Genomic DNA, 57,671 nt, shown 5'->3' with positions numbered 1-57,671 from the left:
AGTTCAGATTGAAGTCGCCGCCACCGGACTAAATTTCAAAGACGTTGCAATTGCGCTCGGATTGTTGCCGGAAGAGACATTCAACGAAGGTTATGTCGGTCAGCGACTCGGAATCGAATGTGCGGGTCATGTTGTTGCCGTTGGCGAAGGAGTCAATCAGTGGTCCGTCGGCGATCCTGTTATTACTTGTGCTCCCAACTGTTTTGCAACACACGTCACGACAAAGGCTGAGCTTCTAATTCGTAAACCGGATAATCTTTCTTTCGACGAGGCGGCCACAATCCCAGTCGCATTTGCTACTGCGCATTACGCATTGGTCACGATAGGACGATTAAAGAAAGGCGACCTTGTGCTTATTCATGCTGCCGCAGGAGGGGTTGGGCAGGCGGCCGTGCAAATTGCCAAAATGTTAGGGCTGCGTGTCTTCGCAACGGCGGGAAGTCAGGACAAACGTGACTTCCTTCTGTCACTTGGAGTAGAAATGGTCGGAGACTCACGCACTCTCGACTTTGGCGATGAGGTTATGAAATGGAGTGAAAATAACGGAGTGTCACTAGTATTGAACTCACTTGCTGGTTCGAGCCTTGCTGTTAGTTTGTCAGTTGTGTCGAGATACGGGCATTTTGTGGAAATCGGCAAGAACGATATTCATGCTGGCGCAAAGCTGTCGCTAACGCCGTTCCAAAGAAATCTGCATTTCTCTTCGGTAGATTTAGATCAAATGATGGCCGAACGCCCCGACATCATTGCAAGCGAACTTCGTATTGTGGTCGACTTGCTTTCGCAAAACGAGCTTCATCCACTCCCGCACCGCACATTTCCCATATCGCGTGTGCGAGAAGCGTTCGAGCATGTTGCTCGGGCACAGCATAAGGGTAAGGTTGTCGTCTCGATCGATCGGGGTGTGTTATTAGATGTGGAGTGCGAGCCAAAGGATCATGCGTCAAGAAACCAGATGTCGCGTTCCATTCAGTCCAATGCGACTTATCTCATCGTCGGTGGACTCGGTGGCTTTGGGTTTGAACTCGCCAAATGGCTGATTAGCCAGGGTGCACAGAATCTTATTCTCCTCAGCAAAAGTGGACAAGTCTCTTCGGAGATTAAAGACGAGATTGAACGACAACAGGTTGTAGGAAGACGCATTGTTACTGTTAAAGCGGACATTACCAACTTCGCTCAGCTAGACGAAGCCCTCGTAGTCCATGCTAAATCTCTACCACCCATTCGCGGCGTCTTTCACTCTGCAATGCGTGTGGACGACAAACCATTGACTGCAATGGATGGAGACACCCTAGACAAAGTGTTACAACCAAAAACAATTGGTGTTTGGAATCTACATCGCGCGACCGAACATTTGGATCTCGATCTTTTCGTGCTTTTTTCGTCCTTTACATCGCTTCTGGGTAGTCCAGCCCAGTCGAATTACGTTGCTGCCAATACATTCCTAGACTCGTTTGCAGTATGGCGACGGCTGCGCGGTCAGCCGGCACTATCCATCAACTGGGGTGTCGTTCAGGATGTTGGCTGGGTGGCACGTAATCCACAAGTGTTGGACTCACTAGCCGAGATCAACGGATTCGCCGCTGTCACATCAGAAGAATATTTGGCTGTGTTGAGAAAACTCATCGCAATTAATCCAGTCCAAATTGGCGTCGCCGACATTGATTGGAGTCGGGTACGCCAGAAACTGCCTGGAGTGACTAAGATTCGCCGTTTTGACGATGTAATGGAGTCCACTCAGCTTTCAGAATCCGAGCGCGATCAACATGAAATCCTAACTCTGGTCTCAAAAGCGGCACCGGACGAGTTGATGGATATACTTGTCGGCTTTATCGTCAGCGAAGTAGCCAGCGTCATGGGGATCTCGGCGGATCGGATTGACACGACGGCACCGCTTATTAACCAAGGCGTGGATTCTTTGATGGCGCTTGAACTTCAGCACCGATTAGAAACCGCAACTAAGGCAACGATTCCGCCAATGCTCTTCGTTGAAGGTGGAACTGTTCAATCGCTGGCGATAATGATCCGCGATAGTCTCGCGAGCGTCGTCAACGTAACTAGAAGCGGGACAAGCTGGGATTCGCTCGATTCGGAAGCAGCGTTACGAATGGCTCATGAAATCGACTCGATGAGTGACTCCGAGGTCGAACGACTACTCGCTGAAGCAGAGAATGCTGATAGGTGATTCTGTGTGGACGAACATACGTTTCAAGACTGTGAATCAGCAGTTTTTCAAAGTGACCTGAGATCGATATAAGCATGTCAACACCGTCGTCGAATCCTAAGTCGTCTGGGCCTGGCTCGACTCCCTGCGAAGCCGGTCAGTTGGAAAAGCGAAAACGAGATCGTTTGAGAGAGTTGTTACTTCAAAAGGTGGCCTCAAGCGAAAGTAATCAAAAATCAAATGTCGGCGTTTTGGCAAACAGTGACAGTTTCGAGCCATTTCCCCTGACCGAAACACAACAGGCCTATTGGATCGGACAGTCGATTCCGCAAGGTCTTGGTGGTGTCGCGACGCACGTTTATTGTGAAATGGACTGCCAAAGTTTAGACTTCGATCGACTTTCTGATGCGATGAAGAAGTTGCTCGAGCGACATGCGATGCTACGTGCCGACATCCTGCCAGACGGACGTCAGAGGATCCTCAACGAGTGCCCGATGTTTAGCATTCCGTTCGAAGATCTATCTGGCCAACCAGAAGAGTTGCGGTGCTCGCGGTTGGAGGAGATCCGATCACGCATGTCTCATCAAGTGCGTCATCACTGGCCGTTTTGCGAAGTAGTTGGGGTGCGAACGAGTGAACAGATTACACGTCTGTTTTTCAGTTTCAACCTGTTGGTCATCGACGCTTTCAGTGTAGGCCTATTGCTGGTTGAGTTGCAGCTTATATACAAGAATCCAGGCATTGTCCTACCTCCCATTACGGGCTCCTATCGCGATTTCGTCCTAGAGACTCAAGCAGCGAAAGCTACCGATTCTTATCGACGATCAATGGACTTTTGGCGGGAACAACTCGGCAAGATAGAACCCGCTCCCGAACTCCCGATGTTTCGCTCAACTCACGAGGTGACACCACCACGATTTCGACGCTTGGAAGAAACATTGAGTGCAGCAGAGTGGGCATCGTTCCGCTCCCGTTGTCAGGAATTAGGATTGACGCCGACGGCCGCCCTCCTTGCGGCATTTACGTCAGTGCTAACGCGATGGAGTCGTACTAATTCTTACAGCGTAATGACGACATTGTTTAATCGACAGTCACTGCAACCAGAACTCCAGCCTGTGCTTGGTGACTTCACTTCTCTAATGTTGCTCTCTGTCGAAGACGAGGAAATCAAGTCCGAAACATTTGCGACGAGGGCGTTGCGTTTACAGTCATCGTTTTGGGAGCGATTCGATCATAGCCGTGTCAACGGTGTCGATGTATTGCGAGAACTGAAACGGGAGCGTGGTATTGATCCGCTCAATGTCATTTCAGTCGTTTTCACAAGTATTCTTGGCGACATCCCGGCCCGTAAAGCAGAACCTCTCGGCAAGGTAGTTTATCGCTGTTCGCAGACTCCTAATATTTGGCTCGATCATCAAGTGTTTGAGGAACAAGACGCACTGACTTTAAGTTGGGACTATGTCGACCTTCTATTTCCCGATGGACTGATCGAAGACATGTTTGCCTGCTACTTTAAGCTTCTCAAGCGTCTAGCGTTCAACGAAGCCGCATGGAATGATCCAGCTTTGCTTCCGTTGCCGAGTGACCAAGTTGTTCGTCGCGCCATGATCAACCAAACTCGGGTGGAAATGACGGATACAGATCTACTTTCGCTATTCTTGTCGCAGGTTGAGACGCGACCGAATGAAGTGGCGGTCATTGCGGAGGACGGTTCTCTGACCTACGCTGAGTTGAATGAACGAGCAAAACAACTTGCGTCTCGGATTGCATTGACTCTTGGGGACAATAGAAAACCTATTGCTATCCTTCTACCGAAATCTCTGGACCAGATTGCCGCGGCGATTGCGGTGCTAAAAACGGGGGCTCCCTTTCTTCCGATCGATATATGTACGCCGCCGCAACGTTTGGCAATGATTCTGGAACAATCCGAGGTCGTGCTGCAAGTCGTCGATCCAACTAATAATCTATGCTGCATGAATGCCTTGGTGCCATCGCTATCGGTGATCGCACCGAGCGATGCCGAATCCCAAGCTGATGTTGTGCTTTCTCGCCCCACATCCGATGATCTCGCCTATATTATTTACACATCTGGATCGACCGGCAAACCGAAGGGGGTAGCCGTTACTCATCGAGCAGCATGCAATACCATTCTGGATATCAATCGACAGTTTGCGATGGGACCTTCCGATCGTGTATTCGCAATTTCATCGCTTGCGTTTGATCTATCCATTTTTGATATCTTCGGCACGTTCGCAGCAGGAGGTATAGCGGTATTGCCAGCAGAGGGTACCGATCGTGATCCCAAGCATTGGATCGAGTGTATCGTGAAACACCGCGTTACGGTCTGGAATTCCGTTCCGGCACTGGCGCAGATGCTTGTTGAGTATTTGGAAGGACCAAACGTGGTTCGTCTCATGTCGCTCCGCTTGATGCTGCTCAGCGGCGACTGGATTCATGTTTCACTCCCCGATCGAATCTGGTCAACTATTCCAAGTGTACGTCTGGTAAGTCTTGGTGGTGCGACGGAAGCTGGAATCTGGTCAATTGTTCATCCGGTCGATCGCCTTGCGCCCCATGCTAAGCGAATACCTTACGGACGTCCTCTAGCGAATCAACGTTGGTATGTCTTGGACGAAGAGTTTCATTCAATTCCAGATTGGGTCAACGGTAGCCTTTACATAAGCGGGGATAGCTTGGCGGTCGGGTATCACCGCAATCACGAGCAAACCGAACTGATGTTTGTGACGCATCCTGAGACCGGTGAGCGACTCTATCGCACTGGCGATGTCGGACGATATCTACCGAATGGAGAAATCGAGATTCTCGGCCGCGAAGATGCTCAGGTCAAGATTAATGGAGTGCGAATCGAACCGGGCGAGATCGAAGCAACACTCATAGCGACAGGAATGATCTCGGCTGTCGCAGTCGTTCCATTCGATGTACGAGACTCTACCCGCCTTGTCGCCTTTGTCGTGGCAATCGATGGTCAGACGTCTCAAGAGATCGAAGTAGCATTGTTGCAAGCTCAGCGAGACTGGCTTCCGGTCGCAATGCACGTTTCAAGAATTGTGTTTCTCAATTCTCTCCCTCTGAGTAGTAACGGCAAGATTGATCGCTCGGCCTTCGAGAATCCTCTTCCTACGTCCAATCCATCAGAGCTTTCCGGAGACAAGAACTCGTCTTCCGCCGAAGTTGACAAAGGGGCAGATTTGGCAGAAAAGATTGGTAGACTTATTGGAGAAACACTTGGCTTACCTGCTATCGGTCCCAATGATAATTTACTTGATTTGGGAGCAGATTCGATTGAGATTGTGCGCGTAGCGATGCGAATAGAGGAGGAGTGTGGTATTCGAGTGTCTTTCCCCGAACTGTTCCAATCCCCCACGATTTCATCGATAGTTGCGACCAGTTCTAATGGTTCATCGTCCGGTTCACGCGCCGCGAGAACTTTCTTCAATGACCGGGCTATTCTCGACCCAACAGAGCGTGACCAATTTAAAAAGGCACGGTACAATCTCCGAAACATTACAGGTAGAGATAACTGCTTAACATTGCCATCGTTCACCGACTTCGAAGATGCCAAAGATCTATTCGCCCGGCAGAGCAATCGCTTTTTCGATGAGGGTCCGCTCACTCTTGATCGAATGTCCGGAATTCTCCATGCGTTGAGTGAAACTACAAGAAACGGAATTCACAAAAGAGCGTATGCGTCAGCCGGAGGATTGTATCCGGTTCAGACCTATCTCTATGTCAAGCCAAACGCAATTGAGTCCCTCACGGACGGATGCTATTACTATGATCCCGTCTGTCATCGGTTAGTTGTCGAGAGGCTGGGCGAAGTGCTCGACGAGCAGTTCTTCGACTCTCAAGTGAATCGCCCTTTGTTCCGCCGGAGCCATTTCACTCTACTGTTCGTTTCTGACGACGCTGCAATCGAACCGATGTACGGCGATCTTTCCTCGAAATTTGTTGACATAGAAGTTGGTGCGATCTGTCAACTTCTGGAATCAACGGCTCCAAGGTTCGGAATTGGACTGTGTCAGATCGGGTGGTGGAATATTAAGTACGCGATCGAGACTCTAGGTTTGACTACCGAACGGCGACTCGTCCATGCGGCAGTTGGCGGTCCAATTACTGCAAGTCGGATCGATTGCGAGGGAACTGATATGCAATGGGAATCAGGGGTCATCGAATGACTCCACGTGAGCTCCTAGACCGGCTTGATGCTTGCGGCGTAAAACTGCGCGTGATTGGAACACGAATAGAGTTTAACGCTCCCAGTGGTGCGATTGACGCCTATTTGAAGCAGTTAATGACCGAGCATAAGCTCGAGCTAATGGAACTGATTCGCGAGCGATCTTTTGCAGTGGAGTCAGCACTTAACGCTCGCGATCAATCCCACGCGGGAGCATTAGCGCAGCACGTGCAGCCATTCTTCGATAGTATCGGGGGAGTGGTAAATGAAATGTTCGACTCCGCCTGCCTTGAGGGGGCGACTGCTGGCTACGTCCGTCACATCAATCCAACACTTGCTGGCCTGTTTCATCTGTTGGGACTCGATAAGACTTACGTTCGAGGCCAAGGCACCACACTTTTTGATTCTGAAGGACGTGATTATCTTGATGCAATCGCTCAATTTGGAGCACTTCCCTTTGGGCACAATCCGCAAGCGATTTGGGACGAAATTGCGCGATTTCGGGATAGACAAGAGCCTGCGTTCGTTTCTCAGGCGATTCCGGTTGCGGCAGCTGAACTGGCGGAGCAACTTGTTGAGATTACGCCTGTTGGACTGAATAATGTTGTCTTCACCAACAGTGGGGCCGAAGCGGTTGAAGTCGCCATCAAATTATGTCGTTACGCAACTGGACGCGTCGGCGTGCTATCTTGTCGTGGCGGATTTCACGGACTCACGATGGCTGCAATGTCCGCAACTGGAAGCAGCTATTATTGCGAAGGCTTCGGGCCGCGCATGGACAATTTTGATGTTATCCCCTTCGGAGAAATCGGAGCCCTCGCGGATCGACTGGAGTCCTATCCTAATCGCTATGCCGCGCTGCTTGTTGAACCAATACAAGGAGAAGGTGGTATCCATGTCGCTCCCGACGGGTATCTAAACACGGCACACAAATTGTGTAGCCAAGCCGGTGTTCAACTCATCGTCGATGAGATACAGACGGGGCTGGGAAGAACAGGGCACCTTTTCTACTCTCAATCGCTCGGTTTGAATCCGGACGTGCTTTTATGCGCTAAAGCACTTGGCGGCGGACTAGTACCCATCGGAGCGGTATTATATTCGGATGTTTTGCGGTCTCCTGGGTTTGATTTGCGACACTCATCGACCTTCGCTGGCAACGCCCTGTCCTGCCGCGTCGCTAGTGCCACGCTTGAGATACTGACTGACAGAGGACTGCGTCTCACCGATCAGGTCCAAATGAACGGCATCTATCTTGGTAATCGGCTTCGGGCGATGGCCGCGAAACACCACGAGTTTGTTAAGGAGATCAGAGGTTGTGGCTATATTTGGGGCGTAGAATTCGACTTCTCGCGTCTCACACATCGACCGGGGTTGATCGCACTTTTAGCTCAGCGAGGCTTGCTCACTGGATGTATTGTCAGCTTCGCGTTAGCCAATAGTCAAGTTCGGCTCAGTCCACCTTCGATAACACAAGTCATTCGTATAGAGCCACCACTCATCGCAACCAAGGGCGAATGCGACCGCATCGTTGAGTCGATCGAAGCAGCTTGTCAGACAATTAAGGCGAACGACGCGTCCGCGCTACTCCGACATTTGGCGACGGAGACTATGCCACTACGGACTAGAAGCCAAGACTTTCTAGGTAGAGATCAAACATTTAGGCAAATTACTGCCCAACTCGACTCCGAACCCTCGTTCGATACGATGCCTGGAGACCGATTTGCGTTCGTCGTGCACTTCTTGAAGATCACTGACTTTGCCTTGTTCGATCCGAGTTTGAGCGAACTGACGCCGAAGGAACTGAGATATCTGCGTGATCGACTCGTTGCCGCAAGTGGACCTATCCCAATTGGTGAGATTAGGGTCGAGTCGAAAACCGGTCAGGTTGCCTACGGAGAGATCATCGTAGTTCCATTCGACACGGAGGAGTTGCTTGCGATGCGGTCGAACGAAGCGATACGCTGGGTTGAATGGGCATTTGAGATCGGAAGCCACCGGGGAGCAAAGGTTGTCGGGCTGGGAGGGTTCACATCGATTGTCACCAATGGTGGGACAGCATTGCCAAAAAGCAGACGTACGATTTGTACTAGCGGGAACGCATTGACTGCTGCAATGGCGGTTGAAGCTGTAATCGATGCTGTAGAACGCAGCGGTCGAAAAATGTCCGATGTGACGATTGCGGTTGTCGGGGCGGCTGGTGTGATCGGGCGGGCCATGTCCCAAAAGCTTGCTCAACTCGTCGGAGCACTCTGTCTTGTTGGACGTGGCGGAGGTTCCGACCTAGCGCAGCATCGCCTTATTGATGTAGCGACAAGTTGTATTCAATCAGTCTGGACCATCGACGCCACAAATCGGACGCAGTCGTTGGGAACACTTGCCAAAGTTATTCAGCAGCAAGCAACGTGCATCGACGCAGTACAACTAGCAACCGCGTGGGCTCAATCGGACGGCCCAATTAGTGTGTCTTGGGATCCCAACGACGCAACACGTATGGCAGATGTAACGATCACCGCAACTAGCAGTCCTGAACCAATTATTGACATAGCAGCCCCGAAGCAGGGGGCGATTCTATGTGACGTGTCCCGGCCATATAACATCGCTGATGAAATAGTTAAAGTTCGTCCAGATATTCAGTTGGTCCGGGGTGGCCAAGTTGCGCTCCCGGGTAATCCGGAACTTGGGCCTCTAACACAGGATGTTCGCGGCGTATTAGTTGCGTGTGCATCAGAGACGATTTTGTTGGCATTGGAGTCTGCTAAAGATGATCTGGGGCATCGAGGCGATTGGTGCGGTCAACTGTCGCCATTTCAGCTTGAGGTTATTGAAAGATCTGCCATCAAGCATGGCTTTCGGCTCCATCATCCGAAAACTTAAGTAATGGCAAGAGTGTTCATCGAGATCAAGACGAAGGCCCGGGGGCAAGGAGATCGGTATCGCTGAGCAGGCACATTACCGTAGGCGAAATGGAGTACGGCCGATCAGGTCAAGCATTCCATAGATTTCAAGAATATGAGCACTCGGCATGGGCTGATGTTTGGCTTGACAAGGCGAACCTGACAGAAGCCGCTTCGGGACAATTCTGAATCTGGAAAAGCGACCGCTAGAGCAGTTCTATTTTAGCTCTAGAGCCATCTAGGCAAACCTGGAAGTACAGGTTCCATCGGCTCTGTAGAAAACACCATAAAAAGTGTAACCCGCAAGTGGAGTTTCTAACGTAGCAGCTCTTAATGAGCGTTACGAGTAAATCTCCGTTAGATGTTTTGGTCATGGCCTGGGCCGTTGCCAAGCGAGCGTTGCCAGCGTATCAACATGTAAATAGCCCGAAGAAGTTCACGCAGCATCAATTGTTTGCCCGCCTGGCGCTGAAGAATTATCAGCGGCTCGATTATCGTAGCATCGTCGAGCAGCTTCTCGACTGTCCGTCGCTGACCGAAGCCATCGAGCTAGACTATATCCCCATTACACGACGCTGCAGAAAGCGGCCCATCGATTGAGACTCCACCCCTTCGTCATATCTCACCCAACATCTTCATTGAGAGCCACTTGAGACTGCCTATTTCGGATTTTCTTCTCCAGTTCCCAAGAGCTGGAAATCCATGGATGAAAGTCGTAGATTAAAATGCTACCAATATGTCGGCTGGAAGCCGCCGCTTTTACAAATGAGATGAGATGGCAGCGATCGGCTGGATTGACTTTTCCTCAGAACATCGAGACAAGGTTCGCACGGTCATCGACCTACTCCGCAAGAAAGGGGTGATCGACGAACTTGGCATTGGGGTCATCCGTGACTCCTTAGCGGATCGAATGTTTCCCGGAATTTCGACGATCCAAACTCGTGCCAAGTACTTTACGCTCACGGCTCTCCTGATTCGAGAATACCTGGATTTGCCCCGGCGTGAGAAAGACAAGCTATCACTCGAGGCTCATTTTCGTGAGCGCGAGAAGGCCTGTCGTATCCAACTCGTTCAGCGATACGGCAGTTCTGCGGAAAGCTTAGGCATCTTCGGCGTCAGCTTTGGCGAAAGCACGGATCGCGACGTCCTCCGCCCGCCTTCCTCGGCCTATTGGAACGGCCTCCGTGTGTTTGGTTTCGTGCGTACTCGCCTCTCACTCCCTGAATTCAGTCGAAAGCTGAGCAAACCGCAATCGCTTCAAGACCTCCTCCAAGACACAAGTCACCTCAAAGGGGATGACGTGGATGCCGATCCCCAAACCTTACCTACGGTACGCGCCCCTCAGATCTCGGCCAACTATTGGGACGATCTGGCGATCACGCTAACCGCAACCGAAGCAGAATTCTTAAAGCAACAAATCACTTCTAACGTTCCGACCAGCTTTCTCGGTCAGATCTTGCTGGACGACGAGGCGACTGATCAAGTGGTCCAACTCGAGCCCAATGCCCGTTTTATGGACCTCGCCGAACTTCCCTTCGTCAAGGACCTTGGTTCGATTGACCTCAAAAGAACGATTTCCCATGCTCGGGACTTTTGGAAGATCCTCCGCGGAGCCCATATTCGTTATAACTGGCTGCTTCAAAAGCGATTTGGGCAACCAAGCTTGCTCGCGACACGCCAACAGGACTGGGAAGCCTGGGTCGATGAGATGCAGCAATTCGAATGGGCGCAGTGGAATACTGACTTTCTTTGGGAAGTGGTCGAGCAGCATGGTAGTAAACCCAAGGCTGACACTCGCAACTTCGTCAACGGTTGGATTCAACAGGCTCGATCCGCCATACCCAACACGGCGGCATGTGATGAGCTCGTAGGTTTTCAAGAACGAGCGATCAAGGGTCCCAGAGCTCGGCTTCGTCCTTACGCGAAGGATGTTGACATTGGTGAATGGGTCGGCCTGAAAGGGCTCGACTTTCGCTTTTCCCAAGTGAGAGACTTGGTCCGCGATATTCGACGGGGCGAATCGGGAGAGGCGGATCCAGATGCTGGACGTTAAGCAGAATCGGTTAGATTATGGCAGACTGCTCGTTCCCCCAGAGGGATTCCAGCTCTCGCAGGCAGTAGCAACGACCTACAGCGTTGACCTGGACACGCTGCTTTCTATTCCGGTTGCCCTCTATTACGCTCAAACCTTGGAAGGAGAGCTACTAGGCAAAGATGTCCAGATTATTCATGCGATTCACGAAACGGCGAAACGACTAAAGGTCTATCATCAGAAAGGGCAACTACACGTTCCTCAGGTCGCGAAGGATATCTACGCCTATCTCGAAAATTCGCTCATCCCTATTCTCCCCCAGAATGAGTTCACTTCCTTTCATCCCAAGACCTGGGTCTTGCGTTACCAACACACAGAAGACGTAAATCATATCGTTTTTCGACTCCTCGTTCTGAGCCGGAACCTCACGTTTGATCGGAGCTGGGACGTCGCCGCTTGTCTTGATGGGCCCCTCACGGACACAAGTCACGCCAATACGCAGCCGCTAGTTGACTTCCATCGCTGGCTCCATGGCGTTCATCCATTTCCCAACGGGGAATCCTTTCTGGCGGAACTACAGCGCGTCGCCTTCGAGCTCCCCGAAGGCTTTGACCAGTTCGCTTTACATCCCATTGGGATTCCCGGCTACACTGCCAATCCGGTGGCCCGCAAGCGTGCGACCGATCTACTCTGCTTGTCCCCCTTCTTACATCCCAAAGCCTTAGAGACAATCCGCCAGAACGTCACTTCCACTGCCGAACTATTGAGTCGACGAATTGAGCTAGAACGCCTACCGCCTAAGCTTCTCCAGCAGTTCTCGAGTTACTGGCTCACGGATATGGTGGTCGATGGGGAACGGCTCAACTCCTCGGAAGAAGGAGCGACCGAACCGGTAGAACAGAATCTCCACGCCAAAGTCTTTCTGTTCGATGAAGCGGATCATACGACTTGGTTTTTGGGATCGAGCAATGCGACCCAAGCCGCGTTCACGCGGAACACCGAGTTCCTGATCGAGCTGCTCGGCACTGCCCCTGCGACGCGAAGAGAACGGATACGCAAACAGCTTTTGGAGAATCCAGACATCGGCGAGTTATTTATTCCGTTTCAGCCAGAGCAGGGGGGACAGACCACCGAGGAAGATGAATCACAAAAGCAAGCGATTCGCACCCTAGAATTCAAACTGCTCGCTGCCGAGGCTGCCGCTCACGTTTCGTTGGCGGAGAATCAAACCAACTACGACTTACAGCTAAAGATTGACTTGCGAGAAATCCATGTCGATGAGGCGATGGGCGTATCGGTCCGACCATTTGTACGCGGACTTGCGGATCAGCCGCTGCAACTTGGCGAATTCAATACGCTGCTATTTCCGAATATTAGTGAAACGAGCCTGAGCCAATTCTTTCAATTCACCATCTCGGAAGGCGACTTGGTGCTTCGGGCCTTCCTCACGCGTATTAAGGTTGCCGGCCTACCAGATTCGAGACTTGATAACATTTTCAAGAGTATCATCAATAGCCGGGACAAGTTCTTCGCCTATCTAAGATTCTTGCTGGCGGACGATCTTTCCAAAGACGATCTTGAGCTGGATTTGGGCTCAGAAGGTAAGACGGATACCGGCAATGGAGGCGAATGGCAGTTTGACATGCCTATCTTTGAGCAGCTCCTGATCACTGCCTCCCGCAATCCCAAGCGACTCCTGGAAGTCGATCGCATTATTACCCGACTTTATGAGGAGAACGAAGACTGCGTGATTCCGGGTGATTTCCTGTCGATGTGGGAGGTGTTTAAGGCGGCTGTCCCCGCAGAGGAGGACGGCAATGACTAAGCGGCCACGGCTGGAACACTACGTCGACGAAGCACTTCTGGGTCTCAAAGATTTCCAGAAGGCAACGGTCGATACCGTCTATCAACAGATCTATGGCAATGGACAACGCTGCATGCTCGTAGCGGACGAAGTGGGGCTCGGAAAGACGATCGTCGCCAAAGGAATCGTTGCCCGCAGGATTCTTGATCGTCTCCAGCAGAAGAAACGATCGCCCCTACGCGTGACGTATATCTGCTCAAATCAGGTTATTGCCCGAGAGAACCTCCGTAAACTCAATCTCTTTCCATCCACCTTGGCGATGAAAAAGCCCGTATCCCGGCTCGCCTTCTTAGCGGAAGTGGAACCAGAGCCGGAAGGGGAAGGCGTCGTTCGCCAGCACTTGCTCGAGCTCAATTCCCTAACCCCCTCAACTTCCTTTGAAGTTCAGCGCTCCGCCGGCCTCAAGAAGGAACGGGCCATTATTTATGCGCTGCTCTGCCACGATCCCGACATGAACAAGCACCGACGGGGCCTGCAATGGCTCTTGCGGGGTAGCGTGGAGAAGATGCGCGACTACCAAAACTACCTGGAACGCAAACGAAAGGCCACGTACCGAGACGATCTCACCAACCGTTTCCTAAAAGTCATTAAGAAGGAGAAGATTCCCAAGTCGGAAACGATGATTTACTCGAAACTCGGCTCCAGTCGGGTCTGTTCGCTCCATCAAGCGGTCCTCGAATTCGCCAAGCAGCTCCATTCGCGCCGAGGATCACGACGGGAGAAGCAAATGCATCGCGGTTGCCTGAGACTCGTCCATCAACTGCGCAGGCTCTTGATTCACTGCTGCCTCCGCTACGTGAATGCCGACCTGTACATCTTGGATGAATTTCAGCGGTTTCGGAACATCGTTGATATCAACAACCAGGAAGAGGAGGCTACCATTGCTCGCGATGTCATGTTTGCTAAGCGTGATTCTCGCGTCCTGCTCCTTTCAGCAACTCCCTTTAAAGCTTTTACGAATCATGATGACCTCGATCGCGGTGAGGATCACTACCAAGACTTTCGTAAAGTCCTCGAGTTTCTCTTACGAGATCGATCGGATTGTCTCAATTCCTATGACCAACATCGCCAGGGGCTTTATAAGCAGCTCCTGACGCTACAAAAGGGAGAGATCGACCTAAACCCAGAGCACCGCAGTCGGGTTGAGGAGATCCTGCGTTCGGTGATGTGCCGGACGGAGAGAAACAGTGTCGCTGATGATCCAGCGGTGATGGTCGAAGATCAATGGAGAGATCCGGTCAAACTCAGCTTGGGGGACATCGAGAATTTTCGCCAGACCGACCAAATTGTGCAGAGCATGAACCGCCTGCAGCTAAATGCCGGCAAGCCCACGGAGTACTGTAAATCCGCACTCTATCCTTTCTCTTATTTGGATCGCTATAAGATCAAAGAGTCACTATCGCTGCACAAACACGATCCAGAGATCGCCTCTTGCCTTGAGGCGACCAGGGGAGCCTGGCTGAATCTCGAATCGGTAGACCGTTATTCCCTGAACCTCGAGAATGGCCAAGATAATGCGGGTCCCTCACATGCCCGCCTCCAGCTCCTGATCGAAAAGGCGATCGGTGAGCGCGGTGCAGAGCTTTTATGGGTATCGCCCAGTCTACCCTACTATCTCTTGGAAGGCTCTTTCCAAGGCATGGAGACCTTCTCGAAGACCCTGCTATTTTCGGCCTGGGTCATGGTTCCTCGCGTCATTAGTACGCTTCTCTCGTACGAAGTAGAACGGCGAACGGTGGGGAATGAAGCGACGCGAGAATCGATGGAGAAGCAGTCCCGAACGTATTTTCAGCAGCCACGACACCCCAGTCCTCAAATGCGTTTCGCCACGACGGGCAAGGGAGTGGACGCCCAGCAGCGGAACATGAGTAATTTCTGTCTCCTCTATCCCAGTCCCTTCTTGGCTCAGGTTGTCGATCCAGTTCAGAACGTTTCCGACGGTTTCACCCTGGCGGAACTCAAGAAGCGAACGACGGAACGCATTCGAGCTGCAATCGACCGAGCAGATCTCGATCAATACACGACCAAGGGAGGTGATGGAGAACGATGGTACTGGGCAGCTCCGCTTCTCCTGGATCGTCTGGAGATGGCGGTCGACGATCCGGTAGATACATGGTTTGAAAGTGAGTCTCCGAAGAAGTACCCCTGGGAGCGAAAGTCTTATTTCCAGGACGCCTCGGATGAGTCCCGTGGCAAAGAAAGTCATTTTGCCCATTTGCGTGACTGCTTCCACGATCCTGCTTCGGCCGGTCTGGGACGCCCACCTGCTGATTTAGCGGAAGTCTTGGCGGAATTGGCGCTCGGTTCGCCAGCGGTCTTGGCGCTTCGCAGTCTAGGCCGTCTCTTTCCCGATCAGAAAGGCGAACGTCTCATGGTCGGAGCGTTCGATGTCGCCGATCAGTTTGTCAATCTGTTCAATAAACCGGAATCGATTGCCGCTGTCAGGCTCCGAACGCTGCACGACAGCTATTGGAGAAAGGTAGCCAACTATTGCGCCAATGGCTGCCTGCAGGCGGTGTTGGACGAGTACTTTCACTTGCTTCGAGAGCAAAATATCGACTTTGACGAAGCCGTTTCGCGGCTGGCCAGTTCGGTCACCTTGAATACCGCTTCGATCAACGTCGACGATCTCGATTCCTTCTTGGCCGGAAAGCCGCGTCGCTTGCGTTGCCACTACGCCGTGGAATTTGGTAGCCAGCGGATCGAGACGGAGCAGGGGGGCCAACGTGCCACCGGTCTCCGAGAAGTCTTTAATTCTCCGTTTCGACCGTTCGTCCTCGCGACTACTTCGATCGGACAAGAGGGACTAGATTTTCACAGCTATTGTCGTCGCATCGTCCATTGGAACCTGCCTGGCAATCCGATTGACCTCGAACAGCGAGAAGGGCGAATCAATCGGTATAAGGGCCTCGTGATCCGTCAGTTCCTGGCTAAGAAGTATCGGCAGCGTTTAACAAAGCTGTCGGGAGATGTGTGGTCGCATCTGTTTGAACTCGCCAGCGAGCAGGAACGCCAGGCCCAAGGCAAGTGTGAGCTGGTCCCTTATTGGCATGTGGAAACGGATGACATCAAGATCGAACGCGTTATCCCGTTCTATCCCTACAGCAGTGACCAAGCCAAATTGCGCAAGATTTTGAAGACGCTTGCCATCTATCGCTTGGCCTTAGGACAGCCTCGCCAGGCAGAGCTGGTCGAACATCTTTTGGCTCGCGATTTTGAACCGGAAGAGATGAAGCAGATTATCAAGTCGCTAATGGTCGACTTGAGCCCGATCAATTACTCTGCGAACAGCTCCTCGTAGAAACCGAACCGTCTGCGATCGCTGGGCCTAAGGCGGGCCCTGGTGGAGGCGGGTTCCCATCCGGAGCTACTTCGGAGCTCCCTGGGCAGATCCAAGCATCATCACTCGCTTCCAGGCTCAGCAATCCTCCGAAAGTGCTAAAACTCTAACGGATGGTTATCTTCCTTACGCTTCAGGCGGCACCCTTTCATCAAACGACTTTTCGTTGTGGGGGCTCCCGTTGTGATCGATGCGAGTTGCTGAAACCGCGCATCATCGCATAGACCGCAGTCATCCCATCTTAACATGCAACCGCGAACCACACCCCTCTTCTGGGGAGACCTTTTCGGCGGGAGGGATGTGCGCTATTACCCGGAATCGCTGCCCCGCAATGAACCTATAGGGGAACGCACTGTGTGTTCATGCCTGCTGTTTTTCGTTGTTTCAGGGAGTCTTGCTCGCGTGTTTCGTGTGACAATCTACGCCATTAACTGTTTTGAACCATTGTCGCCTTCGCCCGTGCTGATGTCATGCCATTTGCATCAGCATACATGTGTTCTCGTACCCGCTGGGCATGGCTCCCAAGATCCTCTGAGGATCGCGGCGGAAGGGTGGGCCAAAGGAGTCGGGCTTGGCCGGGCCGAAGAGCTACGCGTCATGAACGCGCCGCGGGATGTCATTGCTGCGTGTACGAGCTTTGAAGGAATTCTCGCGCAAGAATGTCTCCGTCCGGCCCCCAGCTGCTGGACGTTTAATCCGGAAGCCACGTCATGGATCCTCGATAACGACGTCCAGTGCTGGCTTCTATCCGTGGAGTACCTTGATGCTCACCGCCATTCCTCTTAATTCCAGGAGAAACTATGTATCAATTCGAAGCCAAGATTCGACTCCAAGGCCGCGTAAGTTACGTGCGTGTCTCAGCACGAGATTCCGCCCACGCGCGAGCCTTGGTCCGCGCTCAATATGGATCTTCCGTGACGGTCCTGCAAACCAAACGGCTTCGCTGACGCTTCGATGGAAGTCTGCCATTCGATTCATATACCATCCCTACAGGAGGAAACACTCTATGGACGCTGCTCGCCAACAAGTTGCTGAATTTCATCGACAAATCGGTGCCTCCATCGCCCCTCAACCGCGGCTACTCCCTCATGACAAAAAGGACGCAGCGGATGCCCAAGCGAAAATGCGTGAACTTCTCCTCTACCTTCAGGAGCATCGCCAGGAAGGAGACGAACTTCAACTACGACTCTGTTTAGCCCTCGAAGAATTGACGGAATGGGTGGAAGCCCATGTGGCCGATGACCTGATCGCGGCAGCCGATGCCTGGGGAGATCGGGCTTACGTCCTCTTAGGGGACGCCGTTTCCGCTGACATGCCGGCGGAAGCTATCTTCCACGAGGTCCATCGCTCGAATTTGAGTAAACGCCAGGCAAACAGCAAGAACGGTAAGGGGGTGAAGGATGGACAGTTTCAACCGCCGGACCTGGGCTCAGTACTCCGCCAACACCGGCCCTTGGAATAAGACATTCTGCAGACGATCGCGATCAACATATCGCTGACGTAGCAAACCCATCCACTTACTTACTCATAGAAGAACCACCATGGGAACCTACCTTTCGAATTACTATCGTGACTGCCGCCTGGAAAAGCAGCTCTCCTATCAAAAGCTGGCACGACTTTGCGGTTATCAGAATCTCACCAAAGGGGCGCGACGGATTCAAGATTTTGAGCGGACCGGGCAGGTTCACGCCGAGCTTTTGAACTCCATGACCCGTGTCCTGCAAGTCGATCCGCATCAGGTCCAATCGCTCCGCGTGCAAGACGAGCAGGAGGCTCAGGCACAGCCGGACCGTCCCTTCGCGCCACGCGTGATCGTGCGTCTCATGCCGGCCGTCTACGTCCCTTGGAACATCGAAGAGCCGATCACCAGTCAGGTCGCGGCAGCGAGCTATTGTCGTGAATTGGCTCAAGCCATGCGGAAGCGAGTGGCTCTCCTTTGGTCGCATCAGACAACGATATTCTTCGACGAGAGGGGACGTGCTTTTTCGGTATCGCGCCAAGGTCACACCAGAAACCCCTTTCCTCGCCTAAGCGTTGGTGGGGACAAACTGCTAATTTAACCCCCGCTAGTCTGAAACTCGCGAGCCGGTTTGCAACTGCTCGACTCGAGGAGCGAAGACTCCGTAGAACAAGTTCAGCTTTTCGAGTAACCATTCGCAGTACTCAGGCCATCGCGACTCGTCCGCGAGACAGATTTCCCGATTCAAAATGATTTGCTTGCGATTATTTCCTTCCTTCGCACGCCATTGTGGCGACTCGCCTAACTCCTCCTCGATTTTTGAACGTTGGGTCAACAATTGTTGGTAGAAGACATCCGCGTTCTTTCCCGTCGTCCGAAATTCAACGCGAATGATGTTATCTTGCTGCAATACTTTAATGCAAAGCTGCGTCCCAGATTTTCCGAGGCGAAATTGCAGCTTCCGTTCCCGGTCCTGTCTACCGGGTTGAAATAAGCAGTCGTGGTTATCCATGTAGTCCTGAAAAGTCAACAGAAACCGGCTCTGTAATTCTCTGCCATTGCTAGGAGTACTTTCTTGGGTACGCTCCACTTCATGCGTCATCTTGGGTGCCCGGGGTTTGGTCCGGGTCAGGTTGTGGCTCGGAACATCACGATCCGAGTTGCTTACTGTATCCATTTGACCTCGCATTTCCATCCAATCATTAAGTACATTCTCAAAGCCTCGTCGATTCGCAATACCTAAGCCACCCGGGTGAGCTTGTTGAAATACCGTCACAGCTCCCAGTCTAAAGGGATTAGCACGTGCTTCCTCGGCGTTGGCTACGGCGCTCAAGCCACAGGCCGCTCGCATCGCCTGGAACACTGGCATTCCAAAACAGATCACGATTTGCGGAGCAACGATTTCGATCTGAGGAATCGCATATTCCTTGGCCGCCTGAACCAGGAGCACCATTGGAATCTTTTCCGAGATGCGACCTGGCTTGATAAAGGGAAATAGGTTGGTGGCGAAGGTGTCGGCCAGGGTAACGCCATAGACTTCCGATAATAACCGCGACAAATTCTTGTTCGTCGGGAGGCTTGGAGTTCTTCCCAGTCGAATTTGCTCTGGTTTCTCAGGACCTTTTAACTCTTCCTCAGAACTCCAATCTTGCAGAAGAAGAAAGAGCTTCGAGTTTACGTCACAAGCTCCCTTACTATAAGGCGAGACAAAATCGCAGTCATGCTTTCCATCATGGAACTCGCTGACGGAGAGATATCCCGGATAAGTTTGCTGGCGACGCTTTTCGGCAAGCTTCTTCAAGCGCAAGAGCTTCTCAGATGTCATTTCTACTCACCATAAACTAGACCGGAGTGACTGCGACGACTTCCTACTTTAAATGTAGCATTTTGGATTAGGCGTCTTGGCCAGGACGAGCGATCTCGGCACCTGTCCGAATCAAGGTTGAACCCCAACGCCGAACGCGGATTCACGTTGATTTCCGAAGCGCCATACTAAAACCCAATCGATGATATTATTGCAATCCAATTTGGCTACGTCGACCTTTTCACACAGTGACTACCAAACGGCATGCTAGACGTGCCATTTCAGGTGATAAGTAATTCAGGAACAAGTCAGCCTTACAGCAAGCTAAATGCGTCCTCCGTTTGCTCCCACATATGCGGTGAACTGGGGCTGGATCGTAGTCTTGCTCTAGATTCTCCAGCGAACTGCCGAACTAATTCAGAAACAACTTGGTTCGCCATTACCTTTGGCATATTGTAGAAATCAGGCCTGGCTTTCCTTTGCTGACCGCCACACCTTCGATACCAGGTATTATCTTGGTAGCAGTGAATGACGCCAAGGCTGAAACGAACTTCCCCCATCAATGCTTCATTAGGCCATCCTTCCTCTCGAAGCATCCATGAACGCTCGGCTTCTCTCCTTTCACCGCGACCAACGAAGTCGCTCTAAGCCATGTCCAAGAAACCAATAGCGACAGCCTCCCCAAGCACGCCATTTCGCATTAGCCCTTCAACGGTTGCTCGCTACTTCTTTCAAGATTGTGACCGATTTCTTCGCTTCTCTGCGGCGACTCCCGAACAGCGAACACGCGACAACTCACCCACAAAGCAGTTCGATCATAGTCCATTGATGAACGCAATTTTTGAGTCGGGCTATGAATGGGAAACGTATGTCCTCAAGAATTACCTCAAGAAGAAGGCGAAGATCGCTAAAGGGGAGGGGGAACTCCACAAGAGGCGTTTTTCAATGGCAGAGACGCACGATCTGCTCCGAGATGGGAAACCAGGAACTTACATCTATCAGCCAACGTTTCGCCCCCCGTCTTCCTTCTATGCGCGATTTCAGATTGACCCGTCACTGGTAACGTTAAGCGATAATCATCCAGACCTGATTTCCGTTGAAGTCAATGAACAAGGAAAACGCGTGTTTCGCGTGTTGGACGTCAAACGGGGTGAGACGCTTAAGCTCACCCATCGCGTTCAAGTCCTCCTCTATGCTTTGCAGCTTGATGAGATCATTCAGGATCAAGGAATCTCCGATGCGCAAGTTGATCTCTCGGAAGGAGCGGTTTGGCTGGGCCAAAAAGACTCTCCCAGCCTCTTTGATCTGGACGATTTTCGCCCGCATCTCGAGAATTTCCTCCGAGATGATTTGTCGAGGATTCTGCGTGAGCCGGCTAAAGATGTTCACTGGCATCTCTACTTCCGCTGTGAATGGTGTGAGTTCTTTTCGCATTGCCGCGATGAGATGACCCAAGAAGATAATATTTCTCGTGTTGCGAATCTGACGAGCTATGGAAAGCGACATTTGAAGACGGAGGCGAAAGTTGACACAATCCCCCAACTAGCCAGCTTTCTAAAACAGAAGGACACGGATGAAATTCTCAGTCGCTGCGCGTCCCTTACCGGACAACGCCCCCGGCTGCAAAAGCAGGTTGACGCTCTGCTCAGCAAGCGTCTTGAGCTCCAAGATGCCGCCGCCTTGGCGATTCCCAAAGGAGAGAATATCGCCCTCTTTTTAACCTTGCAGGAGGAACCCTTGGGAAAAACGGTCTATCTGGCCGGTCTGTTGCTCCAATGCAAACCCGAGGTGGGCGTTAAAGTCTTGAGCCAAGACATGCGGGCTAAGCTGGAAGACGAAAAGGGGCGTTCAAAGCCACTAACACTCTTGGCCTGTCAACCCGAGGAAGTTACGAAACTTCAATCCCAGTGGATTCACTTCCTCTTCAAGCTCCTGACGCAGATTGACGAGTTCAATCGAAGTATCTCGGAGTGGAAGGATCAAGTGAGCCTGCAGGCCTACATTCACAGTGAGCAGGAGAAATCACTATTGATCGGGTTACTGATCGATGCGTTGAAGAAGCCAAAGCTGGCCGAAAAGGCAATGACTTTGTTGTTTTACTTTCAAGCTCCGGAATTAATGATGGCAGATCGCCACCCAGATTCCGAGGTTCCTTATCCGGTCGTGGTTCTGGTAAACGCATTGGTCAAGATGTTTGCTTTGCCGGTGGACGTCCGCTACACACTCCCCGAGAGTCTGGCCGCCCTGGGAAGCTCTTTCAAATACTCTCGCAATGACTACTATCACTTTCCATTTGGTGACGGCATGCGTGCCGAAGCCATTCACAGCGTGTGGCGCCGAGGGAAACGTGAACTTAGTCCTGAAATACGTCAGCGAGCTAACCTCCAACTGTATGCGATATCCGCACTCCTGCGGAGCATGCGGCAACACGCGAGTCAGTCGCTGTTCACCTGGCCACCGAAATTCCGGCTTCCAGACACGGAGACGGTTTCCGACAAGATCTTATCACGCTTAATCTTTTTCACTCGATATGAAAGTCTTTTGCGCTGTTTGGAAGTCCGTGATGCTCGTTCCGAGTCGCGCGAAGCCCAAGCTTTTCTCGGACAGGTTTTGGAACTCCAAGCACGTGATGAGGTCCGGATGGCGATCGTCGGCGATAGCGCTATGGAGGTTGATGAAAGTGGCTTTCCTGGCTGGATGCTCGTGGATGACGATGAAGACGGCAGGCGCGCACAGCTTGAGTATCGGGACTACCTCTGGCGTAACAAGCATTGGGGTGGCAGCGGCCATCCCCATCGTGCCATTGTGGGAATAACCCAAGTCCGTACGAACCGACTGGGCTTGCCCAGCGAGATTACCGTTGACTACAAAAAGCCCTTTTCGGATGTCCAACCGGGCAGTGGCGATCGCCTCCTTCTTTATCCACGATTCACGGACTATACCACGGATCCCATTATTTCCTTCTTGCGCGAAAGTGTTCCGTCCCAGGGCCTCTTCCTCGACCTACTCAAGGCCCCCGAGGAGGTATCGGAAACGGCGATGTTCTCTAAGCCGATCGAGAACCGCCTCAAGCAGGGAGAAACACAACTGTCGTTGACGACGAGCCAGCTCGAGGCCTACAGGCGAATTCGCCACCGCAAGTTTGTTCCCGTGTGGGGTCCTCCTGGAACAGGCAAGACCCACTTTTTGGCATCGATCATCCTGGGCTTGATTTCCGCTCATGCTGATGAAGGCCGGCCTTTCCGGGTTCTCGTAACCGCCTTCACACATGCGGCGATTGAAAATGTCTTGCGAAAGCTCGCCGAGCTAAAACGCACTGGAAGCGGAGGAGGGCAGGCCGTCCTGGGCAAGGCTAAAAAGTGGCACAGTCCTCAGCTCGCCAACGCGATGATTGTGGAAGACAAGGGGATTCCATCTTGGCTACAACGTCAGCAACATGCCGTCCTAGGATCAACCGTCTATTCCATCTTGAAAACTTATGATGAGCTCGCGGAAACATTCGATCTCGTCGTGATCGATGAAGCGTCGCAAGTCCGCGTTTCCGAATCTGCTGTGCCTATTGGCCTGGTGCATTCGAAGGGGCGACTGGTACTCGCTGGAGATCATCTACAGCTTCCTCCGATCATCGCCGGAGATTATCCCGATACGGAACCAGGCGAACCCGTGCTACATCGATCCATCTTCGAAGCCGTGGGAGGATCTGCTTTGCACAACGACCAAATCGTCAGTCAGCTTTCGGAAAACTTCCGCATGAATGATTATTTGACGGGGGTCGCGAGTCACCTGCTATACGGACCGAAGTACCAATGCTTTGACGAGCAGGTCGCGTCTCGTCGACTCAACCTTCAACTTCCCAACAATGCGTCGAAGATTTCCCAGGCGTGCTTGGATCCGGACTTCCCGCTGGTCATCGTTGCTTTAGAAGGCATTCAAGCCGCCCGAGAGAATGTTATTGAAGCGGAGTTAGTCAGTATTCTTGTAAGCGACCTGCGCCAGCACCTCAAGACTTCGTCCGGCAAGGCGTACGATAGTGATCAAGCATTTTTCAAGGATGGCGTCTTTATTGTGAGCCCGCATCGCATGCAGATTCGCACGATCCAACAGGCTCTTCACCAGGAACGTGACTGGACCTCGCTGCCGTTTGTTGACACGGTCGATAAGATGCAGGGGCAAGAGGCGGACGCCGTTATTGTCAGCTACGGTGTCTCGGATCCAGAATTTGCCATGCAAGAGGCCGATTTCATTTACGGGCTGAATCGACTTAATGTTGCCATGACGAGGGCCAAGACAAAATGCGTCCTGTTTTTACCGCGTCCCCTGCTCGATGCCACGCCCAGTGTGCTCGATCAACCGGAAGCAGCACGCGGCCTGGCGTTTATGCGTCGACTTATCTCTGAGGTCTCGGATTCGGCACACAACCTCACTCTGGAAATCCCCCCCGGCGTGAAGGCAACGATCTATCGCTCCAGTGAAAGCCAAGAGTCACGCTAGTCCTATGCAAAGCGCATCGCCTCTTGTAACGTTTCCCATGAGCGAGTTACCCAAGGTTCCTTTCTAGGCAGAATCACGTACCTCTTCGCATAAGAACACTCACGTCACCGAGGACATTCTGTCAAGTTTTATGAAACACACCGATGTACTCTCTAGATGCCCAAGACTGCTGCGTCGTTGGACAAACAAGTGGGAAGTCCCAGAACTTGCCAACGTGATTGCGTACGAGTGGAGCACACGACTTCGACGCTCGTTGGGGCGTGCGTATCCAGAGCGCAACCTGATCCGACTCAGTGTCCTTCTCCAGAATGCTGACTACGCCGAGCTCTTCGACGAGGTTCTCTGCCACGAGGCCGCTCATATTGCCGTATTTCACCTTCATGGAAATAGCGTCCTAATTCACGGGCCGGAATGGAAAGAACTCGTCCAAATTGCTGGCTTCCAGCCACGGCTCAGTCAAGAGGCGGAGTTGCTTGGCACCTGCCGCGATTCCCAGGGTGTCGAGTACGTACACACCTGTCCGATCTGTCACACGACCCGGACATCGAAGCGTCCGCAACCCAATTGGCGATGTGTTCCGTGCCAGCAATCAGGGTTAGACGGAGTTTTAGTCATTCAGAGTCGCCCCAAGTCGATGGAGAACAAGGATGTCCAGTGAATGCCCCTTTTGCAGCGTCGAAGTATCAAGAATCGTCTTTCATGACGACTTGGTATACGCACTTTGGGACGGATTTCCTGTCTCCGAGGGACACTTGCTTATCGTTACTACGCGACACGTCTCCAATTGGTTTGACGCAACCAAGGAAGAACAGCTGGCAATTCTGCATGCTCTCGATCGCGGCCGTGCGCTTATTGAACAAAGATATTCCGTCCATGGCTTTAATATCGGCATAAACGTGGAAACTGCCGCCGGCCAGACGGTGCCTCATCTTCATGTTCATTTGATCCCCAGACGTGAAGGAGACGTTCCCGATCCTCGTGGTGGTGTGCGTCATGTAATACCTGGTCGTGGAAATTATCTCAAGACGACCGCGGCTGGAGTTGACCTCTTACCAGGAACGGCAACGGATAGCTTGCTCGTTCGAGGGACGGACGATCCCTTCTTGCCGCACCTAAGAGCATGTCTTGATCGGGCTGACAAAGCAGACCTAGCGGTTGCTTTTATTCTCCGAAGTGGCGTCGCGCTGGTTCGAGAGCATCTTAGTGACTTGCTAGATCGCGGCGGACAAGTTCGTATTGTCACCGGCGATTATCTTAATGTAACGGATCCCGATGCGCTAATCGACCTGCTGGACCTCGGAGGCAATCTTCAGCTCAGAATCTTTGAAGCAAAAACGACTTCCTTTCATCCAAAAGCGTACATCTTCGCTGGGGCAGATCATCCAAACACGGCATTTGTCGGCAGCTCCAATTTAACAATGCCCGCTCTTCGTGATGGGATGGAATGGAACTATCGCATTCTCCATTCGGACACCGATCGTGGCTTTGGTGAGGTCACGAAAGCCTTCGAGGATTTATTCGTTCATCCTGACACGAGGGTCGTCGATCAGGACTGGATTGATGCGTACCGAGAGCGAAGAGGTCCGGTATCTAATAAGCGTATCGTCGAGGTCGTCGAAGAAACCCCAGAACCGCCGCCCAAGCCACATGCGATCCAAGAAGAGGCTCTAGCGGCACTTAAATCAACCAGAATGGCCGGCAACGAAGCTGGTTTAGTCGTCTTGGCTACTGGCTTAGGAAAGACTTGGCTCGCAGCATTTGATTCAACGAGCGAGATGTTTCCCAGAGTGTTGTTTGTCGCCCATCGCGAAGAAATTCTAAATCAAGCCATGCAGACCTTTCGACGTATTCGACCGAATGCCAGGCTCGGTCTCTACACAGGAACCGACAAAACTCCCGATGCCGATGTCATCTTCGCATCGATTCAAACCCTAGGAAGGGCGCGACACCTAAATCGCTTCGAACGCGATCGATTTGATTACATTGTCATTGACGAGTTTCATCATGCAGCGGCAAAAACCTATCGCCGGTTAATCGACTATTTCACACCCCAGTTTTTACTTGGCCTCACGGCTACCCCCGAACGCATGGATGGAGGCGATCTGCTCGGGCTCTGTCAAGAAAATCTTGTTTATCGCAAGGATCTTGTTGCTGGCATCGAAGCCAATCTTTTGTGCCCGTTTCATTACTTCGGTGTCCCCGACGAAGTCGACTATTCCAACATTCCTTGGCGGAGTGCGAAATTCGATGAAGCAGAATTGACCAACGCGGTTGCCACCACGCGCCGCGCCGAAAATGCCCTCGAGCAACTTCGCTTACAGGGTGGCACAAGAGCGATTGGATTTTGCTGCTCTCAACGCCATGCCAACTTCATGGCTGACTTCTTCACCGAGAAAGGCGTTCGGGCAGTTGCCGTTCATTCAGGTGATCGTTCCGCGCCTCGGGCTTCGGCTATTGAAGCGCTGACCAGCGGCGACCTCGACATCATCTTTGCCGTAGATATGTTCAACGAAGGTCTCGACATCCCCAACATCGACACCGTTTTGATGTTGCGACCAACAGAATCGAGCACGATCTGGATGCAGCAGTTCGGCCGGGGGCTCCGCCGTTCCGACGGGAAAGAAAATCTGAAGGTCATTGACTACATCGGCAATCACCGAGCCTTCCTTCTGAAGATTCGATCACTTCTACAACCCATTATGGGATTGAAAGAATCGGACGCCGAAATCTCCGCCGCGATGCGACTACTTCAACGAGGAGAGGCCGGTCTGCCGGAAGGATGTAATATCACCTACGAACTCGAAGCGATTGACATTATCCAGTCTTTGCTCAGGATTCGACCCGAGGATGATGCCATCCTCGCTTTCTACGAGGACTTTCGAGACCGCCATGGGATCCGCCCGACGGCGATCGAATTGTATCATTCCGGGTACAATCCACGATCGGTGCGACGGACCCATGGATCCTGGACGAAGTTCTTACGATCCATGGGAGACCTTAGTCCTTCCGAAAGCGAAGTTATCGCGTCCATGGGAGATTTCCTCGACTCCTTGGAATCAACTGAGATGACAAAGAGCTTCAAGATGCTCGTACTGCAAGCCATGCTTAGTCATGGCGCAATGCCAGGACAGATCACGATCGATCAACTTCGGGATGAAGTTCGCAGAATCGCACAGAAGAGCCACAAACTTCGCGCCGAAATGGGAGACACACTTGATGACGATCGTCAGCTGAAAAAGTCGCTTGAAGACAATCCGATTAAGGCCTGGCGTGACGGTCGAGGCACCGGGGGCGAGTCCTATTTCCAGTATGATGGCGTGACTTTTGCCACCCGCTTTTCCGTTCCTGACGATCAGGCAGAGGACTTTCGAGCCTTAGTACGAGAACTGGTTGATTGGCGGCTTGCGGAGTATCTTGATCGTGACCAGAAGAACTCAACTTCCACGCGATTTGTCTGCCGTGTAATCCATTCCAATGGGCGTCCGATCCTGAAGCTGCCCGACCGAGAAAAGACGGCCGGAATCCCGTCTGGGTGGGTTGACGTGCTCGTGAATGAACAAGTGTACGCTGTGAATTTCGTTACGCAGTTCGTTAATGTAATACGCAGGGATCGCGAGTCTACGGACAATGTCCTACCCGAAATTATGCGAGCATGGTTCGGGGCTAGCGCCGGCCAACGTGGAACCCGTTTCCAAGTGACATTCGAGACAGCCGGTGACCAGCTAGAGATGAAACCGATCCGTTCAGAATCTAACCCCTCTAAAGCGGAGATCTGGCGACATTACATGCGTAAGGATATCGCCCCACTTTTCGGACTATCCTTTAAGCCTGGTAAATGGAATAAGGGCTTTGTCACGGCTAATCCTCACATCTTCTTGTTAGTCACGCTGGAGAAGAAAAGCCTGAACGAGAATCATCGCTATGACGATCGTTTCATTGACGAACGTACCTTTCAGTGGCAAAGCCAGAATCAGACAAGAACGAATAGCAAGGACGGGCGTCTGATTCGAGACCACAAGGAACGAGGAGTTCAAGTACATCTCTTTGTTCGCAAACAAAAGACCCTGGATCAGAAAGGCGCTCCATTTGTGTACTGCGGCGAGGTCGATTTTGAGCAATGGGAAGGAGAACAACCAATCTCCGTACACTGGAAGCTCAGAGATCCCGTGCCTCAGGCAATGCGCCAGCAGATGGGAGTACCCGAAGGTACTTGAAAGCAAGAGACCGAGTAAATACAGGCCGTCACCTGCACGAAATGTGTAGGGCCCACAAATCTCCGTGCACTGCGTAACCCACTAGGCTATTATCATGTGCCGGTAAAGAAATCCTGTTTGTAAGTCTCATTCGCACTTAAAAGCAGAACCGTGCAAGCTTCCATCCGTACTTATACTCTTATGATTTGCGATCAATTGGCCCATTTAGAGTCCCGCCGACGTGCTCTCGAGAATCAACTGGAACTGCTGCACTCGGGCAAGTGGTGGCACGTTGGCACTGACGAAGCCGCCGAGCAACGGATGCTCGAGGAGTTGAAAGAGATCCGCAACGAACTTGCCCATGTTCAATCCGGGATGCGATCCAACAGAAACGTACGGTAGATGAAAACAGATCCTTTACAAGACCTGCAACTCGAGTGGCATCAAGTGAATCAGAAGCTCGATAAGATTCGAGCCGGCGAATACTGGTTCCGTGGGGATCCTGCCGAGGTGGAGGGCGCGCTGTTGCTCCGCCTCGATGAAATCGAGTTCGAGATCGCCCAGCTCCAGAACGATTAAGAGGCCCACGCGCTGATGTAGATCTGGCGTTAATAGTCCAGATAGTCTTATCAAACAACGACGTCGCTTGCTACTTGTTTCTAATCCTCTCGAGGCGTCCTTGCTTGACCTTCCTACCCGGTACAGACACAAGCTTCCACTGCCACAGCCACATTTCTAATTTCAATCGGCGTAGCAATTCGCTAAGATCCTAGTCAACTACTCAGCCCGTTAGCCTCAAGCCAGGAAGTCTTGCGAGCTAACTTCCCTCTCCCTTCTCATCCTCGATGCAACTGCAATGAGCCATGATTACGATTGAAAATGACGACGACGCTTACCAAGCATGGCTTAACGACAATCCCCAAGGCTTTGTAGTCAACACCGAGAAAGTACCTCGTTGTGAGACGCTACGCCTACACCGCGTGTCATGCAGTCATATCTCAACCCCCAAGCGGTCAAACTGGACCACAGGCGGCTACCTCAAGATTTGTTCTAACTCCATTGCAGAGTTAGACGACTGGGTAAGAGCATATTGCGCAGAATTACCTGCCTGCCAGATATGCCATCCTCGTGACCTGCCACCGCAATCTTCGTCGCTGCTGGAATCCGCTGCCAATCTCGAAATACCATTACCGTTTCAACGGTATCGGCAACAAGGCAGGGCTCTCTTAGGCAGACGCTCGGTGACCAATTGTCGGCGGGGATATGGACTAAGCCTACGAGAGCTGGCGGGTAGCGACTGCTGTGTTTTCTGTGGCCTTAATCTCTTTGAGAACTACCATCACTGGCTCTTGCTACAAGTCGACCACGTGATTCCCACCAAAATGGGCTTACGACTAGGAATTCCCATCGATTGGCTGGAAGACTACAGTAATGCTGCCATGGCTTGTTCTGCCTGTAATTCCTTCAACAATCACTTTGACGCCTTGGATGTGACTGAGCCGCCCCAAACGATGGATGAGTTCTATGATCTCCGAGATGCCGTCTTCCGCGCACGACTTCCTGGCGTCCAAAAGGCCCAAGAAGCGGAGAGGGGCTTTTTTGATCGGCTCCCCAAAAACAGTCCTGCTGAATGAAGTCGTTACGTGGAAAGTGGAAGCTTAGCATTTCGAACGTCATCTTAGAAAAGTCCGTACTTCCATGAATGCGTCCCCCAACGAACCAACATCTCATGAGCTATTGGCCAAGCAAGTTCTCGAGAGCTTGAGCATACCAGTCTCAACGTTTCCAGAAATCGCGATAGTCGAGGATCAACGCAGCAATGCCGCCAAGTGTATGGTTCAGCTGTTTTGCAATCGCATCTCCGCTGGCAGCTATCTCCCTGAACAGATAAAGATCGGTGCCTACAAATGGCGAGACGGCACTCTCATTCTGCGAAATTCTCGAGTTGGAGAGCATCATTGGTCGTCCTTAGGCACCACCGTCGTGGAAACACTGCATGCGGACGCACGATCTCAGCCGCTGGTCTATGTCCTTACCCACTGGGATGTTGAGCAAGGCACACTTCATGTGTGGGCCATCCCGGAACCCGTTGCCTATACGTTCTTATCTGAGCTGCCTACCGGCCAAGATGGAACGCGGAAAACGATCAAGCTTTTCCCATCGAACCATGCCGTCAAAGATGCGCCGAGCTCTGGCGACCTCTCGCGGTACTACCTCAAGCTGACGCTATCGCTTAAGGAAAGAAGCAAGTTATCCGAAGCGGTAAAGATTGACAAAACGGTAAAGAAGATAAATCAGGACCAAGACGACGAAGAAGACAGCGGCAATGCAGAACCCGGAGATACCGAGTTACTGTTTTCTGAAGAGACCGTAGCCTACCTCGAAGACCTGGCGGACCATACCGAAGATTCTACGTGGCACGAGCAGCAAAAAGATCGCTATGCTCGAGTCTTGCGTGATCCGGCAAAACAATTTGTCGATATGCTGCGCACAAACTACATCGAACGCTTGAGCCCTGAGGTTGCTGGCGGAAAGGGGCCGCTTTCGAGATTAAAAAAGAATGATTTCGGCAAGGGGGGCTATCACGACCATTATTGGATGGCCTTTTATGACCCTGCCGCCGGCAGCAAAACCAAATCAGTCCAACTCTATTTTCGGATGCTCGGCAAGGAGCGTTTGTGGCGGTATGGCTTCGCCTTTGGCAATTACTGTGAGGACTACCTAAAAAGGTTAAAGAAGGCCATCCTAGAAAATCGGAGCCTCGTCATTGAGTTCTTCCAGAATTCGCCAGACGACACGTTGATCAAGCTCGTCACTGGTGAGGAGACCCTACAATGGGCTGCCGATCAATTCGTGAACGAAGTGCTGAGCGACGACAGCGTCTTTCAACAATGGTTTGGTGACGAGTCGAAGATTGATGACTTCAACGTCATTCGTGAATTCGCGCTCGCGGAATTGCCCAATCACCAAGAAACGCTTGTGCAAGAAGTTGGTGAGTTCTTCACATGGGCTTGGCCCCTTTTCCGAGCAAGTACCTCAGGAGATTGGAGCGTTACCAAGGCGAAAGCGACCAAGATGTCGCCAGAAGACGAATCAGAGGATGATGTCGATGAATTTGCTCCTCAATCGCTTTCCGAACTAGGCTACTTTACCTCGTTGTCTCCGGAGTTCCTTGAAGAAATTGAACAATCCTTGCTTGCCAAACAGCAAGTTGTTCTCGTGGGACCCCCGGGCACCTCCAAGACCTACATTGCGAGGCAGTTTGCCAGATACTTCGTTCGCCAAAAGCCAGGGCGACCTCAGGGAACGCATCATGTTCTTTACATGCACGCGAACTGGTCATACGAAGACTTCTTCGAGGGAATTAAGCCCACAACGAGCGAGAACGGCACGCTGACCTTTTCACTGAAGCAAGGATTCTTCTTGGAATGGGTCGAACAGCTCCGAGATTTCGATCCCAAGGCACAGCATGTCCTCGTCCTTGATGAAATTAACCGGTGCGATACGGCTGCCGTGCTGGGTGAATTGCTTCAACTCTTGGAATATCGTGGAACCACCGTCCGACTTCTATCTGGCCGCCGATTCGTCTTTCCCCGGAATCTTTTCATCATTGGCACGATGAACAGTGCAGATCGTTCGATTGGTCGGTTGGATCTGGCGCTGCGTCGACGCTTTCTATGGTTGAACCTACACCCCCAGATGGACACGTTACAACGCTGGCTCGACCGTCTGGGCAACAATCCAATTGGGTTCAAGAGCAGCACCTTGGCAGAATGCAATGCTCTACTTCACGAAAGAGGGATCTTACCGGAGCAACACATCGGACACGCTCTCTTTATGACACAAAAATCGGATGTCGATGATGAAACAGCAGCCCCGGACGATATTCCACTTTCAGAGAAGCATCTTCGACGGATCGTACAGTTCAGCGTTATGCCCTATGTGCGCGAGCTTCTGACGGCACAATTCGGACAACATGACGATAACCTGGAAAGCATGATCGAGGCGAAATTGCTGAGCTGCCTTGAGAAGGCGGACTCTAGTACGCCGGCGGCGGTTCCTCATGACTGACTCATCACCGACGATCATCTGCTATGAGTTGGGAAGTGATGAGCCACCTTGGACCGGTTCTTTGGAATCCGTGCACGACGATCTCCATATTCTCCATCGCTTGAATGACCGACGCGTCATCGGACTTTCCATGGACGGGAATCACGTCGAAATCACTGGAACCGACCGGGTTGGCCTCATCTTGTTACCAAGCGGGCGGCGACTTTGTATCCGCTCGAAAGTGAAAAGTCTCGTCTTATTGGAATGGCTTGTTCTCGTCGGAGAGTTCCCCAACATTCGGCACTGGATACAGGATCATGGTGTCTCTGTGGGAGACGACCTTCCCGAGTGCCTTGCCAGACTCTTTCTGTTGGAGCTGGAGAAACTCACCAAAAACTACCTGCGTCGTGAATACATGCCTGTTACCTCGTCGAGCTCGACGGTACGGGGCCGAATCCAAACTACACGACTCCATCGCCAACTCCAGCACTTACCTCAGATTCCCATTCGGTATCGAACTCAGACCCTCGATACGCCGGCTAACATGGTGCTGGCCATGGCATTGGACCGGCTCCCCGTATTACTCCCGATGAAGTCACTCGAAGATGCCCGCCGCCTTTCCTCCCTTCAAGATCAATGGGCAGGAATTCATCGAGTATCTGGAGGTCACGCGGCCCTTGTGGCGGAAACTCAATGGGCACGTCCTCCCGGATACGCGTCTGCACTTCAGCTTGCTCGCCTGATCTTAATGGGCGCGAGCCCTACCGATGCAGGTGGACATGGTGGCCAGGTTTTTACCGTTTCTATGGCCTCCATCTGGGAAAGAGGGATTCGAAAGATTTTCGAAGGGCTGGCGCCGGCAACTGGTTGGGCAAGTGCTCCCTCGTCGGATCGCACTCGGGCCTGGGACGATTCGGCCAACACGCACGATCCGAATCGCTGGCTGACCGTAGATATCTTGCTTTCCCACGAAGGTAAGAGGTGGGCGCTCGATACCAAATACAAAACTCATTTTGGTCACGAGCACCGTACCGACCGATTTCAGATGTGCGCCTATGCTTTGGCGTTTAACGCGTCGAAGGCCACTCTGATTTACCCGACCGCTCAGACCGTGGGCCAACATCGAACTTTGCTGCATACCACGGTCGGAAATGTCGACATCACGGTTGATTCAATTGAATTGCCCATGTGGATGGGTCCCTCGGAATGCAGAAAGTGCCTTGCCACTTACTCTCAGCCCTCCCTAGAACAACTTGCACAATGACACTCACCTATCTCATATTTTTCCGTACCGACTCTACGAACAGACGCGCGTAAGATGACCTGAAATCCTATTCCAGTACCACTATTGACCAAGTCTCACATCCGAGAACTGAAATCGGGGACAAACCGAATGACCGAAAACCAACGATACCTGACGAAGTCTCGGTTTACCCTCGGGATGGATTGCCCGACCAAGCTATTCTACGCCGGAAATCCGGACATTTATCCGGACGCAAGTATCGAGGACACGTTCTTAAAGTCGCTCGCCGAGAATGGATATCACGTTGGTGCACTTGCCCAACAATATCATCCAGGTGGGCATGCTGTCTCGACATTGAATCCGGAAGAGGCTCTAGCCCAGACAGAACGACTACTCGAACAGGACGAAGTCACCATTTATGAAGCGGCATTTCGCTTCGACGACCTCTTTATTCGAGTCGACATCCTCGTGAAGAAAGGCAATCAGATCGATCTAATTGAGGTCAAGGCCAAGTCCTACGACAAAGAAAAAGATGGAAGTCTGGCGACATCGAACGGGAAGCCACGAGCAAAATGGCTGCCCTACCTCTTGGATATTGCCTTTCAGAAGTATGTCGTCACAAAGGCACTGCCAGACTCCCATATTCGTGCCTGGCTGATGCCCGTGGATAAACAGGCGGTTTGTCCAACCCATACCCTGCATCAGAAGATCAGTATTGACGAAAACAGAGACCCATCTGGCAGCCCAGGAGTTCAATCCGAACCATTGACATCGGACGAATTGGAACAGCGTCTTCTGTGCAAGATTCCTGTCGATATGCATTGTGAATGGATCCAGCAACATTCGTTTGTCGAGGCGATTGGCCCACCGGACTTCGTCGAACGAATTAACTGGTTGGCGGCTCACTACCGTCGCAACGAGAAACTCGTCACTCCCATTAAGCCCCAATGTGCGAAATGTGAGTTTCGGCCCAAAACAGCGGACTCTCTCTCCGAATTGAAAAGTGGATTCGAGGAATGCTGGCGGGAACAACTGAGTTGGGGCGACGAGGACTTTAAGGAACCGAATGTCTTAGACATTTGGAATCTAAGCGCCGGCAAGAAGAAGGAGCTATTCGACGAAAAGCTCATCAAACTAGACCACATTCAAAAACAGCACATTCAACCGAAGCCCAACGAAGTGCCTGGTATATCTGCTTCCGAACGGCAGTGGTTACAAGTCGAAAAGCATCAAAATCGCGATAGCGAACCTTATTTTGATGGACCAGGACTGCTACGGGAAATGAAGTCTTGGAAATACCCATTGCACTTCATTGACTTTGAGACCACCATGCCGGCGATTCCATTCCATCGCGGACGCAGGCCCTATGAGCAAATAGCATTTCAGTTCTCTCACCACACCGTTTCCCGCGACCATCATGTCTGTCATGCCGGTGAGTTCATTGACCTGAGCCCTGGATCATTTCCCAACTATGCGTTTCTTCGAGAATTGAAACGTCAATTGAGTCAAGATGACGGCACCATTTTCCGCTATTCACAGCATGAGAATACGGTATTGCTTCAAATCTACGAGCAACTTCTCTCCGACTCCGATGCGCCTAGTGATCGTGATGAACTCTTGGAGTTCATTCGTACCATCTCTACAGCAGGAGACAAATGGAGCGGAAAGAGGACGATGGTCGATCTCTGTGAAATGGTAGTGAGCTATTACTACTCACCCCGCACCAAGGGATCTAACTCCATTAAAAAGGTTTTGCCCGCGATCATTGAAGAGTCCACGTTCTTGAGAGAGACCTATAGTCAACCGGTCTATGGGGCCCAAAATGGAATTCCAAGCTTCAATTTCAGCGATCATCAATGGATTCATATTGCCGACGGGAACGCTTCAGACCCGTACAGCACGCTGGTTGGACTTTCTGAATATGCCGTGGCCGATGGTGGAAATGCACTCGCCGCGTATGCCAAAGCTCAAAGAATCGATACTTCGTCCCAGCAACACGCCGAAACCGTGAAGGCTTTGCTTCGATATTGTGAACTGGATACCCTCGCGATGGTCATGATCTACCAAGCTTGGGCCGATCGAGCGGGACTCTCCTAAAGAAGGTGTCACAAAAGAACCTACTTGCGGATCTACTCAGGCATTTTTTGCACGAAACAGTCGGCATTCATCTGGCACTCGAAATGTCTCATCAAATGGACCTCATTGACGCAGACCGGTCAGCACAACACCTGATCAGAAGTAATCTTGGCTACGCACGTGGAATCAGAGCACATGCCATCTTCTAAGAATGCTTCTTCGCGATATTGCTCGCCCGCAGAAATCCATCGCATTATCCGAGAATCAATAAACGATTTCAGCTTGTTCGACTTCAACTTGCTTCATGTGAATGCTAGCGAGATGTCCATAGCTCATCGCCTAGCCATTTACATCGAGCGACGTCTGCCGGGCTGGCATGTCGACTGCGAATACAATCGTGATTTGACGATTCCTAAAACTCGTGGGTCTGATAAACGAAAGATTCGGCTTGATATCAACGTCCATTGCCGCGGTTCTGCCATTAACCTGCTCGCGATCGAAATCAAGAAGACAAAACACAGAAAGTCTGTGATCGAGGCTGAGCGCATAAGAGTAAGAGAGTTATCCGCTTTATGGACATCGAACTTACCCCACTACTGTCACTCTTTATTGCTCGTTTTTCCGGTCAAGAAGAGGGAGCTCGCGGTACAAGGCGATCCAGAAGTCTCGTGTCATTGGTTTCATCGACGTGGCTGTGGGGCCTCCGAGGGCGGCGAACCGTTTGAGACTGCCAAGGCCATTAAACTCAAGAGAGACAAAAAATCGCGAGATAAGAAATGCTTGAAGAGTGGGGGCTAACGTCAGTGGCCAGCTCCAAGTGTCTTTAATTACTGCCGATCATTCTAACCGCGATCTGAGTCGGCGAATCCACCGCGAATAGGAAGATCCTGTTTCATTCGCAGGATCTCGAAAATGAGGCTACGTTTTCGCCATATTTCTAATGCTCCTCATGAATTTAATTGGTATTTTGTCGCTGCGTACCTTCGCATCTCAGTCTGTGATGGAGAAGAAAGATATGAAGGGTTGCGTGGCTTCCGTCGTTCCTTTGGTGAACGCTGGGCTCAGCGAATTCTTCCCAGCAATTGAGGGAGCGAATGAGACATGAGTCGATCGAGACGACGTTACAATTCTATGTAGGAGCCGATGCTGTCCGCACGGCACAGTCACTTTGGAAAGCGATTGGCGATAACTTGTAGGAGATCGATATCCATCCTCAAAGCACCGTCTCTTTCTGCTGAAGTGATAGATATCCGCCAGACCGAAAGAAGACGTTTGCAGAATACGCAAATCCACCAGAGTCAGATTTGGCGACAATAAGCAATATAGGCTCTGGGCAGAAATAATTGCTGTCGTTTGCAATCGCTTTCATCTGAGCGATATCAACGGTACTAGGACTGGCGTTATGCGAAGGATGATAATGCCACTCTCCCAAATAATATGTGCTGCTACTTCCGCTCCAATATTGATCTAGAAGACTCTGAAGGCCAGCAACGCCACGGCGGAAACTAGACAAGAATCCTTGAGAATCTGCTGGAGGTCCTGTCAGCTGGCTAACCACGGCGGTCTTGAGATCTTTTGAATAGCGTCCGACTAAAATCCCTCCAGTTTCTTTATCTGACGCTTGGTTGCATATGCGAATGAGGTCCATGTGCGGCGCATCCAGAAGCGATAGCCTAAGACCTTCAGAAACTGACGAAAACTCTATTTTAGATGAACCGCGATGGGATCTCATTTCCGCACAATACCAGTAAATACTTCACCATTGTATTGCTGTTCAAAGACTACAAGTCGAGGCGAGGTTTCCATATTCGTAACTGCCTCCTCAAGTCGCCTTATCGCTGCCATAACTAACATGGAGACATTGTCAAACCTCGCTGGAAACGCTGGATGCCAACAGCCTACGTTGGGAAGTACTAGCTCTTCATCTGAGAATTCTCGAAGATCAACTTCTGCCCACTCTTTGAACTGATAGTGGAAGTCCTCCACGGGAAAACTGTTACTGCGTGCAGTGTAAACATAGATACGTTTAGCACCGTAGCTGAGTGAAATTGAACAGAACGATCTTACTCGTCGCCAATTAAAACGAGCTAACTGTTGGAGCGTCAGATTGTCGCCAGTGCAATCAAGTACTAGGTCGCAGTCGGCTATGAGCGTCCTATTTTCACGCTTTTCGGGAGGAAAGGCCTCGGAGATCTCCCATGCCTCAGCATGTGAGTGCATTCTATTCAATTTCTGAGCTAGTGCCTTTGCTTTGCCGACACCCACCATCGTAATATCCAGCGTATGGCGACAAAGATTTCCATTGTCCAAACCTTCCTTGTCACAAACAACAACTTTACTGTTCCCACAACGGACAAGGGTTTCCGCTACAACCGACCCTACCGCTCCAGCACCAATCAATAGTGCCTTGGGCTTTGATAGCGATGAATCGAGACGGCCACGTGCCGAAGTAGACTTCCATGACCAGTCTTCAGCAATCTGCCAATTAATTCGTTTCGAATCTCTGAGGTTCTCGTACCGATCTTGACGCCAGTGACCGGTACTATTCGCTCTAAACCCTCGCCGAGGTTTATCGCCAAATGATAACGCTGGCAGAGCAAGTGGCTGCCAGTGCATTTGGCATGACATGCCATCAACACGTGATGGAATCGGGAAGCCGAGGAGTAGGAAGTGCGATCCTCCATCTCTGATAGACTCAAGGGCATTACGGAAGTCAGATAGCCTTCCCTGAGTCTCAAGAAAAGCGATAAGTTCACCCCAAGTGTCAATTGCTTGATACGGCAAAGTGATCGGCATATCCTCACACCTCAGCCATATCGCCGGCCTGATGGCGCGCGTCTCTTTGGAAATCTTACTTCCCCAGGCGTATGACAGAACAGTTTCGGAACGTAAAGTCACAAACTTACGAATCACATATTCCAAATGCGGTTTAGTATCTGCCGCGACTAGCTCCGCTACTCCGACGCGATTTTCAATCTTTGTCCACTGCAAAAGTGAGTCTTCAGTTTCACCATGTGCAATCGTATAGCGGTTCCTAGACTCGCCTGGAAAATCAGGAAACTCAAAAGGATCTCCTGGACGCATTAGACTAGAAGATGAGGCAGCTTTTAGCCACTCAATAGTTCTCTGGACGTACCATGCCAAGCGACTCGGCTGGCCAATCGGATCAACATCCAAGCTATTTTGACGGAATATGAATGTCGGATCGTGAACACAAATATGACCGCTGCGCCACGGCAATGTCGAATAGGTATTTCCGTTGTACCTTTGATGCGGAAAGGTTAGTGATATACCGTTCTTGACTGCAGGACGCACAGAAATAGGAGAGTGTGGAAAGTCATCGTCAAAGGTTATCCACCAGTCAGTGTCAGACGCTATCAAATTTGTCGCAATATTGGGCAGACTAACTCTGCAACAAAGTCCCCAAAGCTGCTCAGTGGTAAACCTAGTGAAATCCTGAAGTATCCGCACTTCTGGAATTGAATCGAGATAGCGGCGTCCCTCACGCATGATGTCGGACGGAACTTTCGCTACTCTCATTACGCGAATCTACTCCCACTAATCTGTGTGTTTTGCGAACGAGGTGTGAACGCTCTTCCGCTCCCACTACCGTTGTTGTTGTCGTCGTCACCATCGGAGCCATCATCGTCTGGCGCCTTGGGAAACTTATCGCCAAAAAGTGTTCGCCATAAGCGCGCACTTTCCTTCGTGGTGTCAGCATCGAGTGCCTGGCGAGCAACAACGGATGCGGATTTCACGGCATCGAGAAACTGCTTAAAGTCTTCTACAGAGACTCGTGAGAGAACATCGTGATCGGCAACTCCCCTGTCGCAAAGTTTGGGAACCATACCTGAATCGGCGTATGGCCGGTATAAAGCCTCCATCGATTCCAGAGTCAGCGTTACTCCAGCAGCAACTGACGTAATCGCGTCCGGACAGCAGTCGCCGATCATGTGCTCAAGTGGATAACTCTTCGGGTATTTCGGCACGAGTACCATTAGTTTTCGCCACCACTTTATCGCCTTCACGATATTGACGTAATGACCATTCGTGGATTTGCTTTTCTCCCAAGTCCATCGTATCTGTTCCAGAGGATGAGTATTCTCCCATACTGCGGCGAGACGGTCTGGAATCCTGAGAGGCTCGTCTTTCCACGTAGCCGCTTTAACATTTGCCACGTAGCGTTCTAGTACGCCTCCGTTTAACAACGGAGCGTATTCATTTTCCCAACTGAATTCGGGTTCATCTGGAAAACTCCAAACAGCCGCTCTAACAGACTCCAACACCTGGCGTTCTGCTTCAGATGGCGCGGACGTTGGTACCAGATCAAGTGTTACTTCGTCATCCACCTCGATTCCCCAGGAACGCCCCTGAAGTTCATATTTGTCAGGATAGTGGGCATTAAGGAAACCGCGGAATTTATTCAGTGCCTGAATCGGTGTGTAGTCGTCCTCGTGCATTGTTGTCGCGACGATTACGTCAACATCACATTGTTCACCATCTTGTGGTCGATTTGCCGTTAGCCGTCGATAACTACCTTGGATAAAAGTCCCAATAATGATGGGAGCCAATTCATCGTCTTCAGCCAAGCGATCGCGAAGCTGCCTATGTTCAGATTTCATTTTCTCCCGCTGTTCCGCAGTTGGTCGAATTTTCGAGAGAAAGTCGGTGAAATACGAAGGAAGTTCCATGACTATAAACCTGTGTGGTTATGGCAGACGGAAATCAGGGGCCAAGGTTACTGAACGGGTGTACGAGCCTTGCAGGCCTTGTTCAAAATCGAACTCGTAAACAGTTAGATTCCCTAGTAAGCGAGACTGTTGGCCGAACATGAAGGCTAACGAGTTTGGCATGGCCCAAAATAAATGAATATTCCCGCTGTATTTGAGTGCCTGCGTTTGTTGCCTGATCAGTTCCACCACCTTACTCGCGACAGCAAAAGCATGGTCGCCATCCCTAATTGAATTTGGACCGACATTTGGCACATGAATATGGAGAAGGGACTTAATTTGTGGCACGTCGGACTTAATGAAATCTTCGACGTTCTGTTTGACTAATTGCGATACGCTAATTGCCACTGCGAGATCATCGCCATTTGGAGTGACTTCAAACACTTCCGAGGCCAACTGCAAAGGCTGCGATGGCGGTGATGATGAAACACTCCAAGTCGAAGTTCCGTTAAATCCCTTTTGGGTAAATTCAAACTTTGCACCAATCTTTGGCTCAGCTAAGTATCCGGATGTAAACGCAAGAGCTCCAAGAGTTGCAAGGTGAAACTGAATAGTGACGCCAGACTTCAAGTGACTCGAAAGAAACGACCTGAGCCTTGGCAACACTTCGGTATCCCAAAGCACGAGGTCTTTGATGTGCCTACCGCTGAAGAATTCCGTCAAGCAGATCATATGATCTGTTTCGTCTTCTAAACCTTCGGCAAATTGAGTGAAGTTGCGGACGCCGAGTCTGACTGTTGAAGTATTATTAATCGGCTTACCAATCCAAAGCCCTTCGGCTTTGCAAGCGGCAACTAGAATGTCGGAACCGAATACTCGCGTGCCTTCTCGACTTAGGCGTTGAATTAAGAGTGGATAAACATCCGCACGGTGGCTCTGATCAATTGAAAGCAAGCCAGCAGTTGGAAGTATGTCGGATAGATCAGCTCTAATGCGATCAGCAGTCCGAGAGTCGTAATGAATGCGAAGCGGACGGAGTATTTTCGATAACTCATCCTTGTCATCCAAGTTGAGTTCTAGATTGTCAGCCCAGACTTTTCTAAGTTTTCCACTTTTGCTTTGTGGCGTTTTCCCCTCAAACAGGAGTTCAAGTCTCAACGCACCAGTGGATTTATCAATCAATTCATCTAAAAGGCTTCCTTGTTCAACAGGCCAGGGACACCAAAGCTGAAAAATACAGCTTCGGCCCTCCTTTTCCGCCTTTTCCGTAGCATCACGGAGCCGTTGCAGAAGGGAAAATGTCGTTGCATTGACAAGCTTTGGGTCAGCAAGAGATTCTCCAGTTAGAATCTTTCCTCCTGCAACCGAGAATTTCACCTGAATATGTTCTTCCTGATGCAATCCGCCCACTCCATCAGGACGGGGTTGTGAGTAAAGGACACTAATATCATCGAACGCATTAAATTCACCTGTTTCAAAGCCAACCTGTCGAATCTCGCCTTTCGCCAACATTCGACAACCGTAAAGCCAGAAAAGATATTGATGGACTTCATCGCCAAGTTGCCGTGCTGAACTGGGACTGTTCATTTGATTTGTTGATTCTCCGAGAATTCGTCGGAAGTGGTCAAATTCTGAGAGTGGGGGACGGGGCCACCCCAACGAGGATGCAATAAAATTTCATAGTTGACAAGAGGTGACACTGGCAGCAAGTCGGGAACGCACGAGAAACGTAGTAGGAGCGTAAGTCTATTTAGAAAAGCTAGTTAAGAAAAATCACCAGACATGGGGGGAGTGGGTGGATCGCACCCCCACTACATCGCGGTAACTGGATTTTGAAGCTCATGCCGCCTACAACTCTTAGCCAGGCTAACATCTCACAGGCCGAATTTCCCGGCAAGTCGCCGCGTAGGCGTCGACCATACTCGCTCATCCAGCTCTTCCCGAGAGAGCACAATTTGTCGATCATCTGTGCCCATGGTAACGCTCCCCAGAGTGGTCACGAGAATAACTGCGACTATTGTCATTCTACGGCGTCTGACGTGAGGCTATACCCAAATCGTCCATCAAGTCAGGGTTTAGCCCTCGGATTGAATACACTTCAAGTTGTATTTTGACCGAGAGTTTAAGGACGTAAGCCTTTCTCTATCAGATGCGATTATTATGCCAGTAAAACGTACAAGATAAGCTACCTTGGACGGCGACTTCGCCCGTCGTGTGATGCGGAACCGTTCATCGGACGAGAGTCCAGGCCCTGAGGGATCCGACCGTTCCCGACCTGGGAAAACTTGCGCTGGGGAGGGTAACACATGATTCCCCAATCTTCATCGGCACCATGATGAATCCAGACTTGCAGAAATGCTCGCAGAAGATGATCCATCATGGTCGCGCAGTGTCGAATGGCGGTTCGATTCAGCTTTCCGTTATAAGTCGATGCTCCATGAACGAGTTGACAACGAAGCAAATAGATCCGTTCGACGAGACGATCGAGGATTAGCGTCCAGTTTGCTTTGATGTACCAGGTACGAGCATCGTACTTCACCTTTTTTGACTTGCCTGCCTGTTTCTCGCTCGGTTCGATCCAATAAAAGCGGCTCAGGTACTCATCGTCAAAAATTGCCATGACGAGGCTTTTGTGCTCATCTAGCGCGTCGACCACGAAGTTCGACTCGTCCAAGTCCAGCATTCGATCCAAAAAGATACGCCAACAATCCGTATCACATTCTGGCGCATGTGCTAGTTCATTCCACTGGCCGTAAAGCGAATTGAATGCGACCCAATAACTGATGAGGGAAATCTCAAGGTCCGACTCGTCATTCACGTCCTCGGCACGTTGAATCCAGCTAGCAGCCCGATGAAAACGAATGTTCGTAGGATGCTCAGTAAGTATCTCGCTCAATCGAAGTTTGTGAGGTTTCCACAGTCGACGGAGGTCACGAATTTTGGCAGGATTTTCGGACATGGCGGGAGAACTCGTTATGCTCTAGCTCATAGCCCACCGTGGCAAAAAGACAGTATCCGAACTAGGTTTTGGAGAACTCTTATATTAAATAGAGGACCACACTGATCCCAGCAGCAAATCCATCAATTTATGGATTCCCAACATCGATTGACACAAGAAATGATGATTCCACGGACCTTGAGTAGGGACTCGGGAATAGTTCCTGGGCAACCAGGACACGATGGTGGACTTAATCCTAATGCGAATACATTCCATCGCAGGGAAGATGGTCGAGGCATTGGCCTCTATTACCTAGTCTCACGATGAATCCAATGCCGCACAAACTCCCTCTGCTCGCGCGTTTCTGGCGATTTTCGGTGTCCCCTCTCCAGATCTCGGTTTCGCAGGCCCTGAAGGATATCCAACACGCTTTCAGGCTCAGCTAAACCATGCAGCAAGAGCCAGCAGCCGATGACGGTTCCTGTACGGCCCACGCCTCCCCAGCAGTGTACGTAGACGGGAGCCTCGGCCGCCAGCGACGCGTCAATCGAGTCCAAAATATCATTCATCAAGTTCGTTGAAGGAACGGACAGATCGGGGATAGCATATCGATGCATCGTAGTGCCTGGTGAACGCTTTTCCGCAATCTCCTGATAGGGCACAAATGACTGGCCCTTATCGTTTGCCTCATCGACCTCCATAAGATTCACGAACCTACGAATTCCAGCATCGACCAGCGTGTCGATTCGGACTTCGTGTTCGACCGGATCTGGATACCCCGGATAGGCACCAGCGAGCAGTTGCGACGGTATCACCCAGTAACTGAAGGGCGTCGGTGGTGTACTGGACTTGTCAGCGAGTCTGTGTTTCATACGATCTTAAGCCCATCATGAATTGAACTGACTCGCCGATTGGTAAGAGGACAGAATACTTAGCCTTACCTCGCTCTACCAGTATGTTACACATTCCGATCCATCGACTCGATGTATCCCGACTACCTGTCGCAGATCGACGCGGGAAAGGTCAGCTCTAACTCCCGCCTCTCCGTCTCTTCCTGCGAAACTGCCTACCAGTTTCAATTTTTTTAAGAAGTTGCATCGCCACTTCAAAAAGCTTTGACGCCCTGAATTGGGCATCGTAAAACATTAGGCATTCCTACCTGAATAGCCCATCATGCCTCCACTCCTCGACGAAGTTTCAGCCGATTATGTCAAAGCCAGCATCTCTTTCCAGTCTCCTCGAAATTCTTCGACAGCAGGTGCTAGACTCTCGAACAGGCCTCAAACGTATTCGCAAACAAACTCTCATGAAAAAACTCGGATACGCCCGCTTAACTGCGAAGAGAAAGGACGACATTGATACGGAGTTGGAACGACTGGGACTTGTCTTACGAGCCCCCGGTCTGACCAATTGGAGTGATGCCAAGGACTCGAAGAATCTAACCCTGGAACTCGCCACATCATCTCAAGAACTACCAAGCGATCTCGAAACCGTATCACCTTTAAGCCAGTCAGAATCATTCCATAGCGAGTTTACGACAAGTTGGTCAGATTCATCCGAATCTTTTCTTGAATCTGCACCATCGACGCCGAAACGCAATTCCACGCAAGCGACTTCCCCAAAGCAAAAAGCCAGGACCAACACACGTATCGTTTCCGTCCAAACCACGGGAAGTCCACCGCGTCTTTTTAACCATCAGCAGACGGCCATTAAGACACTTCAAAAAGTAGTTCCCGAAGACCAACCGTATGCTGGACTACTCGTGATTCCAACGGGTGGAGGAAAAACACGGACGGCAGTTGAATGGCTTCTGCGAAGCCACATTCGCCATGGAGGAAGGGTGATTTGGATTGCCCATCGTACTGAGCTCCTCAATCAAGCATTCGACGCATTTCAACGCAATGCATATACGACGATCGTTGGCGATCGAGATTCTATACGCTGTCACCTCATCTCTGGCATGCACGATCAGCCAGTGAACCTGAGTCCAGACGACGATGTTGTCATCGCCAGTGTTCACAGCCTTCGCCCTGAATCGGTAGGGGGAAAGCAGTTTGTAAAGAAATGGCTTTCTCACCAGAGCAACGTGATTCTCGTTATCGATGAGGCTCATCACACACCGGCACGTTCCTACCGGCTATTGATCGAACTCATTCGAGAACATGCAAAACCGCTGAGACTCTTGGGACTGACAGCGACTCCTTTTCGTACGGCCAAGCGGGAACAAGGACATTTAGCAAAACTCTTTCCCAATGACATTTCCTACAAAGTCAATCTGCGAGAGCTAATTCGTAAAGGCATCTTATCCGAACCAATCTTCTCCTCACTCTCGACGAATGTAAGCCTCAAAAGTGGTCTCTCCCTCTCAGAGCAGGCCAAGCTAGAACGCTACCAATTTGACTGGAATCGCCTGGACGCCAGGTCCAAAACGACAATTGGTGAGAATCGGGTGCGTAACCGAAGAATCGTCGATGAATATTGCCAGAACGAGAACAAATACAAGCAAACCATCGTTTTTGCCCTCAATGTCCCCAACGCGATTGCTCTCCATAGCTTATTCCAGGAAAAGAAAATATCGGCGGAGTACGTGATCGGGAATATCTCGGACTGGAAGGGGACAAGATCCATTTCACCTCAACACAACCAGGAAGCGATTCAAAAGTTTAAAGACGGAGAAGTCAAAGTCTTGATCAATGTAGGAGTTCTCACCGAGGGTACGGATCTCCCCTCGACCCAAACCGTCTTTCTGGCACGCCCCACAACTTCTCGAACCTTGATGATGCAGATGATTGGTCGAGGACTCCGCGGTCCCAAAGCTGGAGGTACGCCGCACACCCATATCGTCAGTTTCCTCGACGACAATGACTGGGGAGATCAAGTCGTGTGGGTGAACCCAGAACAGTTATTCATTGAAGAAAACGTCGACTTCAATGACAAAGCTGCTGAGACGAAAAAGCGTCTCGTTCGCCTCATTTCGATCGATATGTTTCAGCAGTTTGCATTGATGCTCGACGAAGTCGCCGATAAAGAAGCATTGGCTCAGCTTCCTTTCCTGGAACGCATCCCGCTGGGTATCTACTCACTTTCTCTAATTCCTCGATCGGCAGAGTCGGTCGAGAGGCATACAGACATCCTCGTGTATAGCAGTAATCGAGATGCCTTTCAGCACTTTCTCGACGAACTCCCACGCTTGCTGACAGCACACATCGTTTCGGAGGATAAGAACTCCGATTGGCTCGACGATCAAATTGCGTATGAACTTGCCGATATTGCAGAGGAGCAGTTTTTCGTTGGAGTCGATAAGATCCCAGGTTATCGGCGTGAAGATTTAGTCGATTTGATTCAGTATTACCACATCTATGGGCAGGTTTCTGAATTCATCGAACTATCCGAGCGAAAGAATTACGATGTCGACCGAGTCGCCCAAGAGATCTTCGATCACAGTCTCGGAGGAGCAGAAAAGGTAAAGTTCCTTAAGAACACCTGGAACGAAGGAGAGAAACCATGGCGAGCGTTTTTCAATTTTGATGAAAAGACATTTCTTAACGAAGTGAATGCCGGCCTTCAGCGTATTGAAAACCCTGAGCTTTTCGCTGCCCCCTCCCAAGTCTCGCAGGTGTCGTATCCTCAAGAGTCATTGGAAAAGTTTACTTTAGGAGAATTGCGAGAGACCCATCGAGAAGTTGTCACGATCTGCTACTTCAAAGGCTGAATAAGCTGCTGCCTGACGGGCTAGTAATTCACCCAAAAGCCTCAGCTTAAAGAGAGCAGCGTTGGCGTCGTCGAAGACATAACGTTCTGCAAATGCGGCAACCTGAACGAGCATCGGATCATGCTCGAAAAGGAACGCAAAATTAGGAGAGTGCAGAGCTTGAGAGGTCATGAGCAGCAGGAACGCATATCAAGGAGATCAGATCATTGCCGTAGGGGCAAACACTGACAGGCTGCCCTCGAATCAGGAGAGTTATCCCCCCTACTTGAACATGGCAAGAATAACAGACGGATCAGTCGCTCTCAATGTTCAATGGCTTGCCCATTTCCATTGGCGAGCATTCGCATGAGAGACCACTCAAGCTGCTGAATCGCTTGGACACTATGTGGACACAAACGGGGGCTAAAACAGACCAGAATAGAGGATTTAGTCAGACCTCTTCGCGTTGCGGAGAGCGCATGAAAAAGGCCGTAAACCCTTTGATTTACGGCCTTTTCATTCAGCGTGGGCGGCAGGGATCGAACCTGCAACCTTCGGTTTCGTAGACCGATGCTCTATCCAATTGAGCTACGCCCACATCTGTTTCCCGATCGGTGAATGCATTATCGGCGATTCTCTCCGACGGAAGATCATGGATTATAGTAGCGACTCCCGAAGTCGTAAAGACGGGCCAAGGGGCTGAAGGTTCAGGATCGATAGAAATTTTGTGCTCTGCCCCTATTTTTCCTACGATCCGTAACTCCTTTTTGGGAAATCATTTCGGACGGCGTTTCGATTTACTTGCGGAAACGGGTACACCGAAGGGGAGGGCACGGTTTGATTCTAATTGCAGCAAGCGTTCTTTGAAGCGAACACCGTCGGGATTGGTAAAGCCCCCAATCTTATTGCCAGCAGCAATCACGCGATGACACGGTATGATGATCGGAATCTGATTGTTCGCCATCGCGGAACCAACCGCTCGGGCAGCAGCCGGTTGGCCAGCAAGGCGCGCCAATTGACCGTAGGTTACGACTTCGCCATGGGGGATTTGCTGACACGCTTCCCAGATTCGTCGTCGAAACGGAGTTGCCTCACCGAAATCAACCTCAACCTGGCTAAAGTCGATCCGAGTTCCGGCGGCGTAATCGACGATGTCCTGGACCAACTCTTGTTGATTCTGGGTCAACTCGGCAACTGGGGCAACGTCGTACGGTTCGGTGTCGGGCTGGTATTGCTTGGCTAACCAGCGAAACCGGGATACTTGGTGTCCTTTCCAGCTGAGCTGGGCCATGCCGAGCTTGGTCTCAAAACACACCGTTAATTGGTTATCTGCGTCGATTATGGGGGAGATCGATTTCATGAGAGGTGTCCTTTCCCGGGGCGAGCGCCTTTGACACTTTTGCGCCGCTCATTCTATACTTGATCCAGAGCCGTACCACTCCTACTGTGTGGTTGGCTCTCTATGCCCGAGTCCTTTAGGAGGTTTGAATGGTGGATATCCGCTCGCTAACCGACGACTTCTACATCAACATGAATCTCAATACGGAGATGGATTTACCAAGCGGGCGAGAAACGGTCCTTCACTTCTTTGAACTAGTCCGAAAGCGTTATCCCAAAATGCGTAACTTCTACGCTCGGGATCGTAACGAATTCGTGCTGGAAGAAGACAAAGATGGCGGAAGCTACCGTTGGACTTCGGTCGAACCAAAACGAATTCTCTCGGGTCACGTAAATCCGAGCTCGTTTGAAGAAGCGGTCGAGCAACACTGCTTCGTACTCGACCAGGTACCCTACACGTTATCAATCAGTCCGTTGGACTGTGAATCGCTCAATGCGATGTACGGTTTCGATTTCACGTATAGTGGTAACCACAATCAACTGGTAGCCGAGGCACTTGGCTTGCCGCCAGCATTAGAACGCATGGTTCAAGGGAACGAAAACCGGATTATCGGTTTCGAGCCATCAATTCAATGCAGTTTAGACGACGATTGTCGGACACAGTTCCGGCTGAGTATTGAAACCCGCACGTCCGCTTACCACGTTCGCACCAACGAGTTTCCAGAAGAACAACTCAGCGTTTACCTAACCGTGCGTCGGTTTGGTAGCTTGGACGAATCCGATTCTTACGTATCGGCGTTTCGTCAACTGCACGAACAAGCATTGATGCTGTTGGAAACGCACGTGGTCGGCAATATCTTGGAACCGCTGAAACAAGCGATCACGATCCGCTAGATTTGCGAATTGCCGGAAAAAAACCGCACCGTCACTCTTGAAAGCGATGCGGTTTAACTCGCAAGGAAAAGACTACTCCGCTTCGATCTCTTCGATGTAAGGCGGCGAGTCCCCTTCGATTTCGTGCAGCGCGTTCTTTGCAGCCCGCTGTTCGGCTTCCTTCTTATTCGAGCCCCAGGCCGACGTATACCGATGGCCTTGCAACTGAACGGCTACATTAAACACCTTGCTATGATCCGGCCCTTTTTCAGCGACCAATTCGTAGTTCGGGGTCGTGCCAAATTCACGCTGGGCATATTGTTGGAGCATGGACTTGTAGTTGCTGCCAACTTCACCGGCCGACGCTTGTTCGATTTCGTCTTCCAGGACAACTTCTAAGAAGCCATTGACCTTTTCGTCTCCACCATCCAAGTAGATAGCCGCAATGATTGCTTCGAATACGTCGGCGAGAAGCGACTTGGGTACCGACTGCGACGAGGCCATTCCTTTCCCGAGAATTAGAAACGCTTCCAAGCCCATCGCGTCGCTGAGTCGAGCACATGTGCTGCGGCTGACGACGATCGACTTGATACGCGTTAGATCACCTTCCAGGTAGTTGGGAAACTTGCGAAAGAGCGTTTCGCAAACATATTTGCCCAGAATTGCGTCACCCAGAAATTCCAATCGCTCGTTACTTCCCAAGCGATGGGTCGCACCCGACGCATGCGTCAGTGCAGATTGCAGCAGCGCACGGTTTTGGAACACATACCCGAGTTTCTGTTCGCACTCGGAGAGCATATCTTCGCTGGCATCCAGCGAATCTTGGCTTCGTAGCATACCGAACTAATCCATGTTGTAGGCGTTCGATATTTTCTTCGTCTCGTTGGTACCGTGCAAAACGGAGCCAGCAAAACGAAGGAAATACCCAACAAATGGTCGATTTGGATATTCTGAACGTACTTTCAGGGGGAAGGAATGTCAATCGCAACCCCGTTAAAGATCGTTTCTCGGCACAGTTGGGGGCATCAGAAGCGAAAATTAAGGTTTTTCGGCACCATGGTGGCCGCCCTCCCACGAAGAGGCATGTTCAGTAAGATATAGCCAGAAACATCCGAGAAAGAGGGACCACCTGCGTCGATCGATCAAAGGAACTTCATGATTAACACGCTCTACCTGCCTGAAATCCGGGAAATGCTGGCCGAAAACGACACGGACGGACTTCGTGAGTTTTGTACGGCATTGCACCCCGCACGTACGGCCGAGTTCATGGAGGGACTTTCCCCCCAAGAAGTGTGGAGCGTTCTCGATCATGCCGATTTGAGCCTCCAAGGCGAAATCCTCTCTTACTTCGAGCCGCACGCCCAGGCCGAGATGCTGGAAGTCCGGCCGCCGGAATCGGTTGCTCCGGTGGTCGCGACCATGTCAGCGGACGACCAGGTCGACTTGTTGGGGGAAGTGGGTGAAGAGACGGCCGAGCAGATCTTGGCCTGCTTTACGGTCGACGAGCGCCGCGATGTATTGCGATTGTCGAACTATCCGGAAGGAACGGCCGGGGCGATCATGACGACCGAAATGGCCCGTCTCAGCGAGAACCTCACCGCCCGCCAAGCTTTGCAAGAGTTAACTGACCAAGCCGAAAACCTGGAAACGATTTACTACTTGTACGTCGTCGACGAACACGGCAGCTTGCATGGTGTGGTTTCCACAAGGGATATCGTGTCGGCGCTCAGCAAGCCACAGAAGCGGCTGAACGACATCATGGAGACCGAGGTCATCCATGCCAGTGTGATGGACGACCAGGAAGAAGTCTTGCGGAAGATGGCCGACTACGACCTTCTTGCTATACCGGTGGTCGACGAAGAGCTCCGTCTGGTCGGGATTATTACGCACGACGATATTCTCGACGTCGTGGTGGAAGAAGCGGCAGAAGACGCCTACCGTGCGGCGGCGGTCGAACCACTGGAAGAAACGTACCTCCGCACGAGCGTGCTCACCCTCAGCCGCAAGCGAGGTGTCTGGCTCGCCGTGCTGTTCGTCGGGGCATTCCTCACGACGTTTGCCCTGGAACAGTACCAAGGAGACTTGGAACGTATTCCTTGGCTGGTGATCTTTATCCCCCTGGTGATTTCCACCGGTGGAAACTCCGGCAATCAATCGGCGACGCTGGTGATTACGGCCCTGAACAAGGGAGAAGCCAGTGTTCACGATTGGTGGATTATCATGCGGCGCGAGATTGTGATGGGCTTGATCCTAGGCTTCATCATGGCCTTCATGGGATTGATCTTAGCTCTCTTTAAATCACCGTCGGTCTATTCGGCGCTGGTTGTTCCGTCAACCTTGGTGCTGGTTGTGATAGCCGGCACGTTTATCGGCTCGATGCTGCCGTTGATGTTCAAGAAGATTGGGCTCGACCCGGCCCTAATGAGCAATCCGTTCGTAGCCGGGCTTATCGATCTATTTGGGATCGTGATCTACATGAAGGTATCACTCTTCCTGCTGGGGGAAGTCGATCCTGCGGCGATGCCTTAAACGTCGATCAGCGGCTGGCCAACATACATCTGTAGAATCTGGCTTTGTACTTTGATGGCGCGAATCAGTACCCAGATTTGATCGGGCGAGAACTTCCGCGGGTCGGAATGGGCGAGTTCGTCCAGTTCATCGGTCATTGCCGCATGCTGATCGGTGGCGGCCTGTAAACGAAGCCCCATTTCCTGCCAGGCGGTCGTCAGATCTTTATCATCTGACAAATCGGCAAGGTCATCTACGGAGTTCGACAAAAGCAGACATAACCGGGCAACATCACGTGGCTCGGCACTGGGCTGCATACGCTCGATGCGACCGGCGAGTTCTTGGCAAGACGTGCTCATGACAAACCTAACAATGAATACGTGACGAGGCAAAGTCGAAAAGAGAGAGAGGAGCTGTTCAACTCACTGCCACTCGACACCCGAGTCGAACTTCGTTTACCTAAATCTAGCTTCAAAAACAAAGCACAGCAGCTTCTTGAGCTATTTCGCGGAGGGGCGCAATAGTTTTTGATAGGAGGCAGCCAACTTATCGGCATAACCGGAAATGCCCAATCGTTCGATTCGTTGCCGTGCCGCTAGTCCGAGTCTCCTTCGCAGCGTGAACGAGCCGCACAGCTTGCCTATTGCGGCCGAAATGGCCTGGGGATTGTCAGGGGGGACCAGCAGACATTCTCCATCGGGAAATATCTCCAGCGTTCCCCCCACGTCGGTTGCGATAATTGGCAAACCACTGGCGGCGGCTTCTAACAGAACGCGCCCAAACGGCTCTTGCCGGGCAGCATGTACCAGCACATCGGCATCGCGCAGGACGGTAGTGGCCTCATGCGTTCGCCCGGCGAACTTGATTCGCGAGGCCAGTCCCCACGCGTCGACTCGCACGTAAAGATCGGCCAGGTACTGCCTCGCCTCATCCTTCTCCGAATGACACTCACCGTAAAGGTCAAGCGTTATGTCAGCGCCGGCGTCGATCGCCAAGCGGACACCTTCGAGCAAGACATCCACTCCTTTCCGCATCACCAACTGGCCGATATACACCAGTTGCAACGGTTGCCGATCAATGCGCGTCTCGGGCGGAGAGAACGCATTTAAATCGATCCCGTTATGGAGAACTTGTGAGTTCTCCTCACTCAGCCCTTGAGCGATATGAAAATCACGTGTCGCGCCCGATACGCAGTAGATCTGGTCGAGCTGTGAGATGTCCTGAATGACGCGACGATTCAGCTTTAGAATATCACGGAGGTGCCCTACGAACTTCGTCCTACCGGGGCGCTCGACGGGACCCAAGATTCGTGAAACTGACAAGCTGTTGGCATGGACGATATCGGCCTGCCAATCAGCCGCTATCTGACGCATCTCCGCTCGAAGAACATCAAGCGGCTTACGTTTCCCGGTATCATCGGTCCAGATGACAGCGCGATGCTCGAAGCCCAACTGGGAAACTTTCTCCGCCAGCAAGCTGTTGGGTGGGCACGCGATCGCCACGCGATACCCGCGTGCGGATAGCTCGGCCAGCCCGCTAAGCATACTGTTCTCGCCGCCGTAGATCGTCCCATATTCGCAAAGATAGACGACCGACGGCATGGCAAGGTTCTGCTTAGCTAAAAGGACTACAGCAAGCCGTAGTCGGTCAAGACTTGGGCAAGGCGTTTTTCGCCGGTCTCGGACAGTGGCGTCATCGGCAAACGCATCTCGCCAGAGTCGCGCCCGAGCATTTTCATAGCACACTTCAGCGGAATCGGGTTCGTCGACAAGCCGAGCATCTCGCGGCAGAGCGTGAACAACTTGAAGTGCCACTTCTGGGCTTCCGCGTAATCGCCCGCAGCCGCCGCGGCGACCAAGGCCAGCATGTCTTTCGGCACGATGTTGCTGACCACCGAGATGATTCCCTCGCCGCCGATCGACATCAGCGGCAATGTCAAGCTATCGTCACCGCTGAGCAAGGTCAGGTCGGTCATCTCTAAGATCTGCGAAGCCTGATCGAGCGATCCGGTTGCTTCTTTTACCAGCTTGATCTGCTCAAGCTCGGCCAGGCGTGCAATCGTTTCTGGCTCGATGTTCTTACCGGTTCGACCGGGGATGTTGTACACGCAGATCGGAATGCCTGCGTCTTCCGCCAACACTTTGTAGTGCTGATAGAAACCTTCCTGGGTTGGCTTGTTGTAATAAGGAGCCACCACCAGCGCCGCGTCCGCACCTTCCTTCTCGGCCCATCTTGTCAGCTTCAACGCTTCATGCGTGCTGTTCGATCCGGTACCAGGCATCACCTTCGCACGACCAGCGACCGTTTCAATCACGGCGCTGATTACCCGTTCGTGTTCGTCATGCGAAAGGGTAGGGGACTCGCCGGTCGTTCCCACTGGCACCAGACAGTTCACGCCTGCTTCGATCTGGTATTCGACCTGTTTTTTCAGCAGGTCGTAGTCCACAAGATCCCCCTTGAAGGGAGTCGTAAGTGCTACCGATACGCCTGCGAAATCGCTACCTTTGCGTGCCATGTCGAATTACCAACTCAGTCAAATTACTAACAGAATGGAACTAAAATACTTCTGACCAATAGGCCGTCTTGAATCGGCCCATAATACGAAATGGCCCGAAACTTGGCCAGTGCCGCACAAAAAACCTCTAGACAGTTATCAATCGTTTCATTTCCGAGACCGCATCGCGGAATCCGACGAAAACGGCGCGTGAGACGATGCTGTGGCCAATATTCAGCTCGGCCATTTCGGGAATTTGGGCGATGGGCTGAACATTCGTATAAGTGAGGCCGTGTCCAGCAAGCAGTTCCATACCTGCGCCGCAGATCTGCTCGCCGGCAATCGTCAGCCGCGTCAGCTCTTTCTGCTGAGCTTTTCCGCTCGTCAACGCATACTGGCCCGTGTGCAATTCGATTCCGTCCGCTTTCAGCTTAGCGGCCATCTCAATTTGGGCTTCGTCGGGATCGAGAAACAGGTTGATCGAGATCCCAGCTTCTTTCAGTTTTTCCATCGCCCTGGCAACGGCCGCTTCGTGTGAAACGAGGTCGAGCCCACCCTCAGTCGTGACTTCCTCTCGTTTCTCCGGGACGAGCGTGACTTGATCAGGCTTCACGCGACACGCGATGTCGACCACTTCCGCTTCGGTCGCCAGCTCGAGATTCAGCTTCACCTTGACCGTTTGACGCATGACTTCCAAGTCGCGGTCTTGTATATGGCGGCGATCCTCACGCAAGTGGAGCGTGATGCAATCGGCACCCCCCAATTCGGCCAAGGCGGCGGCCCACACGGGGTCTGGCTCGTTAGTTTTGCGTGCTTGCCGAATGGTCGCGATGTGGTCGATGTTAACGCCCAAGTTAGGCATGGAGCCAGAATCCTCTCTACTGCGAATCAGCCGCCCGGTTGCGCCCATTCCAAGTGGGCACCGCCATGGTTCGGCTCGGATATTTCCAGAGTCATTTCGTGTTCAGAATACCGCTCACGCAGGCCAGCTGAAAGTGCCTCAGCCTCCGCCACGTTATCGCAGAGGCCAAAGATGGTCGGCCCCCACGAACTTTGGCCGACTCCAGCAATGCCGAACGAACGCATTCGCTGGACAACTTCCGTGCACGCAGGGTTCGCGTAGCGTCCTCCTTGCAGTGCCGAATAGCAATCGCCGGCCAGTGCCCCATACTGGTAGACCGCCTCACCAAAACGCTCGATGTCGGCCGCTTCCAATGCGGGAATCATCGCTTGCACTACCAATTCGCGCAGGCGGCTCGTCGTGGGCTGCGGTACACGCTCAAGCTGCTGGAAGCCTGCTTCTTCTTCGGAGCCATGTTTACCATGCACATCGCGTTGAATAGCCAACACAAACCGCCAATCTGCAGGCAATTCGCCTCGATATTCAAGCTGCGGAAAATGATAGGCGCGATGGCCAGTCTCGAACAGGAAGCCACCTTGCAGAAAGCCGTAACACCCAATCGCCGAGCGTTTCGCGCGATCGACCGTTCGGGCCAGTGTCTCCAAATCCGGCAAAGGAAAGTCGGCCAACTTGGAAAGGAGCGTTGCAACGGCTAAGCCAAGCTGGGTCCCGCAGCCGAGACCCACGTGATCTTCCAGGGCACCCCGCGTCGCCAATCGAACGGCAGGAAGCTCGTAAGCGGTCGACCGCTGCCACATCTGGGCAAACTCTTCGATACGATCAGCCAAGGGACCGACCGCATTGAACGTGTCCGCTTCGCTGGCCTGAACTTCCAGCCCAGGTCGATCGATCATCGCACCGACACCACCAAATGCCGCTTCGTCCGAGTCGAACGCCAGCAAGCCGAAGTGCAACCGTGCACCGACGCTGATCTTGGCGATCAACGGCGAGCAGTAGTCAGGAAGTGGCGAAGGTTTGAATAGCGACATTCGCTTAGTGTACCGCAGGCGGGCCTTCAGGACGATTCCCGGGCGCCGTTTTTCCCACTACGCCGCTCAGCGATTGTTTTTTGCAGGAAAGCAAACGCTTCCAGCTCGACTTGTCCGCCCGTTTTCTCGACCCAGGGCGTTAACATTCCGATCGCCTGATCGATCTCTTCGCTTGGCAGCAGATGAACTCGGGTTGCCAGGATCGCCAGCTCCAGCACGGCGTGCTTCGCTCGATTGAGTCCGAAGAAGTCACGTTCGCGTCCCTGATCGATTACACAGCAAGTTAGCGCGGCCCGCTCGCCCGTGGTTTCAACATCAACTGCATCCAACTGGTACCAACGGCAACAGTTCGCCAGCACGTGATAGCCGGTTGTCTTGCTGGGCAAAAAGTGGGGCGGCGAATGTAGATCTCCCACGGCTGCCTGCGCGATCATCGCCACATCGTCGGTCACATGAAAGGTAGCTTTCCGCGTCCGCAAGAGGTTTTCGTATGTCCGCGAACCAGGGAATGGCCGCAGCAGGAACTGCGTGAACGCGTCATCCACCTTCGGCCCCATCGGTGCGACGTTAACCGTGCCATCGGGATTCTCGGTGGTGAGCATCCCTTCGATAATACGTAGTGGCGGCTCAATCACGATGGCTCGCTCCAATAAGCCTGGCCCGCGGTTGACATTGCAGAGCTGCCGGAAACGTCTTTCGTCAAAGCGATCGCGTCCTTCTCAGAAACCGACAATCCGGCGATTCGTAGAAAGTTGGCCAACAGTTGATAGCCATGCTGCGTGAGGACTGACTCGGGATGGAATTGCACGCCATACAGCGGCCAGTCTGTATGCGAAACGGCCATGATCGTCCCCGCTTCAGTCGTTGCGTCGATGCGGAGGGAATCTGGCAGTGAATCGCGTTCGGCAATCAACGAATGATATCGCCCGACTTGAAACGGTGAGGGGACGCCCGCGAACAATCCTTCACCATGGTGCTTTACGAGCGAGGCCCGACCATGCATCGGATGCGCAGCGCGCACCACCTTGCCACCTAGGGCAGCCACGATGGCTTGATGTCCGAGGCAAACACCTAGGATGGGTGTTGTTGCCGAAAGCTGCACGACCAGGTCTTGGCAAATACCAGATTCGGTCGGTGTACACGGGCCTGGGGAAAGAACAATCGCCGAGGGTTTCAGTTCACGGATTTCGCCGATCCCAATCGCATCATTGCGGCGCACGACGGTCTCTTGCCCCAGCTGACGCACGTAGCGCGCCAGGTTGTGCACAAAGCTATCGTAGTTGTCGATGACTAAGATCATTCGTCCAGCACGGCATGAAGAAGGCCCAATGCTTTATGCCACGTTTCCTCATATTCCCGCAAGGGGTCGGAGTCGGCCACAATTCCGCCACCAACCGGAAACTGCCACCAGCCTCCCGAAGCCACGATGGTGCGAATGAGAATATTCCAATCGATCGAGCCATC

The 57,671-nt window shown here is 51.8% G+C and carries 38 protein-coding genes and 1 tRNA gene (2 of these 39 only partly in view); 20 read left to right on the top strand and 19 right to left on the bottom strand.

Annotation, left to right across the window (positions count from 1 at the left end; genetic code table 11):
• The 9 genes from C5Y83_RS07865 to C5Y83_RS07825 all read left to right on the top strand — a co-directional run.
• Window positions 1-2,185 carry the end of a type I polyketide synthase gene (locus tag C5Y83_RS07865; RefSeq protein WP_105329100.1) on the top strand. 5,744 nt of this gene lie to the left of the window's left edge, so 2,185 of the gene's 7,929 nt are visible here — the last part of the coding sequence; its start codon lies beyond the left edge, outside the window; it ends in the stop codon at window positions 2,183-2,185.
• A gap of 74 nt (window positions 2,186-2,259) precedes the next feature.
• On the top strand, window positions 2,260-6,360 hold the full coding sequence (locus C5Y83_RS07860; RefSeq protein ID WP_105329099.1) for a non-ribosomal peptide synthetase: 4,101 nt from the start codon (window positions 2,260-2,262) through the stop codon (window positions 6,358-6,360).
• Window positions 6,357-9,233: an aminotransferase class III-fold pyridoxal phosphate-dependent enzyme gene (locus C5Y83_RS07855; protein WP_158262281.1), complete on the top strand. Its 2,877-nt coding sequence runs from the start codon at window positions 6,357-6,359 to the stop codon at window positions 9,231-9,233. The genes C5Y83_RS07860 and C5Y83_RS07855 overlap by 4 nt, the downstream gene beginning before the upstream one ends.
• A gap of 353 nt (window positions 9,234-9,586) precedes the next feature.
• Window positions 9,587-9,853 (top strand): hypothetical protein, encoded by a 267-nt coding sequence (locus C5Y83_RS07850; RefSeq protein WP_146117703.1) that lies wholly within the window; start codon window positions 9,587-9,589, stop codon window positions 9,851-9,853.
• A gap of 175 nt (window positions 9,854-10,028) precedes the next feature.
• On the top strand, window positions 10,029-11,306 hold the full coding sequence (locus C5Y83_RS07845; RefSeq protein WP_105329096.1) for a DUF6361 family protein: 1,278 nt from the start codon (window positions 10,029-10,031) through the stop codon (window positions 11,304-11,306).
• On the top strand, window positions 11,293-13,110 hold the full coding sequence (locus C5Y83_RS07840; protein WP_105329095.1) for a phospholipase D family protein: 1,818 nt from the start codon (window positions 11,293-11,295) through the stop codon (window positions 13,108-13,110). Before C5Y83_RS07845 ends, C5Y83_RS07840 begins: the two co-directional genes overlap by 14 nt.
• Window positions 13,103-16,450 carry a helicase-related protein gene (locus C5Y83_RS07835; RefSeq protein WP_105329094.1) on the top strand — a complete coding sequence of 1,116 codons (3,348 nt, stop codon included), beginning with the start codon at window positions 13,103-13,105 and terminating at the stop codon, window positions 16,448-16,450. The genes C5Y83_RS07840 and C5Y83_RS07835 overlap by 8 nt, the downstream gene beginning before the upstream one ends.
• Window positions 16,451-17,495: 1,045 nt before the next feature.
• Window positions 17,496-17,951 carry a nucleoside triphosphate pyrophosphohydrolase family protein gene (locus C5Y83_RS29375; protein ID WP_158262280.1) on the top strand — a complete coding sequence of 152 codons (456 nt, stop codon included), beginning with the start codon at window positions 17,496-17,498 and terminating at the stop codon, window positions 17,949-17,951.
• 79 nt (window positions 17,952-18,030) lie between these two features.
• Window positions 18,031-18,549, top strand: coding sequence for a hypothetical protein (locus C5Y83_RS07825; protein ID WP_105329092.1), 519 nt, complete (start codon window positions 18,031-18,033; stop codon window positions 18,547-18,549).
• A 6-nt stretch (window positions 18,550-18,555) separates the two neighbouring features.
• On the opposite strand, the gene C5Y83_RS07820 is transcribed toward C5Y83_RS07825, so the two are convergent.
• Window positions 18,556-19,773, bottom strand: coding sequence for a DUF4268 domain-containing protein (locus C5Y83_RS07820; RefSeq protein ID WP_105329091.1), 1,218 nt, complete (start codon window positions 19,771-19,773; stop codon window positions 18,556-18,558).
• Window positions 19,774-20,403: 630 nt separating this feature from the next.
• Here C5Y83_RS07820 and C5Y83_RS07815 point away from each other — a divergent pair.
• From C5Y83_RS07815 to C5Y83_RS07805, 3 genes are all read left to right on the top strand, one after another.
• A complete protein-coding gene (locus C5Y83_RS07815; protein WP_105329090.1) occupies window positions 20,404-24,243 on the top strand; it encodes a bifunctional RecB family nuclease/DEAD/DEAH box helicase in 3,840 nt (1,279 codons plus the stop codon).
• A gap of 130 nt (window positions 24,244-24,373) precedes the next feature.
• Complete coding sequence (locus C5Y83_RS07810; protein WP_105329089.1) at window positions 24,374-24,901, top strand: SprT family zinc-dependent metalloprotease; 528 nt, start codon at window positions 24,374-24,376, stop codon at window positions 24,899-24,901.
• Window positions 24,891-28,457: a DUF3427 domain-containing protein gene (locus C5Y83_RS07805; RefSeq protein WP_105329088.1), complete on the top strand. Its 3,567-nt coding sequence runs from the start codon at window positions 24,891-24,893 to the stop codon at window positions 28,455-28,457. The genes C5Y83_RS07810 and C5Y83_RS07805 overlap by 11 nt, the downstream gene beginning before the upstream one ends.
• Before the next feature lie 204 nt (window positions 28,458-28,661).
• Here the strand turns inward: C5Y83_RS07805 and C5Y83_RS29370 are convergent, their stop codons facing one another.
• Window positions 28,662-28,799 (bottom strand): hypothetical protein, encoded by a 138-nt coding sequence (locus tag C5Y83_RS29370; protein ID WP_158262279.1) that lies wholly within the window; start codon window positions 28,797-28,799, stop codon window positions 28,662-28,664.
• Between the two features lie 39 nt (window positions 28,800-28,838).
• Between C5Y83_RS29370 and C5Y83_RS29365 the strand changes: the two genes are divergently transcribed.
• The 5 genes from C5Y83_RS29365 (at window position 28,839) to C5Y83_RS07780 (ending at window position 35,826) form a co-directional block, all read left to right on the top strand.
• Complete coding sequence (locus C5Y83_RS29365) at window positions 28,839-29,015, top strand: hypothetical protein (RefSeq protein WP_158262278.1); 177 nt, start codon at window positions 28,839-28,841, stop codon at window positions 29,013-29,015.
• 662 nt (window positions 29,016-29,677) lie between these two features.
• On the top strand, window positions 29,678-30,070 hold the full coding sequence (locus tag C5Y83_RS29110) for an HNH endonuclease (protein WP_146117702.1): 393 nt from the start codon (window positions 29,678-29,680) through the stop codon (window positions 30,068-30,070).
• 64 nt (window positions 30,071-30,134) lie between these two features.
• Window positions 30,135-32,507 (top strand): McrB family protein, encoded by a 2,373-nt coding sequence (locus C5Y83_RS07790; RefSeq protein WP_105329085.1) that lies wholly within the window; start codon window positions 30,135-30,137, stop codon window positions 32,505-32,507.
• Window positions 32,500-33,750: a 5-methylcytosine restriction system specificity protein McrC gene (locus tag C5Y83_RS07785; RefSeq protein ID WP_105329084.1), complete on the top strand. Its 1,251-nt coding sequence runs from the start codon at window positions 32,500-32,502 to the stop codon at window positions 33,748-33,750. The genes C5Y83_RS07790 and C5Y83_RS07785 overlap by 8 nt, the downstream gene beginning before the upstream one ends.
• A 129-nt stretch (window positions 33,751-33,879) precedes the next feature.
• Window positions 33,880-35,826 (top strand): DUF2779 domain-containing protein, encoded by a 1,947-nt coding sequence (locus C5Y83_RS07780; RefSeq protein WP_105329083.1) that lies wholly within the window; start codon window positions 33,880-33,882, stop codon window positions 35,824-35,826.
• A 1,192-nt stretch (window positions 35,827-37,018) separates the two neighbouring features.
• On the opposite strand, the gene C5Y83_RS07770 is transcribed toward C5Y83_RS07780, so the two are convergent.
• The 6 genes from C5Y83_RS07770 to C5Y83_RS07745 all read right to left on the bottom strand — a co-directional run bounded on the left by C5Y83_RS07770 (window position 37,019) and on the right by C5Y83_RS07745 (window position 44,285).
• Window positions 37,019-37,453 carry a Mov34/MPN/PAD-1 family protein gene (locus C5Y83_RS07770; RefSeq protein WP_158262277.1) on the bottom strand — a complete coding sequence of 145 codons (435 nt, stop codon included), beginning with the start codon at window positions 37,451-37,453 and terminating at the stop codon, window positions 37,019-37,021.
• A gap of 80 nt (window positions 37,454-37,533) precedes the next feature.
• Complete coding sequence (locus C5Y83_RS07765) at window positions 37,534-39,345, bottom strand: ThiF family adenylyltransferase (RefSeq protein ID WP_105329080.1); 1,812 nt, start codon at window positions 39,343-39,345, stop codon at window positions 37,534-37,536.
• A complete protein-coding gene (locus tag C5Y83_RS07760) occupies window positions 39,345-40,496 on the bottom strand; it encodes an SMODS domain-containing nucleotidyltransferase (RefSeq protein ID WP_105329079.1) in 1,152 nt (383 codons plus the stop codon). Before C5Y83_RS07760 ends, C5Y83_RS07765 begins: the two co-directional genes overlap by 1 nt.
• An 18-nt stretch (window positions 40,497-40,514) precedes the next feature.
• Complete coding sequence (locus C5Y83_RS07755; RefSeq protein ID WP_105329078.1) at window positions 40,515-42,062, bottom strand: SAVED domain-containing protein; 1,548 nt, start codon at window positions 42,060-42,062, stop codon at window positions 40,515-40,517.
• 598 nt (window positions 42,063-42,660) lie between these two features.
• Window positions 42,661-43,434 (bottom strand): HEPN domain-containing protein, encoded by a 774-nt coding sequence (locus C5Y83_RS07750; protein WP_105329077.1) that lies wholly within the window; start codon window positions 43,432-43,434, stop codon window positions 42,661-42,663.
• 287 nt (window positions 43,435-43,721) lie between these two features.
• Window positions 43,722-44,285 carry a fused DSP-PTPase phosphatase/NAD kinase-like protein gene (locus C5Y83_RS07745; protein WP_233207138.1) on the bottom strand — a complete coding sequence of 188 codons (564 nt, stop codon included), beginning with the start codon at window positions 44,283-44,285 and terminating at the stop codon, window positions 43,722-43,724.
• Between the two features lie 434 nt (window positions 44,286-44,719).
• On the opposite strand from C5Y83_RS07745, the gene C5Y83_RS07740 reads away from it, so the two are divergent.
• Window positions 44,720-47,125 (top strand): DEAD/DEAH box helicase, encoded by a 2,406-nt coding sequence (locus C5Y83_RS07740; RefSeq protein WP_158262276.1) that lies wholly within the window; start codon window positions 44,720-44,722, stop codon window positions 47,123-47,125.
• 503 nt (window positions 47,126-47,628) lie between these two features.
• Here the strand turns inward: C5Y83_RS07740 and C5Y83_RS07735 are convergent.
• Window positions 47,629-47,702: transfer RNA gene (locus tag C5Y83_RS07735), tRNA-Arg, on the bottom strand.
• Between the two features lie 177 nt (window positions 47,703-47,879).
• Window positions 47,880-48,464, bottom strand: a complete 585-nt coding sequence (locus tag C5Y83_RS07730) for a methylated-DNA--[protein]-cysteine S-methyltransferase (protein WP_105329075.1) — start codon at window positions 48,462-48,464, stop codon at window positions 47,880-47,882.
• A 128-nt stretch (window positions 48,465-48,592) separates the two neighbouring features.
• Between C5Y83_RS07730 and C5Y83_RS29360 the strand changes: the two genes are divergently transcribed.
• Window positions 48,593-49,336 carry a hypothetical protein gene (locus tag C5Y83_RS29360; RefSeq protein ID WP_105329074.1) on the top strand — a complete coding sequence of 248 codons (744 nt, stop codon included), beginning with the start codon at window positions 48,593-48,595 and terminating at the stop codon, window positions 49,334-49,336.
• 72 nt (window positions 49,337-49,408) lie between these two features.
• Here C5Y83_RS29360 and rnc read toward each other — a convergent pair whose 3' ends face one another.
• Complete coding sequence (rnc, locus tag C5Y83_RS07720; protein ID WP_199195001.1) at window positions 49,409-50,152, bottom strand: ribonuclease III; 744 nt, start codon at window positions 50,150-50,152, stop codon at window positions 49,409-49,411.
• Between the two features lie 318 nt (window positions 50,153-50,470).
• On the opposite strand from rnc, the gene mgtE reads away from it, so the two are divergent.
• Window positions 50,471-51,844 carry a magnesium transporter gene (gene mgtE, locus C5Y83_RS07715; protein ID WP_105329073.1) on the top strand — a complete coding sequence of 458 codons (1,374 nt, stop codon included), beginning with the start codon at window positions 50,471-50,473 and terminating at the stop codon, window positions 51,842-51,844.
• Here mgtE and C5Y83_RS07710 read toward each other — a convergent pair.
• The 8 genes from C5Y83_RS07710 to pabB all read right to left on the bottom strand — a co-directional run.
• A complete protein-coding gene (locus tag C5Y83_RS07710; protein WP_105329072.1) occupies window positions 51,841-52,182 on the bottom strand; it encodes a hypothetical protein in 342 nt (113 codons plus the stop codon). The genes mgtE and C5Y83_RS07710 overlap by 4 nt on opposite strands.
• A gap of 141 nt (window positions 52,183-52,323) precedes the next feature.
• Window positions 52,324-53,424: a glycosyltransferase family 4 protein gene (locus tag C5Y83_RS07705; RefSeq protein ID WP_105329071.1), complete on the bottom strand. Its 1,101-nt coding sequence runs from the start codon at window positions 53,422-53,424 to the stop codon at window positions 52,324-52,326.
• A 26-nt stretch (window positions 53,425-53,450) separates the two neighbouring features.
• Window positions 53,451-54,338 carry a 4-hydroxy-tetrahydrodipicolinate synthase gene (gene dapA, locus C5Y83_RS07700; protein WP_105329070.1) on the bottom strand — a complete coding sequence of 296 codons (888 nt, stop codon included), beginning with the start codon at window positions 54,336-54,338 and terminating at the stop codon, window positions 53,451-53,453.
• Window positions 54,339-54,465: 127 nt separating this feature from the next.
• Window positions 54,466-55,179 (bottom strand): pyridoxine 5'-phosphate synthase, encoded by a 714-nt coding sequence (locus C5Y83_RS07695; RefSeq protein ID WP_105329069.1) that lies wholly within the window; start codon window positions 55,177-55,179, stop codon window positions 54,466-54,468.
• 26 nt (window positions 55,180-55,205) lie between these two features.
• On the bottom strand, window positions 55,206-56,207 hold the full coding sequence (locus tag C5Y83_RS07690; protein WP_105329068.1) for a hypothetical protein: 1,002 nt from the start codon (window positions 56,205-56,207) through the stop codon (window positions 55,206-55,208).
• 26 nt (window positions 56,208-56,233) lie between these two features.
• Window positions 56,234-56,842 carry a DUF447 domain-containing protein gene (locus C5Y83_RS07685; RefSeq protein ID WP_105329067.1) on the bottom strand — a complete coding sequence of 203 codons (609 nt, stop codon included), beginning with the start codon at window positions 56,840-56,842 and terminating at the stop codon, window positions 56,234-56,236.
• Window positions 56,839-57,507 (bottom strand): anthranilate synthase component II, encoded by a 669-nt coding sequence (locus tag C5Y83_RS07680; protein ID WP_105329066.1) that lies wholly within the window; start codon window positions 57,505-57,507, stop codon window positions 56,839-56,841. Before C5Y83_RS07680 ends, C5Y83_RS07685 begins: the two co-directional genes overlap by 4 nt.
• Window positions 57,504-57,671, bottom strand: the 3' portion of a protein-coding gene (gene pabB, locus C5Y83_RS07675) for an aminodeoxychorismate synthase component I (RefSeq protein WP_105329065.1). 1,254 nt of this gene lie beyond the right edge of the window; 168 of the gene's 1,422 nt are visible here — the last part of the coding sequence; the start codon falls outside the window, past its right edge; its stop codon occupies window positions 57,504-57,506. Before pabB ends, C5Y83_RS07680 begins: the two co-directional genes overlap by 4 nt.

The organism is Blastopirellula marina (assembly GCF_002967765.1).
GTDB lineage: Bacteria > Planctomycetota > Planctomycetia > Pirellulales > Pirellulaceae > Bremerella > Bremerella marina_A.
The sequence above is the reverse complement of the archived record's forward strand: the minus strand, read 5'-3'. Positions and strand labels throughout refer to the sequence as shown.

What these genes read in the sequence shown, in the direction of transcription:
- C5Y83_RS07860 (WP_105329099.1), top strand. Translation starts at nt 2,260, where the DNA reads ATGTCAACACCGTCGTCGAATCCTAAGTCGTCTGGGCCTGGCTCGACT.
- C5Y83_RS07855 (WP_158262281.1), top strand. Translation starts at nt 6,357, where the DNA reads ATGACTCCACGTGAGCTCCTAGACCGGCTTGATGCTTGCGGCGTAAAA.
- C5Y83_RS07850 (WP_146117703.1), top strand. Translation starts at nt 9,587, where the DNA reads ATGAGCGTTACGAGTAAATCTCCGTTAGATGTTTTGGTCATGGCCTGG.
- C5Y83_RS07845 (WP_105329096.1), top strand. Translation starts at nt 10,029, where the DNA reads ATGGCAGCGATCGGCTGGATTGACTTTTCCTCAGAACATCGAGACAAG.
- C5Y83_RS07840 (WP_105329095.1), top strand. Translation starts at nt 11,293, where the DNA reads ATGCTGGACGTTAAGCAGAATCGGTTAGATTATGGCAGACTGCTCGTT.
- C5Y83_RS07835 (WP_105329094.1), top strand. Translation starts at nt 13,103, where the DNA reads ATGACTAAGCGGCCACGGCTGGAACACTACGTCGACGAAGCACTTCTG.
- C5Y83_RS29375 (WP_158262280.1), top strand. Translation starts at nt 17,496, where the DNA reads ATGGACGCTGCTCGCCAACAAGTTGCTGAATTTCATCGACAAATCGGT.
- C5Y83_RS07825 (WP_105329092.1), top strand. Translation starts at nt 18,031, where the DNA reads ATGGGAACCTACCTTTCGAATTACTATCGTGACTGCCGCCTGGAAAAG.
- C5Y83_RS07820 (WP_105329091.1), bottom strand. Translation starts at nt 19,773, where the DNA reads ATGACATCTGAGAAGCTCTTGCGCTTGAAGAAGCTTGCCGAAAAGCGT.
- C5Y83_RS07815 (WP_105329090.1), top strand. Translation starts at nt 20,404, where the DNA reads ATGTCCAAGAAACCAATAGCGACAGCCTCCCCAAGCACGCCATTTCGC.
- C5Y83_RS07810 (WP_105329089.1), top strand. Translation starts at nt 24,374, where the DNA reads ATGAAACACACCGATGTACTCTCTAGATGCCCAAGACTGCTGCGTCGT.
- C5Y83_RS07805 (WP_105329088.1), top strand. Translation starts at nt 24,891, where the DNA reads ATGTCCAGTGAATGCCCCTTTTGCAGCGTCGAAGTATCAAGAATCGTC.
- C5Y83_RS29370 (WP_158262279.1), bottom strand. Translation starts at nt 28,799, where the DNA reads ATGGGCAAGTTCGTTGCGGATCTCTTTCAACTCCTCGAGCATCCGTTG.
- C5Y83_RS29365 (WP_158262278.1), top strand. Translation starts at nt 28,839, where the DNA reads ATGAAAACAGATCCTTTACAAGACCTGCAACTCGAGTGGCATCAAGTG.
- C5Y83_RS07790 (WP_105329085.1), top strand. Translation starts at nt 30,135, where the DNA reads ATGAATGCGTCCCCCAACGAACCAACATCTCATGAGCTATTGGCCAAG.
- C5Y83_RS07785 (WP_105329084.1), top strand. Translation starts at nt 32,500, where the DNA reads ATGACTGACTCATCACCGACGATCATCTGCTATGAGTTGGGAAGTGAT.
- C5Y83_RS07780 (WP_105329083.1), top strand. Translation starts at nt 33,880, where the DNA reads ATGACCGAAAACCAACGATACCTGACGAAGTCTCGGTTTACCCTCGGG.
- C5Y83_RS07770 (WP_158262277.1), bottom strand. Translation starts at nt 37,453, where the DNA reads ATGGACCTCATTCGCATATGCAACCAAGCGTCAGATAAAGAAACTGGA.
- C5Y83_RS07765 (WP_105329080.1), bottom strand. Translation starts at nt 39,345, where the DNA reads ATGAGAGTAGCGAAAGTTCCGTCCGACATCATGCGTGAGGGACGCCGC.
- C5Y83_RS07760 (WP_105329079.1), bottom strand. Translation starts at nt 40,496, where the DNA reads ATGGAACTTCCTTCGTATTTCACCGACTTTCTCTCGAAAATTCGACCA.
- C5Y83_RS07755 (WP_105329078.1), bottom strand. Translation starts at nt 42,062, where the DNA reads ATGAACAGTCCCAGTTCAGCACGGCAACTTGGCGATGAAGTCCATCAA.
- C5Y83_RS07750 (WP_105329077.1), bottom strand. Translation starts at nt 43,434, where the DNA reads ATGTCCGAAAATCCTGCCAAAATTCGTGACCTCCGTCGACTGTGGAAA.
- C5Y83_RS07745 (WP_233207138.1), bottom strand. Translation starts at nt 44,285, where the DNA reads ATGAAACACAGACTCGCTGACAAGTCCAGTACACCACCGACGCCCTTC.
- C5Y83_RS07740 (WP_158262276.1), top strand. Translation starts at nt 44,720, where the DNA reads ATGAAAAAACTCGGATACGCCCGCTTAACTGCGAAGAGAAAGGACGAC.
- C5Y83_RS07730 (WP_105329075.1), bottom strand. Translation starts at nt 48,464, where the DNA reads ATGAAATCGATCTCCCCCATAATCGACGCAGATAACCAATTAACGGTG.
- C5Y83_RS29360 (WP_105329074.1), top strand. Translation starts at nt 48,593, where the DNA reads ATGGTGGATATCCGCTCGCTAACCGACGACTTCTACATCAACATGAAT.
- rnc (WP_199195001.1), bottom strand. Translation starts at nt 50,152, where the DNA reads ATGCTACGAAGCCAAGATTCGCTGGATGCCAGCGAAGATATGCTCTCC.
- mgtE (WP_105329073.1), top strand. Translation starts at nt 50,471, where the DNA reads ATGATTAACACGCTCTACCTGCCTGAAATCCGGGAAATGCTGGCCGAA.
- C5Y83_RS07710 (WP_105329072.1), bottom strand. Translation starts at nt 52,182, where the DNA reads ATGAGCACGTCTTGCCAAGAACTCGCCGGTCGCATCGAGCGTATGCAG.
- C5Y83_RS07705 (WP_105329071.1), bottom strand. Translation starts at nt 53,424, where the DNA reads ATGCCGTCGGTCGTCTATCTTTGCGAATATGGGACGATCTACGGCGGC.
- dapA (WP_105329070.1), bottom strand. Translation starts at nt 54,338, where the DNA reads ATGGCACGCAAAGGTAGCGATTTCGCAGGCGTATCGGTAGCACTTACG.
- C5Y83_RS07695 (WP_105329069.1), bottom strand. Translation starts at nt 55,179, where the DNA reads ATGCCTAACTTGGGCGTTAACATCGACCACATCGCGACCATTCGGCAA.
- C5Y83_RS07690 (WP_105329068.1), bottom strand. Translation starts at nt 56,207, where the DNA reads ATGTCGCTATTCAAACCTTCGCCACTTCCTGACTACTGCTCGCCGTTG.
- C5Y83_RS07680 (WP_105329066.1), bottom strand. Translation starts at nt 57,507, where the DNA reads ATGATCTTAGTCATCGACAACTACGATAGCTTTGTGCACAACCTGGCG.